The organism is Rhodosalinus sp. FB01 (assembly GCF_041365715.1).
GTDB lineage: Bacteria > Pseudomonadota > Alphaproteobacteria > Rhodobacterales > Rhodobacteraceae > Rhodosalinus.
Map to the genome: position 1 here is coordinate 219,072 of NZ_JBGFSH010000005.1, position 53,483 is coordinate 272,554.

At 71.0% G+C, this 53,483-nt stretch carries 57 protein-coding genes (1 of these 57 only partly in view); 29 read left to right on the forward strand and 28 right to left on the reverse strand.

Going from position 1 to position 53,483, the window contains the following annotated elements; translation table 11 throughout:
- Window positions 1–395, reverse strand: the beginning of a protein-coding gene (locus tag AB6A65_RS09830; RefSeq protein ID WP_371038192.1) for a glutathione S-transferase family protein. It extends 580 nt beyond the left edge of the window; the window shows 395 of its 975 coding nt (coding positions 1–395); the start codon lies at window positions 393–395; its stop codon lies off the left edge, out of view.
- Between the two features lie 219 nt (window positions 396–614).
- Between AB6A65_RS09830 and AB6A65_RS09835 the strand changes: the two genes are divergently transcribed.
- Complete coding sequence (locus tag AB6A65_RS09835; protein WP_371038193.1) at window positions 615–974, forward strand: hypothetical protein; 360 nt, start codon at window positions 615–617, stop codon at window positions 972–974.
- A gap of 4 nt (window positions 975–978) precedes the next feature.
- Here the strand turns inward: AB6A65_RS09835 and AB6A65_RS09840 are convergent, their stop codons facing one another.
- Window positions 979–2,160 (reverse strand): MalY/PatB family protein, encoded by a 1,182-nt coding sequence (locus tag AB6A65_RS09840; RefSeq protein ID WP_371038194.1) that lies wholly within the window; start codon window positions 2,158–2,160, stop codon window positions 979–981.
- 95 nt (window positions 2,161–2,255) lie between these two features.
- On the opposite strand from AB6A65_RS09840, the gene def (AB6A65_RS09845) reads away from it, so the two are divergent.
- Genes def (AB6A65_RS09845) through AB6A65_RS09860 form a run of 4 tightly spaced genes read left to right on the forward strand, consistent with a single transcriptional unit; the run spans window position 2,256 to window position 4,427 of the window.
- On the forward strand, window positions 2,256–2,774 hold the full coding sequence (def, locus tag AB6A65_RS09845; RefSeq protein ID WP_371038195.1) for a peptide deformylase: 519 nt from the start codon (window positions 2,256–2,258) through the stop codon (window positions 2,772–2,774).
- The gene (def, locus tag AB6A65_RS09850; RefSeq protein ID WP_371038196.1) at window positions 2,771–3,265 is read left to right on the forward strand and encodes a peptide deformylase; all 495 of its coding nucleotides are present in this window, start codon (window positions 2,771–2,773) and stop codon (window positions 3,263–3,265) included. The genes def (AB6A65_RS09845) and def (AB6A65_RS09850) overlap by 4 nt, the downstream gene beginning before the upstream one ends.
- A gap of 4 nt (window positions 3,266–3,269) precedes the next feature.
- On the forward strand, window positions 3,270–4,181 hold the full coding sequence (fmt, locus tag AB6A65_RS09855) for a methionyl-tRNA formyltransferase (protein WP_371038197.1): 912 nt from the start codon (window positions 3,270–3,272) through the stop codon (window positions 4,179–4,181).
- 3 nt (window positions 4,182–4,184) lie between these two features.
- The gene (locus tag AB6A65_RS09860; protein ID WP_371038198.1) at window positions 4,185–4,427 is read left to right on the forward strand and encodes a hypothetical protein; all 243 of its coding nucleotides are present in this window, start codon (window positions 4,185–4,187) and stop codon (window positions 4,425–4,427) included.
- A 19-nt stretch (window positions 4,428–4,446) separates the two neighbouring features.
- Here AB6A65_RS09860 and AB6A65_RS09865 read toward each other — a convergent pair whose 3' ends face one another.
- Window positions 4,447–5,460, reverse strand: coding sequence for a P1 family peptidase (locus tag AB6A65_RS09865; protein ID WP_371038199.1), 1,014 nt, complete (start codon window positions 5,458–5,460; stop codon window positions 4,447–4,449).
- A 118-nt stretch (window positions 5,461–5,578) separates the two neighbouring features.
- The gene (locus AB6A65_RS09870) at window positions 5,579–6,325 is read right to left on the reverse strand and encodes an SDR family oxidoreductase (protein WP_371038200.1); all 747 of its coding nucleotides are present in this window, start codon (window positions 6,323–6,325) and stop codon (window positions 5,579–5,581) included.
- A 96-nt stretch (window positions 6,326–6,421) separates the two neighbouring features.
- On the opposite strand from AB6A65_RS09870, the gene AB6A65_RS09875 reads away from it, so the two are divergent.
- Window positions 6,422–6,562: a hypothetical protein gene (locus AB6A65_RS09875; protein ID WP_371038201.1), complete on the forward strand. Its 141-nt coding sequence runs from the start codon at window positions 6,422–6,424 to the stop codon at window positions 6,560–6,562.
- A gap of 18 nt (window positions 6,563–6,580) precedes the next feature.
- On the opposite strand, the gene AB6A65_RS09880 is transcribed toward AB6A65_RS09875, so the two are convergent.
- Genes AB6A65_RS09880 through AB6A65_RS09895 form a run of 4 tightly spaced genes read right to left on the reverse strand, consistent with a single transcriptional unit; the run spans window position 6,581 to window position 11,406 of the window.
- Window positions 6,581–8,035 (reverse strand): aldehyde dehydrogenase family protein, encoded by a 1,455-nt coding sequence (locus tag AB6A65_RS09880; RefSeq protein WP_371038202.1) that lies wholly within the window; start codon window positions 8,033–8,035, stop codon window positions 6,581–6,583.
- Window positions 8,022–9,641: an ABC transporter ATP-binding protein gene (locus AB6A65_RS09885; RefSeq protein ID WP_371038203.1), complete on the reverse strand. Its 1,620-nt coding sequence runs from the start codon at window positions 9,639–9,641 to the stop codon at window positions 8,022–8,024. Before AB6A65_RS09885 ends, AB6A65_RS09880 begins: the two co-directional genes overlap by 14 nt.
- The gene (locus AB6A65_RS09890) at window positions 9,638–10,462 is read right to left on the reverse strand and encodes an ABC transporter permease (RefSeq protein WP_371038204.1); all 825 of its coding nucleotides are present in this window, start codon (window positions 10,460–10,462) and stop codon (window positions 9,638–9,640) included. The genes AB6A65_RS09885 and AB6A65_RS09890 overlap by 4 nt, the downstream gene beginning before the upstream one ends.
- Window positions 10,459–11,406, reverse strand: coding sequence for an ABC transporter permease (locus tag AB6A65_RS09895; RefSeq protein WP_371038205.1), 948 nt, complete (start codon window positions 11,404–11,406; stop codon window positions 10,459–10,461). The genes AB6A65_RS09890 and AB6A65_RS09895 overlap by 4 nt, the downstream gene beginning before the upstream one ends.
- A 117-nt stretch (window positions 11,407–11,523) precedes the next feature.
- Here AB6A65_RS09895 and AB6A65_RS09900 point away from each other — a divergent pair, with 117 nt between their 5' ends.
- Window positions 11,524–12,228 (forward strand): DUF2306 domain-containing protein, encoded by a 705-nt coding sequence (locus AB6A65_RS09900; RefSeq protein ID WP_371038206.1) that lies wholly within the window; start codon window positions 11,524–11,526, stop codon window positions 12,226–12,228.
- Here the strand turns inward: AB6A65_RS09900 and AB6A65_RS09905 are convergent.
- Both AB6A65_RS09905 and AB6A65_RS09910 read right to left on the reverse strand, forming a co-directional pair.
- The gene (locus AB6A65_RS09905) at window positions 12,212–13,687 is read right to left on the reverse strand and encodes an ABC transporter substrate-binding protein (RefSeq protein WP_371038207.1); all 1,476 of its coding nucleotides are present in this window, start codon (window positions 13,685–13,687) and stop codon (window positions 12,212–12,214) included. The two genes, AB6A65_RS09900 and AB6A65_RS09905, sit on opposite strands and share 17 nt — an antisense overlap.
- 102 nt (window positions 13,688–13,789) lie before the next feature.
- Entirely contained in the window at window positions 13,790–14,767 is a 978-nt protein-coding gene (locus AB6A65_RS09910; protein ID WP_371038208.1) for a DUF2125 domain-containing protein, read from the reverse strand.
- Between the two features lie 67 nt (window positions 14,768–14,834).
- Here AB6A65_RS09910 and AB6A65_RS09915 point away from each other — a divergent pair, with 67 nt between their 5' ends.
- The 3 genes from AB6A65_RS09915 (at window position 14,835) to AB6A65_RS09925 (ending at window position 19,061) form a co-directional block, all read left to right on the forward strand.
- The gene (locus tag AB6A65_RS09915; protein ID WP_371038209.1) at window positions 14,835–15,374 is read left to right on the forward strand and encodes a gamma-glutamylcyclotransferase; all 540 of its coding nucleotides are present in this window, start codon (window positions 14,835–14,837) and stop codon (window positions 15,372–15,374) included.
- A gap of 69 nt (window positions 15,375–15,443) precedes the next feature.
- On the forward strand, window positions 15,444–16,670 hold the full coding sequence (locus AB6A65_RS09920) for a biopolymer transporter ExbB (protein ID WP_371038210.1): 1,227 nt from the start codon (window positions 15,444–15,446) through the stop codon (window positions 16,668–16,670).
- 3 nt (window positions 16,671–16,673) lie between these two features.
- Window positions 16,674–19,061: a peptidoglycan -binding protein gene (locus tag AB6A65_RS09925; RefSeq protein ID WP_371038211.1), complete on the forward strand. Its 2,388-nt coding sequence runs from the start codon at window positions 16,674–16,676 to the stop codon at window positions 19,059–19,061.
- A gap of 12 nt (window positions 19,062–19,073) precedes the next feature.
- Here AB6A65_RS09925 and AB6A65_RS09930 read toward each other — a convergent pair whose 3' ends face one another.
- Window positions 19,074–19,778, reverse strand: coding sequence for a transcriptional regulator (locus AB6A65_RS09930; RefSeq protein WP_371038212.1), 705 nt, complete (start codon window positions 19,776–19,778; stop codon window positions 19,074–19,076).
- A complete protein-coding gene (locus AB6A65_RS09935; protein ID WP_371038213.1) occupies window positions 19,750–20,043 on the reverse strand; it encodes a hypothetical protein in 294 nt (97 codons plus the stop codon). Before AB6A65_RS09935 ends, AB6A65_RS09930 begins: the two co-directional genes overlap by 29 nt.
- Window positions 20,044–20,222: 179 nt before the next feature.
- Here AB6A65_RS09935 and AB6A65_RS09940 point away from each other — a divergent pair, with 179 nt between their 5' ends.
- The 5 genes from AB6A65_RS09940 to AB6A65_RS09960 all read left to right on the forward strand — a co-directional run bounded on the left by AB6A65_RS09940 (window position 20,223) and on the right by AB6A65_RS09960 (window position 24,398).
- Window positions 20,223–20,636: a hypothetical protein gene (locus AB6A65_RS09940; protein ID WP_371038214.1), complete on the forward strand. Its 414-nt coding sequence runs from the start codon at window positions 20,223–20,225 to the stop codon at window positions 20,634–20,636.
- 109 nt (window positions 20,637–20,745) lie between these two features.
- A complete protein-coding gene (locus tag AB6A65_RS09945; protein WP_371038215.1) occupies window positions 20,746–21,378 on the forward strand; it encodes a ribonuclease HII in 633 nt (210 codons plus the stop codon).
- A 101-nt stretch (window positions 21,379–21,479) separates the two neighbouring features.
- On the forward strand, window positions 21,480–22,583 hold the full coding sequence (locus AB6A65_RS09950; RefSeq protein WP_371038216.1) for a site-specific DNA-methyltransferase: 1,104 nt from the start codon (window positions 21,480–21,482) through the stop codon (window positions 22,581–22,583).
- Between the two features lie 126 nt (window positions 22,584–22,709).
- Window positions 22,710–23,351, forward strand: coding sequence for an NAD(P)-dependent oxidoreductase (locus AB6A65_RS09955; RefSeq protein WP_371038217.1), 642 nt, complete (start codon window positions 22,710–22,712; stop codon window positions 23,349–23,351).
- A gap of 309 nt (window positions 23,352–23,660) precedes the next feature.
- Window positions 23,661–24,398, forward strand: a complete 738-nt coding sequence (locus AB6A65_RS09960; RefSeq protein ID WP_371038218.1) for a hypothetical protein — start codon at window positions 23,661–23,663, stop codon at window positions 24,396–24,398.
- A 235-nt stretch (window positions 24,399–24,633) separates the two neighbouring features.
- Here AB6A65_RS09960 and AB6A65_RS09965 read toward each other — a convergent pair whose 3' ends face one another.
- The 3 genes from AB6A65_RS09965 to mutY all read right to left on the reverse strand — a co-directional run bounded on the left by AB6A65_RS09965 (window position 24,634) and on the right by mutY (window position 27,274).
- Window positions 24,634–25,782, reverse strand: coding sequence for an alkane 1-monooxygenase (locus tag AB6A65_RS09965; RefSeq protein WP_371038219.1), 1,149 nt, complete (start codon window positions 25,780–25,782; stop codon window positions 24,634–24,636).
- Between the two features lie 142 nt (window positions 25,783–25,924).
- Window positions 25,925–26,128 (reverse strand): hypothetical protein, encoded by a 204-nt coding sequence (locus tag AB6A65_RS09970; protein WP_371038220.1) that lies wholly within the window; start codon window positions 26,126–26,128, stop codon window positions 25,925–25,927.
- A gap of 87 nt (window positions 26,129–26,215) precedes the next feature.
- Entirely contained in the window at window positions 26,216–27,274 is a 1,059-nt protein-coding gene (gene mutY, locus AB6A65_RS09975) for an A/G-specific adenine glycosylase (protein WP_371038221.1), read from the reverse strand.
- An 83-nt stretch (window positions 27,275–27,357) separates the two neighbouring features.
- Between mutY and AB6A65_RS09980 the strand changes: the two genes are divergently transcribed.
- Genes AB6A65_RS09980 through AB6A65_RS09990 form a run of 3 tightly spaced genes read left to right on the forward strand, consistent with a single transcriptional unit; the run spans window position 27,358 to window position 29,671 of the window.
- A complete protein-coding gene (locus AB6A65_RS09980) occupies window positions 27,358–27,873 on the forward strand; it encodes a DUF721 domain-containing protein (protein WP_371038222.1) in 516 nt (171 codons plus the stop codon).
- Between the two features lie 14 nt (window positions 27,874–27,887).
- Complete coding sequence (locus tag AB6A65_RS09985) at window positions 27,888–28,652, forward strand: DsbA family protein (protein WP_371038223.1); 765 nt, start codon at window positions 27,888–27,890, stop codon at window positions 28,650–28,652.
- A complete protein-coding gene (locus AB6A65_RS09990; RefSeq protein WP_371038224.1) occupies window positions 28,550–29,671 on the forward strand; it encodes a CaiB/BaiF CoA transferase family protein in 1,122 nt (373 codons plus the stop codon). Before AB6A65_RS09985 ends, AB6A65_RS09990 begins: the two co-directional genes overlap by 103 nt.
- Here the strand turns inward: AB6A65_RS09990 and lpxK are convergent.
- From lpxK to AB6A65_RS10005, 3 genes are read right to left on the reverse strand one after another with little or no spacing between them, the layout of a single operon-like run.
- Window positions 29,668–30,672, reverse strand: coding sequence for a tetraacyldisaccharide 4'-kinase (gene lpxK, locus AB6A65_RS09995; RefSeq protein WP_371038225.1), 1,005 nt, complete (start codon window positions 30,670–30,672; stop codon window positions 29,668–29,670). The two genes, AB6A65_RS09990 and lpxK, sit on opposite strands and share 4 nt — an antisense overlap.
- Window positions 30,672–31,886, reverse strand: a complete 1,215-nt coding sequence (locus tag AB6A65_RS10000) for a 3-deoxy-D-manno-octulosonic acid transferase (RefSeq protein WP_371038303.1) — start codon at window positions 31,884–31,886, stop codon at window positions 30,672–30,674. Before AB6A65_RS10000 ends, lpxK begins: the two co-directional genes overlap by 1 nt.
- Window positions 31,883–32,128, reverse strand: coding sequence for a DUF4170 domain-containing protein (locus tag AB6A65_RS10005; RefSeq protein ID WP_371038226.1), 246 nt, complete (start codon window positions 32,126–32,128; stop codon window positions 31,883–31,885). Before AB6A65_RS10005 ends, AB6A65_RS10000 begins: the two co-directional genes overlap by 4 nt.
- A 75-nt stretch (window positions 32,129–32,203) precedes the next feature.
- Here AB6A65_RS10005 and AB6A65_RS10010 point away from each other — a divergent pair, with 75 nt between their 5' ends.
- Entirely contained in the window at window positions 32,204–32,668 is a 465-nt protein-coding gene (locus tag AB6A65_RS10010; RefSeq protein ID WP_371038227.1) for an ACT domain-containing protein, read from the forward strand.
- On the opposite strand, the gene AB6A65_RS10015 is transcribed toward AB6A65_RS10010, so the two are convergent.
- The 3 genes from AB6A65_RS10015 to AB6A65_RS10025 form a co-directional block, all read right to left on the reverse strand.
- Entirely contained in the window at window positions 32,626–33,411 is a 786-nt protein-coding gene (locus AB6A65_RS10015) for an inositol monophosphatase (RefSeq protein WP_371038228.1), read from the reverse strand. The two genes, AB6A65_RS10010 and AB6A65_RS10015, sit on opposite strands and share 43 nt — an antisense overlap.
- The gene (locus AB6A65_RS10020; RefSeq protein WP_371038229.1) at window positions 33,398–34,747 is read right to left on the reverse strand and encodes a TldD/PmbA family protein; all 1,350 of its coding nucleotides are present in this window, start codon (window positions 34,745–34,747) and stop codon (window positions 33,398–33,400) included. The genes AB6A65_RS10015 and AB6A65_RS10020 overlap by 14 nt, the downstream gene beginning before the upstream one ends.
- 138 nt (window positions 34,748–34,885) lie before the next feature.
- On the reverse strand, window positions 34,886–36,400 hold the full coding sequence (locus AB6A65_RS10025) for a DUF2125 domain-containing protein (RefSeq protein WP_371038230.1): 1,515 nt from the start codon (window positions 36,398–36,400) through the stop codon (window positions 34,886–34,888).
- Window positions 36,401–36,549: 149 nt separating this feature from the next.
- Between AB6A65_RS10025 and AB6A65_RS10030 the strand changes: the two genes are divergently transcribed.
- Both AB6A65_RS10030 and AB6A65_RS10035 read left to right on the forward strand, forming a co-directional pair.
- Complete coding sequence (locus tag AB6A65_RS10030; protein ID WP_371038231.1) at window positions 36,550–37,302, forward strand: SDR family oxidoreductase; 753 nt, start codon at window positions 36,550–36,552, stop codon at window positions 37,300–37,302.
- Complete coding sequence (locus AB6A65_RS10035) at window positions 37,299–37,913, forward strand: enoyl-CoA hydratase/isomerase family protein (RefSeq protein WP_371038232.1); 615 nt, start codon at window positions 37,299–37,301, stop codon at window positions 37,911–37,913. Before AB6A65_RS10030 ends, AB6A65_RS10035 begins: the two co-directional genes overlap by 4 nt.
- Here AB6A65_RS10035 and AB6A65_RS10040 read toward each other — a convergent pair.
- On the reverse strand, window positions 37,910–38,224 hold the full coding sequence (locus tag AB6A65_RS10040) for an HNH endonuclease (RefSeq protein WP_371038233.1): 315 nt from the start codon (window positions 38,222–38,224) through the stop codon (window positions 37,910–37,912). The genes AB6A65_RS10035 and AB6A65_RS10040 overlap by 4 nt on opposite strands.
- Here AB6A65_RS10040 and AB6A65_RS10045 point away from each other — a divergent pair.
- Window positions 38,223–39,455: a TIGR03862 family flavoprotein gene (locus tag AB6A65_RS10045; protein ID WP_371038234.1), complete on the forward strand. Its 1,233-nt coding sequence runs from the start codon at window positions 38,223–38,225 to the stop codon at window positions 39,453–39,455. The genes AB6A65_RS10040 and AB6A65_RS10045 overlap by 2 nt on opposite strands.
- On the opposite strand, the gene holA is transcribed toward AB6A65_RS10045, so the two are convergent.
- Genes holA through leuS form a run of 3 tightly spaced genes read right to left on the reverse strand, consistent with a single transcriptional unit; the run spans window position 39,452 to window position 43,539 of the window.
- The gene (gene holA / locus AB6A65_RS10050) at window positions 39,452–40,477 is read right to left on the reverse strand and encodes a DNA polymerase III subunit delta (protein ID WP_371038235.1); all 1,026 of its coding nucleotides are present in this window, start codon (window positions 40,475–40,477) and stop codon (window positions 39,452–39,454) included. The genes AB6A65_RS10045 and holA overlap by 4 nt on opposite strands.
- Window positions 40,478–40,484: 7 nt before the next feature.
- The gene (gene lptE / locus AB6A65_RS10055) at window positions 40,485–40,976 is read right to left on the reverse strand and encodes an LPS assembly lipoprotein LptE (RefSeq protein ID WP_371038236.1); all 492 of its coding nucleotides are present in this window, start codon (window positions 40,974–40,976) and stop codon (window positions 40,485–40,487) included.
- Window positions 40,963–43,539, reverse strand: a complete 2,577-nt coding sequence (gene leuS / locus AB6A65_RS10060; RefSeq protein ID WP_371038237.1) for a leucine--tRNA ligase — start codon at window positions 43,537–43,539, stop codon at window positions 40,963–40,965. Before leuS ends, lptE begins: the two co-directional genes overlap by 14 nt.
- Before the next feature lie 143 nt (window positions 43,540–43,682).
- Here leuS and AB6A65_RS10065 point away from each other — a divergent pair, with 143 nt between their 5' ends.
- Complete coding sequence (locus tag AB6A65_RS10065; RefSeq protein ID WP_371038238.1) at window positions 43,683–44,942, forward strand: glycosyltransferase; 1,260 nt, start codon at window positions 43,683–43,685, stop codon at window positions 44,940–44,942.
- A 6-nt stretch (window positions 44,943–44,948) separates the two neighbouring features.
- On the opposite strand, the gene AB6A65_RS10070 is transcribed toward AB6A65_RS10065, so the two are convergent.
- Entirely contained in the window at window positions 44,949–45,434 is a 486-nt protein-coding gene (locus AB6A65_RS10070) for a DUF3576 domain-containing protein (protein WP_371038239.1), read from the reverse strand.
- Between the two features lie 275 nt (window positions 45,435–45,709).
- Here AB6A65_RS10070 and AB6A65_RS10075 point away from each other — a divergent pair, with 275 nt between their 5' ends.
- The 3 genes from AB6A65_RS10075 (at window position 45,710) to AB6A65_RS10085 (ending at window position 48,969) form a co-directional block, all read left to right on the forward strand.
- Entirely contained in the window at window positions 45,710–46,756 is a 1,047-nt protein-coding gene (locus AB6A65_RS10075; RefSeq protein ID WP_371038240.1) for a porin, read from the forward strand.
- 99 nt (window positions 46,757–46,855) lie between these two features.
- Window positions 46,856–48,313, forward strand: coding sequence for a tetratricopeptide repeat protein (locus AB6A65_RS10080; protein WP_371038241.1), 1,458 nt, complete (start codon window positions 46,856–46,858; stop codon window positions 48,311–48,313).
- The gene (locus AB6A65_RS10085; protein ID WP_371038242.1) at window positions 48,310–48,969 is read left to right on the forward strand and encodes a YggS family pyridoxal phosphate-dependent enzyme; all 660 of its coding nucleotides are present in this window, start codon (window positions 48,310–48,312) and stop codon (window positions 48,967–48,969) included. Before AB6A65_RS10080 ends, AB6A65_RS10085 begins: the two co-directional genes overlap by 4 nt.
- Before the next feature lie 3 nt (window positions 48,970–48,972).
- On the opposite strand, the gene AB6A65_RS10090 is transcribed toward AB6A65_RS10085, so the two are convergent.
- Both AB6A65_RS10090 and ribA read right to left on the reverse strand, forming a co-directional pair.
- Window positions 48,973–49,473 carry a L,D-transpeptidase gene (locus tag AB6A65_RS10090; RefSeq protein WP_371038243.1) on the reverse strand — a complete coding sequence of 167 codons (501 nt, stop codon included), beginning with the start codon at window positions 49,471–49,473 and terminating at the stop codon, window positions 48,973–48,975.
- Window positions 49,470–50,561 carry a GTP cyclohydrolase II gene (ribA, locus tag AB6A65_RS10095; protein ID WP_371038244.1) on the reverse strand — a complete coding sequence of 364 codons (1,092 nt, stop codon included), beginning with the start codon at window positions 50,559–50,561 and terminating at the stop codon, window positions 49,470–49,472. The genes AB6A65_RS10090 and ribA overlap by 4 nt, the downstream gene beginning before the upstream one ends.
- A 190-nt stretch (window positions 50,562–50,751) precedes the next feature.
- Between ribA and AB6A65_RS10100 the strand changes: the two genes are divergently transcribed.
- The 3 genes from AB6A65_RS10100 (at window position 50,752) to AB6A65_RS10110 (ending at window position 53,481) form a co-directional block, all read left to right on the forward strand.
- Entirely contained in the window at window positions 50,752–51,438 is a 687-nt protein-coding gene (locus AB6A65_RS10100) for a response regulator transcription factor (RefSeq protein WP_371038245.1), read from the forward strand.
- 261 nt (window positions 51,439–51,699) lie between these two features.
- Complete coding sequence (locus tag AB6A65_RS10105) at window positions 51,700–52,488, forward strand: exodeoxyribonuclease III (protein ID WP_371038246.1); 789 nt, start codon at window positions 51,700–51,702, stop codon at window positions 52,486–52,488.
- A gap of 75 nt (window positions 52,489–52,563) precedes the next feature.
- On the forward strand, window positions 52,564–53,481 hold the full coding sequence (locus AB6A65_RS10110; RefSeq protein WP_371038247.1) for a tetratricopeptide repeat protein: 918 nt from the start codon (window positions 52,564–52,566) through the stop codon (window positions 53,479–53,481).
- Window positions 53,482–53,483 lie beyond the last annotated feature (2 nt).

The window sequence follows — 53,483 nt, forward strand, 5'->3', positions numbered from 1 at the left end:
GTGACGCGGCCGCTGACATCCGGCTTCGCCTTCACGTAAAGGTCACGGGCGTAGGGCAGGCCGTAAAGCCGGTCGCCGGTCGCGCCGGGAAAGCCCGTGTCGAAGGTCCAGCCGTCCGACAGCATGTCGGGATGGACCACCGAGACGCCGATGTGGTCTTCCAGCCCCTTCAGCTTGCGGAAGATCAGCGTCCGGTGCGCCCAGGGGCAGGCGAGGCTGACATAGAGATGGTAGCGCCCGCTCTCGGCGGGAAAGCCGCCTTCGCCGGAGGGGCCCGGCGCCCCATCGGGCGTGACCCAGTTCCTGAATTTCGAATCGGAGCGCACGAAGGCGCCCCCCGTCTTGCTGGTGTCGTACCACCGGTCGTGCCATTCGCCGTCGACAAGAAGGCCCATGCCGCTTTCCTTTCCTCGTTCAGCCAGAGATAGCCATCCTGCGCCGGCATGAAAGCGCGGAGGGTGCGCACCCGCCCTGCGGCATCGCACAGAGCCTTCGGCGCGGGGCGCGGACGCGACATCCTCGCGCAGCTTCGGCATCCGCCGCGCCCCCGGTTTCACTTGATTTTCATCTTTTTTGCGGACCTTCTTGTCGTAAGGGAAAGCGGAGAGCGGATCATGTCCACCTACGTCTCGGCGGAACTGCAAGCGGGTCTCGATGCCGCGCGGTCGATGCGCGCGCGCCGCCGCACCCGCCTCAGGGTGGAAGGGGGCGGGGCCAGCCACGCCGTGCTTCGGATCTGGGAGGGCGGGTTCGTTCTCGACGCGGGCGAAGCGCCGCGTCTGCGCGGCCTCGTCGATCTTTACGACGGCGCGCGCCATCTCGGGCGGTGCCTCGTGGTGACCTCCGCCGAGGAGGGGGGCGAGCGCCGCTACGAGTTCAAGCGGCCGATCGCGGCCCCCGGCGGCGTGGCGCTCGACTTCGCTCGGGACGAGGCCGCGCCCGCCGGGCTGATCGCCGACGCGCGCGAGGGCTGAGGCGTCACTGAAGGTCGGCGAAGGCCGACCGAAGCCGCGAGACCGCCTCTTCGACGCGGGCGCGCGGGGTCGCGATGTTGAAGCGAAGCCAGCTTTCGCCGCCCTTGCCGAAGGTCGGCCCATGATTCGCGGCGATCCGCGCGTCCTTCTCGACGCGGGCCGTAATCTCCTCGCCCGGCATCCCGGTGCCCGAGAAATCCACCCATGACAGATAGGTGGCCTCGAGCGGCATGGACGAGAGCCCCGGGATCTCCGCGATGCCGGCATCGAAGATGCGGCGATTGCCGTCGAGATAGGCCATGAGCGCATTCACCCAGGCTGCGCCCTCCGGCGAATAGGCCGCGGTGGCCATGTGCAGCCCGAAGGCGTTCGGGCTGATCCCGAGCGCGGCCATCCGCGCCGCGAAGCGCGCCCGCAGCGCCTCGTCGGGCACGATGACGTTGCCGAGATGCGCGCCCGCGATGTTGAAGGTCTTGGTGGTGGCGGTCATCATCACGAGCCGGTCGAGGATATCCGGCGCCGCCACGGTCATGGGCAGGTGCCGCGGCGCGCCGGGATAGACGAGATCGTGATGGATCTCGTCCGACACCACGATCAGGTCGTGGCGCCGCGCGAACTCGGCCACGCCGCGCAGTTCCTCCGCGCTCCAGACCCGCCCGCCCGGATTGTGCGGCGAACAGAACACGAGCATGCGCTCGTCGCCCGTCATCTGCGCGTCCCAGGCGTCGAAATCGAGGACGTAGCGCCCGTCCTCGACCGGCATCTCGCATTCCGCGACGCGGCGCCCGGCGGCGCGGATCACCCGCGCGAAGGCGTGGTAGACGGGGGTGAAGAGCACCACGGCGTCGCCCGGTTGCGTGTAGGCGTCGACGCAAAGGCCCGTGCCGTTCACCAGCCCGTGGGTGGTGAAGATCCACTCGGGCGCGACATCCCAGCCATGGCGTTCCCGCATCCACCACCGGATCGCGTCGAGATAGTCCGAGTCGTCGCCGAAATAGCCGTAGATCCCGTGATCTACCATCCGCGCCAGCGCCCGGGTGACGCCCGGGGGCGGGCGGAAATCCATGTCCGCCACCCACATCGCCAGCCCGTCTTCCGCCGGCACGCCGTAGAGGCGCTCCATCTTGTCCCATTTCTGCGAATGGGTCCCACGGCGCTCGATCACCTCGTCGAAGTCGAAATCCATCTGCTCCCTCCGGTTCGGCGCGCGACGCTAGACGAAAGCGCGCGGGGCGCAAGGGGGCGTTGCGCACGGTCACGCGCTCGCTTATCTCAACGGCCATGAAACGGCCCATCCTGATCCACCCCGACCCGCGCCTCAAGAAGGTCAGCGCGGCGGTCGACGACATCACCGACGCGCGCCGGCAGCTGGCCGAGGACATGCTCGAGACCATGTACGGCGCGCCCGGCATCGGCCTTGCCGCGCCGCAGGTCGGCGTGCTCGAACGGCTTGTCGTGCTCGACTGCGCCAAGCGCGAGGGGGAGGAGCCGCGCCCGCTGGCGATGTTCAACCCCGAGATCTTGGCCGCCTCGGACGAGCTCAACACCTACGAGGAGGGATGCCTGTCGATCCCCGAGCAGTTCGCCGACGTGACCCGCCCGGCCGAGGTGCAGGTGCGCTGGATGGACGTGGACGGCGCGCTGCGCGAGGAAGGCTTCGGCGGGCTCTGGGCCACATGCCTCCAGCACGAGATCGACCATCTGAACGGGAAGCTCTTCATCGACTATCTCGGTCCGATGAAGCGGCAGATGATCACCCGCAGGATGGTCAAGCTGAAGCGCGAGCAGGCCCGCGCGTGAGCGCGCGGACGATCCTGCGCTGGCCCGACCCGCGGCTCCGCCGCCCGGCCGCGGCGGTGGAGGCGGTGACCGACGAGATCCGCGGCCTCTGGGACGAGATGATCCGGGTGATGGACCCCATGCCGGGTGTGGGCCTCGCGGCGCCGCAACTTGGGGTCGATCTGCGCCTCGCCGTGGTGGATGCGAGCCGCGAGCGCGGCCGCGCCCTCCGCCTCGCCAACCCCGAGATGCTCGAGGCCTCCGCGGAGCTGGCCGAGCACGAGGCGGCGAGCCCCTGCCTGCCCGGCGTCTCGGCGCGGGTGACGCGTCCCGCGACGGTCACCGTGCGCTTCCTGAACGAGCACGGGCAGATCGACCGGCGCGACCTCGAAGGGCTCTGGGCGGTCTCGGTCCAGCACCAGATCGACCATCTCGACGGGCGCATGTATTTCGACCGGCTGAGCCGCGTGAAGCGCGACATGCTGCTCCGCCGCGCGAAAAAGGCGGGGTAGGGCGGTGCGGCTCGTCTTCATGGGCACGCCGGATTTCGCGGCCGAGGCGCTTTCGGCGCTCGCCGCCGCTGGCCACGAGATCGCCGCCGTCTATACCCAGCCGCCGCGCCCCGCGGGACGGGGAAAGAAGCCGCGCCCCTCGCCCGTGCAGGCGCTGGCCGAGCGCCTCGGCCTGCCCGTCCGCCATCCCGAAAGCCTGCGGAGCGCCGAGGCGCAGGCCGCCTTCGCCGCGCTCGCGCCGGAGGTCGCGGTCGTCGCCGCCTACGGCCTGATCCTGCCCCGCCCGATCCTGGAGGCCCCCGCGCGGGGATGCCTGAACATCCATGCCTCGCTTCTGCCGCGCTGGCGGGGGGCCGCGCCCATTCAGCGCGCGATCATGGCGGGCGACACGGAGACGGGCATCTGCATCATGCAGATGGAGGCGGGGCTCGACACCGGGCCGGTGCTCCTGCGCCGCGCGACGCCCATCGGGCCGGAGGAGACCGCCGGCGCGCTGCACGACCGTCTCGCCCGGCTCGGCGCGGAGGCGATCGTGGAGGCGCTCGACCGCCTCGACACCCTGACCCCGGCGCCGCAGCCAGAGGCGGGGGTTACCTACGCGTCGAAGATCGACAAGGCCGAGGCCGTGGTGGACTGGACGCGCCCGGCCGAGGAGGTCGCGCGGCGCATCCGCGGCCTTTCGCCCTTCCCGGGCGCCTGGCCGCGGATCGCCGGCGAGCGGGTGAAACTGCTCGGCGCGCGTGTGGAGGCGGGCGCCGGCCCGCCGGGCCGCGCGCTCGGCGATCGCCTCGCCGTGGCCTGCGGCGACGGCGCCGTGCGGATCACCCGGCTTCAGCGCGAGGGCCGGGGCCCGCAGGAGGCCGACGCCTTCCTGCGCGGCATGCAGGTGCCCGCGGGCACGCAACTTGGAGGCTAGGCCATGTTCCCGGCACTGATCGGCACCGTCGTCATCGCGGGGCTCGTGGGCTACCTGTCCGAGCGGACGGGCTTCACCCGGAACGGCATCCTGCCGAGCGTGATCATCTGCGTGGGCGGGGCGTTCCTGTTCTATTTCGTGCGGATCATGTTCGGCGTGAGCTTCGGCCCGCCGGGCGTGGATGCGATCCTGAGTTCCGTGGGCGCCCTCGTCATCGTGCCGACGCACTGGCGGCCCCGGCGCTGACGCGGCGCGCTGACGGGGGTCAGCCCGCCGCGTTCCCGGCGCGCCAGGCGGGCAGAAGGTCGCCCGGCTCGGGCCGCGCCTCGTAAACCGCCCGGGCGATCGCCCGGGCGAGGCAGAGCGCGGCGGCGTGGCCGATCTCGGCGAGCCCCGGCCCGTGGCCGCTGAGCGTGCGCGCGCCCGTGGCGACGGCGAAGACGAGATCGCCATCGTTGGGCGTGTGCGCGGGCACCACGGCGCGGGCGATGCCGTCATGGGCGGCCAGAGCCACGCGATGCGCCTCTGGCTTGGTGAGCGCAGCGTCGGTGGCGACGACCGCGATGGTGGTGTTGGCCCCGGCCTGCGCCGCGAAGGCGGTGTGCTTTCGGCTTTCGAGGCTGCGCCCGAGCCCGGCCCGCGGGTCGGGGCCGAGCCCGCCGAACTCCTCGCCGATCTCGAAGGGCGCGGCCCAGAAATGCCGCTCGCCCGGCGTCGTGGCGCTGCCGATGGGATTGGCGGCCACCAGTGCGCCCACGGTCACGCCATTTGTGAGCATGAGCGAGGCGGAGCCGAGCCCGCCCTTCAGCATGCCCGTGAGCGCGCCGGTCCCCGCCCCCGCGGTGCCGAGCGCGAAGGCGGCCGAGGCGGCCTCGAGGGCGGCGCGCCCGAGCGCCGGGTAGGGGGTCTCCTCCCACGCCGTGTCGCCCCCGTTCAGCAGGTCGAAAAGGATGGCGGCAGGCACGATGGGCACGCGCACGGGCCCCACGGCGAAGCCGCGCCCCGCGGCGCGGAGCCCGTCCACGACTCCGTCCGCCGCGGCGAGCCCGAAGGCAGAGCCGCCCGCGAGCACCAGCGCGTCCACCGCCTGCACCGTGCGGTCGGGCGCGAGGAGATCCGTCTCGCGCGTGCCGGGCGCGCCCCCCATCACCGCGACCGAGGCGGTGAGCGGCGCGTCGGCGGTCAGCACCGTCACGCCTGACCGCAGCGCGGTATCCTGCGCGTTGCCCACCCGGAGACCGGGGACGTCGGTGATCAGGTTGCGCGCGCCGGGTTCCATCGTATCTCCGAAATGTGCGGGCTGCGCCCGCGCGCCTTCAGTGGCGCGCGCCGCGGGCGCGCGCGGGCCTCCGGCGGGAGTATTTCCGCCAAGAAGACGCGGGCGCAAGGGCCGTGGCTCAGATGCAGCGCCCGCCGTCCACCTCCATCGCCACGCCGGTGATCATAGACGCCTCGTCCGAGCACAGGAAAGCGGCGGCCGCCCCCATGTCCCCGGGCGTGGAGAAGCGCCCCATCGGGATGGTGGCGAGGAAGCGCGCGCGCATCTCCGGCGTGTCCTCGCCCATGAAGGACCTGAGAAGCGGCGTCTCGCCGGCCACGGGGTTGAGCGCGTTCACGCGGACGCCGTGGGGCGCAAGCTCGATCGCCATGGCCTTCGTGGCGGTGATCATCCAGCCTTTGGAGGCGTTGTACCAGTTGAGACGGGGGCGCGGCGAGACGCCCGCGGTGGAGGCGATGTTGAGGATCGCGCCCGCGCCTTGCGCCTTCATCGCCGGGACGAGCGCGCGCGCGGTCAGGTAGACCGACTTGCAGTTCACGGCGAAGACGCGGTCGAAATCGGCCTCGCTCACCTCTTCCATGGGCGCGGGCAGATGGGTGACGCCCGCATTGTTCACGAGGATGTCGAGGCCCCCGAAGGCGACCTGCGCGGTCTCCGCCATCGCGGCCACGCTCTTGCCGTCCGAGACGTCCACCCGGCAGGGCAGCGCCGCGTCCCCGATCTCCGCCGCCATCGCCTTTGCGCCCGCGCCGTCGAGATCGGCCACGAGCACGCGCGCGCCCTCGGCCGCGAAGCGCCGCGCGATCCCCGCGCCGAAGCCCGAGGCGGCCCCGGTGACGATGGCGGTCTTGCCTGCCAGTCTCAAGGTCGTCCCTCCCTTGCAACACAGAGTGCAGGAAACCGGGCGACGCGCAAGGAGGGGCGATGCGCCAGGTCGATTTCCGGGTCTTCCCGGGGAGCGATGCCTCCCGTCTCAAAGTCACTCGGATCGGGGGCCTGTCCGAGCGAGCGGGCGGGGCTTTTCGGCGTGCCGAGCTTTACCGTGGGCGACGCGCTTTTCCGGGGCGACGACCGGCTGGAGGACGCGCTGTCCTGGGCGTGAGGGACGCGTCTCGGCGGTCTAGCCGTGCCGGGCGGCCACCGTCTTGAGCGCGGTGAAGCCGAAGAGCGCCTCGAACCCCTTCTCGCGGCCGTGGCCCGAGAGCCCCGTGCCGCCGAAGGGCAGTTCCACCCCGCCGCCCGCGCCGTAGTCGTTCAGGAAGACCTGGCCCGCGCGCAGCCGCCGCGCGAGGCGCATCTGCCGGCCGCCGTCCGCGGTCCAGACCCCGGCGACGAGGCCGTAGCCCGTGCCGTTGGCGATGGCGGCGGCCTCCTCCTCGCCGTCGAAGGGGATGAGGCACTGGACGGGGCCGAAGATCTCCTCCTGCGCGAGGGGGTGGTCGGGCGGCACGTCGCCGAAGAGGACGGGCGCCACGTAATGCCCGCCCGCGGGCGCGTTCGGGGCGATGCGCCCCTCGCCCGCGCGCGCCAGATCCGCGCCCTCGGCAAGGTAGCCCTCCACGACCGCCTTCTGCCGGGCCGAGATGAGCGGGCCTAGGGCGCGGTCCTCGAGCGCGGGGCCGGCCTCGAGCGCGGCGTAGCGTTCGGCCATCCGCGCGGCGATCTCGGCATAGCGGGGGCGCTCCACGAGGATCCGGGAGGCCGCAGAGCAGGTCTGCCCCGCGTTCTGGATCCCCGCGCCGACGAGGAAGGGCAGCGCGGCTTCCACATCCGCGTCGGCGAAGACGATCTGGGGAGATTTCCCGCCAAGCTCCAGCGTCACCGGCACGACGTTCTCCGCCGCGGCCGCCTGCACCTTCCGCCCGGTCGCCACCGAGCCGGTGAAGCTAAGGTGATCGATGCCCGGATGGCCCGCGAGCGCGGCGCCGGCGGCCTCTCCGGTGCCGGGCACCACGTTCAGTGCGCCCGCGGGCAGGCCTGCGCGCTCGGCCAGATGGGCGAAGAAGAGCGCGGTGATACAGGCTTCCTCGGCGGGTTTCAGAACGCAGGCGTTGCCGGCGGCGAGCGCCGCGCCCACGGAGCGCCCGATGATCTGCATCGGGTAGTTCCAGGGCACGATATGGCCGGTGACGCCATGCGGCTCGCGGAGCGTGTAGACGGTGTAGCCCTCTCGGAAGGGGATCGTCGCCCCCATGAGCTTGTCGGCCGCGCCGCCGTAGAACTCCATGTAGCGCGCGAGCGCGGCGGCGTCGGCGCGCGCCTGGGAGAGCGGCTTGCCCACGTCGAGCGCCTCCAGCCGGGCGAGCGTCTCTACATGCTCCTCGACGAGCCGCCCGAGGCGCGAGAGCGCGCGCCCCCGCGCCGCCGCATCCGCCGCGCCCCAGTCGCCGGCAAGCGCGGCGCGCGCGGCGGCGACGGCGGCGTCCACCTCGGCCGGGCCGCCGCCGGCGATCTCGGCAAGCGCGCCGCCGTCGGAGGGGTTTTCCAGCAGCAGCCGCGCGCCGCTCTCGGGCGCGATCCAGGCGCCCCCCACGAGGCAGCGGGCGGGATCGAAGGGCAGCTCAGGAAGCGGCATCGGGCGTCTCCGTGGCGGATGGCGGCGCGGGCAGGCGCGGTGCGGCGGCGATCAGCTCCTGCGTATAGGGGTGGCGGGGCTGGGAGAAGACCTTCTCGGTCTCGCCCTCCTCGACGATCTCGCCCGCGCGCATGACGAGGACCCGCTCGGTGATGCGGCGCACAACAGTCAGGTCGTGGCTGATGAAGAGATAGGAGAGGCTCAACTCGCCCGAGAGCCGCGCGATGAGGTCCAGGATCTGGGCGCGCACCGAGACGTCGAGCGCCGAGACCGCCTCGTCGAAGACGATGAGCTCGGGGCGGATGATGAGGGCGCGCGCTATGGCGATGCGCTGGCGCTGGCCGCCCGAGAACTCGTGGATGAACTTGGTCGCGTCCCGGGCCGAGAGGCCCACCGCCTCGAGCGCCTCGGCCACCGCGCGGTTCCGCGCCGCGCCGCGGGGCGGGGCGTCGAGCAGGTGGAAGGGTTCGGTGACGAGCCGCGCCACGCGATGACGGGGGTTGAAGCTGCCATAGGGGTCCTGGAAGACCACCTGCATCTTCCGGCGGACCTCCGGGTTGGGGCGGTGGCCGGTGAAGACCGGGGCGCCCTCCATCCGGATCTCGCCTTCCTGCACCTCCTCGAGGCCGAGGATCGCGCGGGTGAGGGTGGACTTGCCGCAGCCCGACTCGCCCACGAGGCCCACGCGCTCTCCCCGGCCGATGGACAGGCTCACGCGGTTCACCGCGCGGTGGTGCCGGCGCGGCGCGAACAGGCCCTCGCGCGGGAGCGGGTAGTCGCGGCTGACCCCCCGCACCTCCAGAAGCGTCCCGCCCGTGACGTGGCGCGGCGGGAGGGTCACCCTGTGGCCCGAGGCCTCGAAGAGCGCGCGGGTGTAGGGGTGGCGCATGGCGGCGAAGAGCCGGCGCGTCTCACCCGTCTCCACCACCTCGCCGTCGCGCATCACGGCGATGCGGTCGGCCATGTCGCTCACCACGGCGAGGTCGTGGGTGATCATCATGAGCCCCATGCCGAAATCCCGGGCGAGTTCCTTCAGAAGCGCGAGGATCTGCGCCTGGGTGGTGACGTCGAGCGCGGTGGTGGGCTCGTCCGCGATCAGCAGCCGCGGCCGGAGCGCGATGGCGAGCGCGATGCCGACGCGCTGGCGCTGCCCGCCCGAAAGCTCGTGCGGGTAGCGCGAGAGCGGGAAGCGCCCGGCCGGCAGGCCCACCCGGTCGAGCATGGCGCGGGCGCGCGCCATGGCCTCGGCCCGGGGTGCGCGCTCGTGAACGAGGATCGTTTCGGCCACCTGGTCCCCGATGCTCTGCACCGGGTTGAGCGCCGTCATCGGTTCCTGGAACACCATGCCCACGTCGCGGCCGCGCACGGCGCACATCTCGCGCTCGGAAAGGCCGAGAAGGTCGCGCCCCTCCAGGCGGATCGCCCCCGCGACGCTGGCGTTGCCCGGCAAGAGACCCATCACCGAGAGCGCGGTGAGCGACTTGCCCGATCCGCTTTCGCCGGTGACGGCGAGGATCTCGCCCGCCGCGATGGAGAGCGAGACTTCGCGCAGGATCGGCGCGCCGCCCACGGACAGATTCAGCCCTTCGATCTGCAGCAGCGTCATGCGCGCGCCACCCGGAGCCGCGGGTCGAGCCGGTCGCGCAGCCCGTCGCCCATGAGGTTGAGGCCGAGCACGGTGAACACGATTGCGAGGCCGGGGATCAGCGCGACATGGGGCGCGAGGCTCACCATCGTCTGCGCGTCGGCGAGCATCCGCCCCCAGGAGGGCGTGGGCGGCTGCGCGCCGAGCCCGACATAGGAGAGCCCCGCCTCGGCGAGGATGCCGAGCGAGAACTGGATCGTGCCCTGGACGATGAGGAGGTTCGTGACGTTGGGCAGGATGTGCTCGGCGCTGATCCGGGCGGTCGACTTGCCGGCCACGCGGGCGGCCATGACGAACTCGCGCTGCCAGAGCGAGAGCGCCGCGCCGCGGGTGAGGCGCGCGAAGACGGGGATGTTGAAGATGCCGATGGCGACGATGGCGTTGACCGCCGAGGGGCCGAAGACCGCGGTGATGAGGATCGCGATCACGAGGCTCGGGAAGGCGAAGACGAGGTCGTTGGCGCGCATGATGATCTCGTCGAGCCAGCCGCCCCGGCGCGCCGCCGCGGCGAGGCCGAGCGGCACGCCGAGCCCCATGCCGATCCCCACGGCGAGAAGCGCCACCGCGAGCGAGGTGCGCGCGCCCACCATGATCATCGAGAGCATGTCGCGGCCGAAATGATCGGTGCCGAGCCAGTTCGCGGCCGAGGGCGGCCGGAGCCGCCCGGCGATGTTCATCCGCGTCACGTCCTCGGGCGTCCAGACGAAGGAGAGAAGCGCCGCGGCCACGAAGAGCAGCGTGAGCGCTCCGCCCAGGAAAAGCTTGCGGTCCGCCCCGGTCACGCGCGGCTCCGCAAACGCGGGTCCACCGCGGCATAGGCGAGGTCCACGAGCAAGTTCACCAGGATCACGGCGAAGACGAGCAGCAGCACCACCGATTCCACCACGATGAGGTCGCGCGCGGAGATCGCCTGGAAGATGAGCCGCCCGAGCCCGGGCAGGTAGAAGACCTGTTCGATGATGATCCCGCCGGCGAGCAGGAAGGCGAATTGCAGCCCCAGGATCGTGAGCACGGGGATGAGCGCGTTGCGCAGCCCGTGCCGCCAGAGCGCCTGGCCGCGGCTGAGCCCCTTTGCGCGGGCGGTGCGGATGAAGTCCTCGCCCAGGATGTCGAGCAGGGAGGAGCGCATCACCCGGGTGAGGATCGCCGCCTGCGGCAACGCCAGGCTGATCGCGGGCAGCGTCAGCGCCTTCATCCCGGCCCAGACGCCGGCCTCCCATCCCGGGAAGCCGCCCGCGCCGACCCAGCCCAGCGTGATCGCGAAGAGGAGGACCAGCATCATCGCGAACCAGAAGTTCGGCACCGCCACGCCGAGCTGGGTGAGCCCCATCACGGCCAGATCGCCCGGCCGGCCGCGCCGCGCGGCGGCGTAGATGCCGGCGGGGAAGGCGATGAGGGTCGAGAGTGCGAGCGCGTAGAGCGCGAGCGGCAGCGACACCCAGAGCCGGTCGGCGATCATCTCGCCCACGGGCGCGCGGTAGGTGTAGGAGGTACCGAAATCCCCGGTTAGCATGCCGCCCACCCAGCCGAGGTATCTCTGCCATTTCGGCTGGTCGAGCCCGAGCTCGGCGCGCAGCGCGGCCACCGTCTCGGGGGCTGCATTGATCCCCAGCATGAAGCTCGCGGGATCGCCCGGCGCGACCTCCACCACCACGAAGATCACGAGACTCGCCACGACGAGCGAGACGAGGAGCGAGACGAGCCTGCGGAGCGTGTAGCGCAGCATGGCCGGACGTTAGGGTCGCCGGCGGGGCCGGTCCAGAGCGGATCCGCGGCGCGCGGGCTGGAAGCGCGCGGCAGGCGCGATATCCTTTGACAGGCAGGGCAAGGGTGGAGGCCGGCGATGAGCGCGCACCGCAGACGGATCGAACCCGTGCATATCGGGCTTCTGGGGCTGCTCGCGCTTTTCGCGCTGCCCTTCGTGCTGCACTCGGTCGATCTCGCCGGGCGTGGGATGGCGGGCATGCTCGACGAGCCCTCGCATCTCTTTCCGCCCGCGGGCGGCGCCGCGTCGGCGGCGATCGCGCTTCACATGGTGACGGGCGCCGCGATCACGGTGCTGGCGCCGCTCCAGCTTGTCGGACCGATACGCCGGCGCTGGCCCGCGCTGCACCGCTGGTCGGGGCGCGTGCTGGCCGTGGCCGCCGCCGCGGCGGCGCTCGCGGGGCTTTTCTACATCGCCGCGCGGGGCACGGTGGGCGGCCCGATGATGGACGCGGCCTTCGCCACCTATGGCGGGCTCATGCTGCTGGCCGCGGTGCAGACCGCGCGCCACGCCCGCGCCCGGCGCTTCGAGCTGCACCGGGACTGGGCGCTCCGCCTCTTCGTGCTGGCGATCGGGTCGTGGATCTACCGCGTGCATTACGGGCTCTGGTACATGGCGACCGGCGGGATCGCCTCCAACGAGCAGTTCACCGGGCTTTTCGACCGGGTGCAGCTCTGGGCCTTCTTCCTGCCCTACCTCGTGCTCGTGGAGTTCTACCTGCGCGCCCGCCGCCGCCGGGAAGACGTGGCGGCGGGCGGCGGCGCCGTCACTCGGCCCAGCTGACGCCGGTGAGGTCGATCGCCTGGGTGGGTGCGTTCGCCCAGAACCCCTCGATGCCCGCCTTCACGACCGAGGTGGAGGCGAGCTGGAAGAGGTAGCCGTTCACGAAATCCTCGGCGATGATCCGTTGCGCGTCCTTCAGAAGCGCGGCCCGCAGCGCGGGCTCGGTCGTCGCGTTGAGCTCTTCCATGAGCGCCTGGAAGTCGGGGTTGTCGTACTGGAAATAGTAGTCGGGCCGGGCGTAGATGCCGATGTCCATGGGCTCGGTGTGGCTCACGATGGTGAGGCCGTAATCCTTGCCGCGGAACACCTCCTCGAGCCACTGGGCCCATTCCAGATTGGTGATCTCGGTCTCGATGCCCACCTCGCGCAGCTGCGCCGCCACGATCTCGCCGCCGCGGCGCGCGTAGGAGGGCGGCGGCAGCTGGAGCGTGGTGGTGAAGCCGTCCGGGTAGCCCGCCTCGGCCAGAAGCGCGCGCGCGCGCCCGGGGTCATGGGCCGAGTTGTCGGTGAGATCCAGGTAGGCCGGGTGATGGGGGGCGAAATGCGTGCCGATCGGCGTGCCGTAGCCGAACATCGCCCCGTCGATGATCTCCTGCCGGTCGATGGCGTGGGCGAGCGCCTGGCGCACGCGCAGGTCGTCGAAGGGCGGCTGGCCGTTGTTGGTGGACAGGATCGTCTCCCCCTCGGTGGAGCCGATCAGCACCTCGAAGCGGGGGTCCGCCTCGAACTGCGGCAGGTTCTCGGGCGCTGGGAAGGCCTGGAAGGCGTCGATGTCGCCGGCCATCATCGCCGCGAAGGCCGCGGTCGGGTCGGAGATGAACTTGAAGGTCGCGCGCTCGAGCGCGGGCGCCTCGCCCCAGTAGCCGTCGTGGCGGGCGATCTCCACCCGGTCGCCCTGCACCCAGTCCACGAAGCGGAAGGGGCCGGTGCCCACCGGGTTCGTTTTTATGTCGGCCACGCTTTCGGGGGCCACGATCACCGCGTCGCCCCAGGCGAGGTTGAACAGCAGGCTGCCCTCGGGCCGCGAGAGCGTCAGCCGCACGGTGAGCGCGTCGAGAACCTCGACGGTCTCGATCGCCTCGTAGAGGGCCTTCTGCGCGTTGGTGGACTCGTCCGCGAGAAGGCGCTCCAGCGTGAACTTCACGTCCTCGGCGTCCATCGCCGTGCCGTCGTGGAAGCTTACCCCCTCGCGCAGCGTGAAGGTGTAGGTGAGCCCGTCATCCGAGATCTCCCAGCTCTCCGCGAGGCCCGGCACCACCGAGCCATCCTCCCGGAACCGGGTGAGGCCCTCGAAGATGTTGGCGTAGGTCACGTTGTCGATCGCGCCGGCCGCCGCCGAGGTCGGATCGAGATGCGGCGGCTCGAGCTGCATCGCCACGGTGATGTCGGCGCGCTGGGCGAAGGCGGGCGCCGCGGCGAGCGCGAGCGCGGCGGCGAGCGCTGGGCGTGTGCGGATCATGGAAGCTCTCCCTGGCTGAGCGGCCCCGGGCTCTGCCGGGTGTTCGGTGAAAACCTTGCGCCGGCCGCCGCGTGCTTGTCCAGCCCGCGGACCGGCGCGGCGTCAGCGCAACACGAGGCGCGGCGCGGGGCCAAGCGGGATCGGCCCCAGCGCGACGCGCCCGTTCTCGAAATTGAGCGGCACGTCGAGCGTCTCGCGGTTGCCCGAGATCTGCGCCAGCAGCCCGAGCCCGTCCTCGATCCGCCGCGAAAGACCGTCGGGCAGCGCGCCGCTCTGCCGGCCCATGGCCAGGATCTCGCGCCAGTTGCGCGCCTTCACTTCCAGCCGGCCCGAGGGCACGCCGTCGGCGTCCACGGCGAGACGACCGGCGGCAAGAAGCTCGAGCTCCCCCCAGCGCGCCTCGGCGCGGGCGATGTCGATGCGCCGCGGCTGCGGGCGCGCCTCCTCGATCGCCGCCATGCTCCACGGACGGTCGAAGGTCAGATCCGCCGTCATCGAGACGGCCTCCAGCGTGTCCGGCAGGCCCCGGATCGGACGCGGCGGGGCGATGCCGGCTGCGCGGATGTCCACGGCGTAGGCTTCGGCCGGGGCCTTGCTGCGTTCCGCCGAGGCGTCGAGCCGCGCCACCGCCCAGGCGCCCGTGCCGCGGGGGGCCACGCGGAGCGTCTCGGCCGCGAGTGCGAGGCGGTCCAGAACCTCTTCCGGCGCGGGACCCAGCGCCAGCTCGGCGCGCATCCCGTCGCTTTCCATAGCCACGCCCCCCTCGGGGGTGACGAAGCGCTGCGTCTCGGGCCAGCCCGCGGTGAGGCGGCGGCCGGTGTCGAGCGGGCGCTCGATCGTGAAAAGGGGCGCCTGCCAGGAAAGCCCCGTCTCGGGATCGGCGAGCACGATGTCGCGGTAGGTGATCTTGTAGCCCGACGGGAACCCGCTGACCTCGACCTCGGCGTCGGCCTGCCAGCCGTCCTCCCGGCGCTCGGCCAGCCAGCTTTCCTGGGACCGTTCCAGCGATGCGGCGGCCACGAACCACCAGCCCGGAACGGCCAGCGCGACGATCAGCACCACGATCAGAATCCGTTTCACGTCGCGCCCCCTCTGGCGGAGTCTTCGGCCCCGTGTTTAACCCTGCGTCGATGGAAGGGCCAGACGCATGACGATGTGGGTTTTCGGTTACGGGTCGCTGCTGTGGAATCCCGGCTTCGCGGTGGCGGAGCGCCGGCTCGCCACGTTGCAGGGCTGGCACCGGAGCTTCTGCATGCGTTCGATCCATCACCGCGGCACGCCCGAGACGCCGGGGCTGGTGCTGGCGCTCGACGCGATGGCGGGTGCGGCGTGCAACGGCGTGGCGCTCGCGCCCGAGCCCGGCACCGAGGTGGCGACGCTCGACTACCTGCGGGGGCGCGAACTGGTGTCGTCCGCCTACCTGGAGACGCGGCTGTCCCTCGATCTCGACGACGGGCGCCGCGTCGAGGCGGTGACCTACGTGATCGATCCCGGGCATGAACAATATGTGCATCTCGAGATGGAAGAGCAGGCGCACATCATCGCCGCGGCCCATGGCGGGCGCGGGCCCAATGACGAGTATCTGCACAACACCGCCTCCCATCTGGCCGATCTCGGCATCCGCGATGCCGATCTGGAATGGCTGTCGGAGCGGGTGCGCGCGATCAAGGGCGCCGATGGGGCTTAGTGCCTTGGCTTGCCTCGCTTTAGCCCGTAGGGTGCGCGCCGACAGCCAAGCTTCAGGAGCCTGTCCCTGATGCACCAGCCCGACCTAGAGGCGGCGCCGCACTTCTCCCAACCCGTCCGCCAGATCGTCCTGATGCTGGTCGCGCTCGGGCTGACGGCGTTCGGCGCCTTCGTGGCGCTGCCGCGCGTGCTGCCGGTGTTCCAGGCCAATCCGTGGCTCAACGGCTTCATCTTCATCGTGTTCGTGATCGGCGTCTTCGCCTGTTTCTGGCAGGTCTTCCAGCTCATCGCCTCCGTGCGCTGGATCGAGGCCTTCGCCGAGGGGCGGCCGGGCGCGGCGGACACCCGCGCGCCGCAGCTTCTGGCGCCGCTCGGCACGCTGCTGCGGTCGCGGGCGAAGCGGATGCAGATCTCCGCCACCTCCACGCGCTCGATCCTCGCCTCCGTCGCCACGCGGATCGAGGAGGCGCGCGAGATCACCCGCTACATCGTCAACACGCTCATCTTTCTCGGCCTGCTCGGCACCTTCTACGGCCTCGCGACCACCGTCCCGGCGGGGGTGGACACGATCCGGGGCCTCGCGCCGCAGGAGGGCGAGGAAGGCGTGCAGGTCTTCAACCGCCTGATGACCGGCCTCGAGGCGCAGCTGGGCGGCATGGGGATCGCCTTCGCGTCCTCGCTCCTGGGCCTGACCGGCTCGCTCGTCGTCGGCCTGCTCGAACTCTTTGCAAGCCACGGGCAGAACCGCTTCTACCGGGAGTTGGAGGAATGGCTTTCCTCGATCACGCGGCTGGGCTTTGCCAGCGAAAGCGAGGACCAGGGCGAGACCGCCGCGGTCGTCGCCGTGATCGACCAGATGGCCGATCAGATGGAACAGCTTCGTCAGGTGTTCGCCCAGTCCGACGAAAGCCGCGCGCTGGTGGACGAGAAGCTGGCCCAGCTCGCCGACTCGGTCGAGCGCATGACCGAGCGGATCGAGGCGATGACGCCGTCCACCTCGGCGCTGGTGCGGGTGGCCGAGGGCCACGAGCGGCTTGCCGAGGTGCTGGAGAACCAGGACCGGGCCGAGACGGGCATCGACGCGGAAAGCCGGATGCGCCTGCGCTCGATCGACGTGCAGCTTCTGCGACTGCTGGAGGAGATGTCGGCCGGCCGCCAGGAAAGCATGGCCGAGCTTCGCACCGACCTCGCGGCGCTGACCCGCGCCGTCGGCCAGATCGCCGCGGGCAACCGCGCCGCGGCGCTGCGCCCGCGCAGCGCGGACGCCCCGCGCGAGGCCAAGGGCGGGGAGGGCTGAGCCATGGCGCTCTCGCGGCGCCCCGGCAACAGGTTCCAGGCCTCGATCTGGCCCGGCTTCGTCGATGCGATGACCGGCCTGCTGCTCGTGCTCATCTTCGTGCTCACGATCTTCATGGTGGTGCAGTTCGTGCTGACCGAGGAAATCTCGGGGCAGGAGAGCGAGCTCGACACGCTGTCGGCGGAGGTCACGCAGCTTGCCCGGGCGCTCGGGCTCGCGCAGCGCCGCAATGCCGAGCTCGAGGACGATCTGGGCGAGATCTCGGCCACGCTGGCGGCGAGCGAGCGGGAATCGGAACGGCAGGCCGCGCTCATCGACAGCCTCAGGGCCGAGCGCGATGCGCAGGCCGAGGCGCTGGGCGATGCGCGCGCGGAAATCGCGAGCTTCGAGGAGCAGGTGGCGAGCCTCCTGGCCGAGCGCGAGGCGGATCGCGCGGCGATCGCCGGGCTCGAGGAGGAGCGCGCGGCGCTGAGTTCCGAGCGCGACGCGCTGGAAACCGCGCTGGCCACCGCCCGCGACGAGATCGACGCCGCCGCCGAGGCCGCCCGCCTCGCCGCAGCCCGCCGCGAGGCGCTGGAGGCGCTGGTGGCCGATCTGCGCGCCGAGACGGCCGAGGGCGCGGAGATGCAGGCCGCGCTGGAAAGCCGGGTGAGCGACCTGCAGGAGGCCCTCAGCGAGGAGGAGGCCGCGCGGCTCGCGGAGGCCGCGGCGGCCGAACGGCTCCGAGAGCGGCTGGAGAACTCGGAGGCCGAACTCACCGCCATGACCCTGCGGCTCGAGGAGGAGCGCCGCCGCGCGGAGGAGACGCTCGCGCTTCTCGCCGCCGCCGAGGCCGCGCAGGAGGATCTCGACACGAAGCTCGCCGCCGCGCTCCTTGCCCAGGAGGGGCTCGAGGCCGATCTCGCCGCCGCGCGGGAGGAGGCCGAGGCGGCGGAAACCCGGGCCCGCGCGCGGGCGGGCGAGGTCGCGGACCTCGAAGAGCGTCTCGCGCTGGCGCTCGCCCGGCTGGAGAGCCGCGAGAGCGCGCTGGCAGAGGCCCGCTCCGACGCGGCGGCCGCGCAATCGGAGCTCAGCGAGGCGGAGGCGGCGCTGGCCGCCGCGCTGCTGCGCGCCGAGGCCGGGGAGGAGGCCGAGGCGGCCGCCGAAACGCTCCGCGCCGAGGCGGCGGATCTCGAGGCCCGGCTGGCCAGCGCGCTCGAACGGATCGCCGCCCGGGAGGGCGAGGCCGCGACGCTTCGCAGGGAACTCGAAACCGCGCGCGCCCGTATCGAGGCGCTGGAGGCCGCGCGGCGGGACGCCGGCGGGGCGGAGGCCCGCGCCGAGACGCTCGAGACACGTGTGGGCGAACTCGAGCAGGCGCTTGCCGAGGCCGAAGACGCCCGCGACGCCCAGGCGGCCCGCGCCGAGGACCGCCGGAGCGACCTCGAGCGCCGGCTCGCCGAGGCGCTCGCCGCCTCGCTCGCGGCGGAAACGGCGCGCGAGGATCTGGGCCAGCGGCTCGCCGCGGCCATCGCCGCGCGCGAGGACGCGGAGGCGCGGCGCGCCGATCTCGCGGAGGAGTTGCGCGCCGCCGCTGCCGCGCGGCTCGCCGCCGAGGAAGAGGCCGATCGGCTGGCCGAGGCGCGCGACCGGCGCGATGCGCTTCTGGCCACCGCGAACCGCGAACTCGCGCGCCAGCAGAGCGCGGCGACCGAGGCGCAGGAACGGACGGCGCTGCTCAACAGCCAGGTCCGCGAACTCAACCGCCAGATCGAGCGGCTGCAGGAGCTTCTCGCGGCGTCCCGCGCCGCGGACGCCGCGCAGGAGGTGCAAATCGAGAACCTGGGCGCAGAACTCAACGCCGCGCTGGCCCGTGCCGCCGCCGAGGAGCGCCGCCGCCGCCAGCTGGAGGAGGAGCGCGCCGCCCGCCTCGAGGCGGAGAAGGAAGACCTTGAGCTCTACCGCTCGGAGTTCTTCGGCCGCCTGCGGGAGCTTCTGGGCGCGCAGGAGGGCGTGCGGATCGAGGGCGACCGGTTCGTCTTCGCCTCCGAGGTGCTTTTCGCGCCGGGCGCGGCGGAACTGTCGGAGGAGGGGCGCGCCGAGGTCGCCCAGGTGGCGGATATCCTGAAGAACGTGATGGACGACATCCCGCCGGGGATCGACTGGATCCTGCGCGTGGACGGGCACACCGACACGGTGCCCGTGCGCGCGGACGCGGAGTTCGAGGACAACTGGGAACTCAGCCAGGCGCGGGCGCTTTCGGTCGTGCGCGACCTGATCGAGACCCACGACATGCCGCCCGAGCGGCTTTCGGCCAACGGTTTCGGGGAATACCAGCCGATCAACCCGGCCGACACGCCGGAGGCGCGGGCGCAGAACCGCCGGATCGAGCTGAAACTGACCGAGAGCTGAGGCGGGCGGCGCTCAGATCACCCGGATCGCGTCCTTGTCCACGGCCAGCATGTAGCCGCGCCGGGCGATGTTGCGCACCAGAAGCGCGCTCACCAGCTGGTTGCCCAGCCCGTCGCGCAGCCGCTTGATGCGCGTCGCGCCCGCGGCCTCGTCGCAGTCCGAGGCGTGGCGCCCGGAGATCACCGCCTCGATCTCGGCCCCGGTCAGCACCTCGTCGTCCATGCGCGCCTCGGCCAGCGCGCTCAGCGTCTCCATCGCGGCGGGGGTGAGGGTGAGCCCGAGATTGTTGAGATAGACGGTATTCTCCTCGCGGCTGATGAGGAGCGAGTTCACCTGGATGCCAGCGCGCTCGATCTGCGCCATGCGGCGGTTGAGCGCCACGAGCATCACCAGGAAAACGAGCGCGGCCACCAGCATCGCGGCGGCGAAGACCAGCAGCACCACGATCACCACGCGATAGCCTGCCAGCGTGTCCGAGAACGCCGTGCCGGATTGCGCGAGGATCTCGAGAAGCTTGATCTCGGCCTGGCTGGTGAGGTCGTCGTTCTCCACGAAGATGCGTTCGACGCGCGCGTTGAAGGCGTCGCCGTCGGGCAGCGTGACGAGCAGCAGCGCCGCCGCCCCCGCGAGCAGCGCGAGGATCGCGGCGATGCCTGCGCCGACGAGGCGCGCGCCGGGGCGGCGCGCCTCAGAACCGGAGGTGGAAGGCGCCGGCACTTTCTTTCCTTTCCGCGAGGCCCTCGGGGCCGAAGACCGAGACCACGTTGAGCAGCGTCCAGCCCGCCGCCGCGAGGCGCGGCGCGAGCGCCTCGGCCGCGGCGGCGGGCGTGCATTGCCCCGCGATCTCGGCGGTTCCGTAATGCAGGCGCAGGGGCGCGTCCTGCTTCGCCTTGTAATCGGCGAAGCACTGCGCCGCGGCGGGCGTCGCCGCGAGCGCCGTCGCGACCACGAGAAGCGCGGGGAGGATGGCATGTCTTTTCATGCGCCAGACACTGCGCCCAAGCCCGCGGCTTTTCAATAACGCGGCGCCTGGGCGGGGGCGCTATCGGATAGCGGCGGCCGGTTATTGCCTGCCGCGCCGGACCGGGCCGAAGAGGGACCGCACAGGCCCCGCGCCGCCGGACGCGGCCGGGGCGCCGGACGCAGAAAAGGAGTCCTCTCATGTCCCGACGTTTCATCGCCGCCGTTCTGGCGGCCAGCCTGACGATCACCGCCCTGGCCGCCCAGCCCGCCCGGGCGGCCGACCAGGACGACCTCGCCCGCGTTCTTCTGGGCGTGGCGGCGATCGCCATCATCGGAAAGGCGATCCAGGACAATCGCAAGGACGAGCGGCGCCGCGCGGCGCCCGCGCGCCCGCAGCTTGCCAAGACCGTTCCGCCGCGCTGCCTGCGCACGACCGAGGGCCGCAACGGCGTGCGCCGCTACATCGACCGCGACTGCGCCGTGCGCGCGGTGCCGCGGCCGGACCGGCTGCCGGGGGCCTGTCTTCAGCGCTATCGCACCTTCCACGGCCGTACGCTGGGCTACGCCGCACGCTGCATGCGCGCCGAAGGCTGGCGCCTCGAACGGGGGTGAGCAGGCCGGCGCCGCCGGGCGGTGCCGGCGACCGGGGGCGCGCGGCTGGCAGGGCGCGACCCCATTTTCGACTTGCCTTCGGCCCGTGTCGGGCGGCCTCCCGTGATGCATGGACCGTCCCGACTTCACCCTCGAGCGCGCGCTGCATGGCCGTGGGCTGCTTCGCGTGGCCGGGCTGGACGAGGCCGGGCGGGGCCCGCTCGCCGGGCCGGTGACGGCGGCGGCCGTCATCTTCGATCCGGCGCGGGTCCCCGAAGGGCTGGACGATTCCAAGCGGCTGCCGCCGGCGCGCCGCGTCGAACTTGCCGCCGAGATCACCGCCGCGGGCGAGGTCTGCGTCGCCCATGCCAGCGTCGAGGAGATCGACGAACTCAACATCCTGCACGCCGCGCATCTGGCCATGTCGCGCGCCGTGGCCGGCCTGTCCCGCCCGCCCCAGCACCTTCTCGTGGACGGCAACCGCCTGCCCGCCGCGTTGCCCTGCGGCGCGGACGCGATCATCGGCGGCGACGGGGTGTGCTGTTCGATCGCGGCGGCGGGCATCATGGCCAAGGTGGCGCGCGACGCGCTGATGCTGGAGCTTGCGCAACAGTTCCCGGGTTATGGCTGGGAGACGAACATGGGATACGGGTCGAAAAGCCACATCGCGGCGCTTCAAGATCTCGGACCCTCCCCACACCATAGGCGGTCCTTCGCGCCGGTGCACAAGATATTGTATCAAGCGAAAACGATAAGTACCTGATTCGAAAAAGAAATTGACCGCGAATCGCCTTTGACTCATCTTCGGTCTCACCAGACGAGCGCGGACCGAACCGCGCCGGGAACAGAGGCAGAGAAAACACGATGACAACGCGCGAGACCGCGGCGGCCGTGCCGCGCAACGAGATCCTTGCCGGCGACTGCATCGAGGCCATGAAGACGCTTCCGGAGGCGTCGGTGGACCTCGTCTTCGCCGATCCGCCCTACAACCTGCAGCTTCGCGGGGACCTGCACCGCCCGGACAACAGCCGGGTGGACGCGGTGGACGACGACTGGGACCGCTTCGACAGCTTCGCGGCCTACGACGCCTTCTCGCGTGCCTGGCTCGCCGAGGCGCGGCGCGTCCTGAGGCCCGGGGGCGCGATCTGGGTGATCGGCTCCTACCACAACATCTTCCGCCTGGGCGCGGCCTTGCAGGACGCGGGCTTCTGGATCCTCAACGACGTTGTCTGGCGCAAGTCGAACCCGATGCCGAACTTCCGGGGCAAGCGCTTCACCAACGCTCACGAGACGCTGATCTGGGCAAGCCGTGAGGAAGGCGCGAAATACACCTTCAACTACGAGGCGCTCAAGGCGTTGAACGAGGGCATCCAGATGCGCTCGGACTGGGTGATCCCGCTTTGCACCGGACATGAGCGCCTCAAGGACGAGGCCGGCGGCAAGGCGCATCCGACCCAGAAGCCCGAGGCGCTGCTGCATCGTGTTCTCGTCGGCTGCACAAATCCCGGGGATCTGGTGCTCGATCCGTTCTTCGGCACCGGCACCACCGGCGCGGTCGCCCGGATGCTCGGGCGCGACTTCATCGGCATCGAGCGGGACGCGGGCTACCGCGAGCTCGCCGCGAAGCGGCTGCGCGCCGTGCGGCCCTACGATCGCTCCGCGCTGGAGGTGAGCCCGTCGCGGCGCGCGGAGCCGCGGGTGCCCTTCGGCCAGCTCGTCGAGCGCGGGATGCTGCGGCCGGGCGAGGTGCTGACCTCTCTCAGCGGCAAGAGCGCCAAGGTCCGCGCGGACGGCACGCTGGTGGCCGACCAGGTGAAGGGATCGATCCACCAGGTGGGCGCGGCGCTGGAGGGGGCGCCCTCGTGCAACGGGTGGACCTACTGGTGTTTCCGGCGCGACGGCAAGACGGTGCCGATCGACGTGCTGCGCCAGCAGCTGCGCGCCGAGATGGCCGCACGGCCCAACTGAGTCTCCGAACACCGCCGGTGCCTGTCGCCTGACAGCGCGCCGACCTGGCCCCGCCCTTCCGGCGGGGCCCTTTTTTATGCGCCGTTCGTGCTATCTGTTCGGGCGGAACGGCAAGGGGAGCCCGCAATGAAACGCATACTCGTGATCGGCGCGAGCCGCGGCATCGGCCTTGAAGTGACGCGCCAGGCGCTGGAACGCGGTTTCACGGTGCGCGCCATGGCCCGCAGCGCCGACAAGATCGCGCTCGACAGCGAGCGGCTGGAACCGGTGCCGGGCGACGCCACGGATCCAGCCGACCTCCGGCCCGCGCTGGAGGGGGTGGACGCCGTGATCCTCGCGCTCGGCGTGCCGAAGAACCTCGATTTCATCACGAAGCCGGTGGCGCTCTTCTCGACGGCCACCCAAGCGCTCCTGCCGCTGATGTCGGCCGCGGGGGTGCGGCGCCTGCTGGCCGTCACGGGCTTCGGCGCGGGCGAAAGCTCCGAACGGCTGAGCCTTGCGGAAAGATTGCCGTTCCGCGCCGTGATGGGGCGCGCCTACGACGACAAGACGCGCCAGGAGGATCTCATCAAGGCAAGCGATCTCGACTGGACGATCGTGCGCCCGGGCATCCTGACCAACGGGCCGCATACCGGGCGCTACAAGGTGCTGACCGAGAAGGCGGACTGGCGGAACGGGATCATCAGCCGCGCGGACGTGGCGGATTTCCTGCTGAACGCGCTGGAGGCCGACAGCCACGTCGGCGCGGCGCCGGTGCTGGTGCGCTGATGCCGGGCGCGCCCCTCACCTAGCGTTCTGCGCCTGACGTGAGTTCCCCGGAGCGCCTCTGGTGAACCTCCGCCGCTCGGCGAAGGTGCGAGCGACGACGTCAAGCAGGGAGCGGGGCTTGCAAAGTCGAGGCTGTTTCCCGACAGCGGCCTTTCGCGAAAAGTGCGGCGGAGGCAAAATGAGAACTCATATTGGACCTCGGCATCGGGTAATAACGTAAGGCCGTTGCCAGACGGCGACGTCGAGCCCCATTGCCTCTGAAGCCGTCTTGGGTTCCTCTCAGCATAAGGGCGAAAAGGACGCGGAGCTATGGGCACCATTTCATTTCTTAGATTCTTTCCATATGCACTCGACCACAAGCAAACAATCGCTTTTTCGGCTCTTTCCCATCTTCTTGAAAGCGCCTTTTCGCAAATGTCTTTTCAAAAAAAATTTATGCAGAAGCATTCCGGAAAAGGAGACGAAGAGCTGTCGGTATCGGAACGTAGCGAGATGCTGGATTCCCTCTGGGCGACTGTTTCAACGCTCTACTTCATCGAGAAAGTCTGTAATTCTGAGCCAAATATGCTCAGCCCCGTCTACGAAGATTCTAACCTGCCTATTTTTGCACGGTCTGCGGCTGAGTTACGTAACGCAAAGGATCATCTCGCACAAAGAATCGGAAACTATTCAAAACGAAAAGACTTTCTCCCGATTAATGGTCTCGTGAGATGGACATTCAGTCCGCGCGTCGAGGCGGAGGAGTTCATATTCAACATCCAACTATTTTCAGTTGATCCAATTCTCAAGCCTTTTAAAATTGCGGCGGCAGATGATATTAATGGAATTACAAGGGCGTTTGACCACCTTACTCTTTATGCATTTGACGGCTGCCTCCATGTTTCCCGAGTTCATGACGCGCTCGAGGGCTTTATAAGAATTTTGGATGAGAACTTGGCTGCATCAATTCCCCAAGCTGACTCTGGTGGCGCGCCAAAAAAAACTGATTTGAGCGAGGCGGAGCAGCGCCCGTTCTGTGTGGTGATAGAAGGCCGCACAACGATTTAGTTCTTTTCGAAGGGCGCTTTTTCGAATCAAATATCGCACAATCGTGATCGGCCGCTCCATCCACGGTTTACCAGTTCGCGACTATTTCGGTGAAAGGCAGCAATCGCATATTCGAGGAGAGTGCCGTTGCTCCGCTCCGGGGCTGACTGCCGTCATCTGACATTCCCAGCCGCAATACTTGCCTCCTCACCTGGCGCCTGCCTTCGCATGGGCATCTTGTGTCAGGTGCAGAACGCTAGCGCGGCAGCGGGTTGCGCGCCTCGTTGTAGGGGTGCCAGTCCGCGATCTCGGGGTAGTGCTGGCGCCGCCAGGCGCGCACGCGCGGGTTCATGATCCGCCGCCAGAGCGGAGGAACCATCGCCGCCATCGTCATCACCGGATAGCCGTAGGGCAGCTGCGGCGCCTCCCGGTCGGTGTAGGTCTGCAAGAGCGGGAACCGGCGATCCGGCTTGTAATGATGATCCGAGTGGCGTTGCAGGTTGATCAGTAGCCAGTTCGACGCCCGGTGCGATGCGTTCCAGCTGTGATGTGGCTGCACATGCTCGTATCGTCCGTCGCCCAGATGCTTCCGCGTCAGCCCGTAATGCTCGACGTAATTGACGAGTTCGAGATGCCAGACCGCGATCACGGCTTGCCACAGAAAGAGCGCGAGGCCCGCCCAGCCCGAGAGGGCGAGGGCCAGCGCCAGCATCGAACCTTGCAGCGCCCAGTAGCGCCAGAACGGGTTTTCGCGCGCCCACCAGGGCCGGCCCTTGCGCGCCAGCATTCGCGCCTCGGCCCGCAAGGCCGAGGCGAGGGACTGGCGCAGCATCCTTGGAAAGAAGCGGTGGAACCCCTCGTTGTAGCGCGCCGTCACCGGATCGCGGGGGGTTCCGACATAGCGATGGTGCACCAGCAGGTGTTCCGAGCGGAAGTGGGAGTAGAGCACCATGGCGAGAAGGACGTCGCCCAGCCAGCGTTCCCACCGGTTCCGCTGGTGCATCAGCTCATGGCTGTAATTGATCCCGATGGTGCCGGTGATGACGCCCACGCCGAAGAACAGCGCCACCGTTTCGGGCGTGCCCAGATGATCCGCCCGAGGGACGTACCAGAGAAGACCGAAAAGCGTGACGAACTGCACCGGCGCCCAGACCCGGGTGACGAGGCTGTACCAGCGCAGCGCCTCGTCGGGCGTGTCCGGGTCGGCATTGCCGCTGTCGCGCCCGAGCGCGGCGTCGGCCGCGGCGAAGAGATACCAGGTCACGAGCGGCAGCAGCAGCACGTTCCAGCCCCCGGCCCATGCACCGTACGCCGCGAGCGGCGGCAGCGCCAGCGACAGCCAGAACGGCATGGCCGACTGCCAGCGGCTCAGCTGCGTGGCGGGGATCGTGTGAAGCTGCTGCATGGCGCGTGCGACCGCTTGGTGATGTCTGGCGTCGAGACTAGCACCGGGACGGCCGCGTGGCGACGGGCCGGCGCACCGGCCGCGAGGCGACCTTGCGTCACCGGGCGCCCCGGCACTCGCCGCGCGGCGTCCGCGGCCGCGCTCAGATCAGAATAAGCATCCCCGCGAGCCCGAGACCGAATCCCGTGACGAGCCCGACGACGATCACGCCGAACCGCATCGTCGGGCGGGCCTGCGCCTCGTCCTCGCCGATCGCCCCACCGTCGGTCGAGGCAAGCGGCGCGCCGGCCCCGTGGCGCGCTTCGATCCGCGCAAGACGCGCCTGGAAATCCGAGTGATTCGACATCGCCCTGATCCGTCCTGGTGACTTTGGGGCGGTGTCGCGCGCGGCCGTGGCAGGCATGCGGAGAGACTGTGGCGAAATCGCGGTGCGCTACAACTTTCGCGCGATGTCGAAGGCCTTGCGCATGACCGTGGGCAGTTCCGACGGGCGGAACACCTCGGGGTCCAGGAACGTCCCGCGTTCGGGCGCACGGTCCATCGGGACGAGCGCGGTGCGAATCGCAAGGCGCAGGTGAAAGTGGGTGAAGGTGTGCCGCGCCTCGGCGCCCGCGTCGCGCCATTCCGCGCGGATCGGCGGCGCGGGATCGGGTGCGCCCTCGGCCCAGTCGGTGCCGGGCCAGCCCAGCATCCCGCCCAGAAGGCCGCTGTCGGGCCGCCGCTCCAAGAGCCAGGCCCCGTCCACCCGCCGGGCCAGGTAGGCGATGCCGTGGCGCACCGGCTTCGGTTTCTTCGGGGTCTTGCGCGGCAGCCCGGCCGCCGTGCCCTCGGCCCGCGCGGCGCAGGGCGCGCGCCACGGGCAGATGCCGCAGGCGGGATTGCGCGGCGTGCAGATCGTGGCGCCGAGGTCCATCACCGCCTGGGCGTAGCAGCCCGGCCGCGCATCGGGCGTCAGGCGGGCCGCGGCCTCGGTCAGTTCGGGCTTCGCGGCGGGCAGGGGCGTGCGGATATCGTGCAGCCGCGCCATCACCCGCTCCACGTTGCCGTCCACCACCGTCTCGGGCCGGTCGAACGCGATCGCGGCGATCGCCGCGGCGGTATAGGGGCCGATGCCCGGCAGCGCCCGCAGCGCGTCCGCGCTGTCGGGGAACCGTCCGCCATGATCGGATGCCACCACGCGGGCGCATTTCAGCAGGTTGCGGGCGCGCGCGTAGTAGCCGAGCCCGGCCCACTCGCCCATCACCGCGCCGTCCTCGGCGGCGGCGAGCGCCTCTACCGTGGGCCAGCGTTCGGTGAAGCGGTGAAAGTACCCGCGTACCGCGGCCACGGTGGTCTGCTGAAGCATCACCTCGCTCAGCCAGACGCGGTAGGGATCGGGCCGGCTCCCTTCCGCGCGCTCTGCCGGCCCCACGCGCCACGGAAGCGCCCGCGCATGGCGGTCATACCAGGCGAGAAGCTCATCGGCGGAAGGCGATTCACGCAAGCGTGACATGGAGTTGGCTGACCTCGCGGCGGAAGGGGCTGGCGCGCGGCGCTTGGTCCCTTAGAATAGGGGGTGAGGTAAGGATTCAACCCGTGATCGACAGACCCGCGACCACGCGCGGTTTCGCCCGCGCCGCGACCCTTCTGCAATCCCGCATCCGCCGCGCCGGCGAGGCGCGCGGCTTCGCCGTGTCCCGTCTGCTCACAAGGTGGGAAGAGATCGCCGGCGCCGACATGGCCGCCGTGGCGCGCCCGGTGAAGGTCAGCTACGCGCAGGGCGGCTTCGGCGCGACGCTGACGCTGCTGACGACGGGCGCCCACGCTCCGGTTCTGGAGATGCAGAAGGAACGCCTGCGCGCCCGCGTGAACGCCGCCTACGGCTACAACGCCATCGCCCGGCTGCGCATCACCCAGACCGCGCCCGAGGGTTTCGCGGAAGCGCAGGCGGGTTACACCGCGCCTGCGCGGCGCGCGCCCGCACCCGACCCCCGGACCGAGCGCGAGGCCCAAAGCCTCGCCGCGCCCGTGGCCGACGAGGGCCTGCGCGAGGCGCTCGAGACACTGGCCCGGAACGTGCTCGCCCGCGAGCGCGCCGGCCGCAGCACCTGACGGAGAGACATTCCATGACACGATACATCGTTCCCGCCGCGCTCGCGCTCGTTCTCGTTGTGGGGGGCGCCTTCTGGCTCACCCGCGCGCCAAGCGCTCCGGAAGGGCTGCCGATGGCGGCCGAGGCGCAGGGCGCGGAGGTGGACACCTCCTCGGTCACCGAGATGGCGCTCGGCGATCCCGACGCGCCGGTGACGGTGATCGAATACGCCTCCTTCACCTGCCCGCACTGCGCGAGCTTCCACACCGGGCCGTTCGAGCAGATCAAGGAGAACTACGTGGATACCGGCAAGGTCCGTTTCATCCACCGGGAGGTCTATTTCGACAAGTACGGCATGTGGGCCTCGCTGATCGCGCGCTGCGCCGGGCCGGATCGCTACTTCGGCATCGTCGACCTGATCTACGACGGTCAGAGCGAATGGTCGCGCGCGGGCTCCGACCTCGCCATCGCCAACGAACTGCGCAAGATCGGGCGCATGGCGGGGATGGACAACGACCGGATCGAGGCCTGCCTGACCGACGCGGACAAGCTTCGGACCCTCGTCGCATGGTACCAGGAAAACGCCACCGAGCATGACATCGACGCCACGCCGAGCTTCGTCATAGACGGCGAGAAATACTCCAACATGGGCTATTCCGATTTCGCCCGCATCCTGGACGAAAAGCTCGCCGGGCAATGCCCGCCCCGCTCGAAGGGGTCCGTGTCGTCGAGCTGGCGCGCATCCTGGCCGGTCCCTGGGCCGGCCAGGTCCTCGCCGACCTCGGAGCGGAGGTGGTGAAGGTCGAAAGCCCCGAGGGGGACGATACGCGCCGCTGGGGGCCGCCCTTCGTGGAGCGTGACGGCGCGCGCGAAGCCGCCTATTACCATTCCTGCAATCGCGGCAAGGCGAGCGTGACCGCCGATTTCCGCACCGAGGCGGGCCGTGCCAGGGTTCTGGAGCTGGTGGCCGGGGCGGACGTGGTGAGCGAGAACTTCAAGGTGGGCGGGCTCGCCAAGTACGGGCTGGATTACGCGAGCCTCGCGCCCGATCATCCCGGGCTGGTCTATTGTTCGGTCACCGGGTTCGGGCAGGACGGCCCCTACGCCCACCGGGCGGGCTACGACTACATCATCCAGGGCATGTCGGGGTTCATGTCGATCACCGGCGATCCGGACGGCCCGCCGCAGCGCGCGGGCGTTGCGGTCACTGACATCTTCACGGGCGTCTATGCCGCGACCGCGATCCTCGCCGCCCTGCATCAGCGCGCGCGCACGGGGCGGGGCCAGCACGTCGACATGGCGCTCCTCGACGTCGCCGTGGCGGTCACGGCGAACCAGGCGATGAACTATCTGGCTACCGGAACGCCGCCCGCGCGCACGGGCAATTTCCACCCGAATCTCGCGCCCTACCAGGTTTTCGCCTGCGCGGACGGCCACATCATCATCGCCACCGGCAACGACGCGCAGTATCGCCGGCTCTGCGGGCTTCTGGGCGCTGACGACCTCGGCGAGGCGGCGGAGTTCGCGACCAACGCCGACCGGGTGCAACGCCGCGACCTGCTTTCCGCGCGGCTCGAGGCGCAGACGCGGGGCTGGTCCAAGGCCGCGCTTCTGTCCGCCTGCGAGGCCGAGGGCGTGCCGGCGGGACCGATCAACGACATGGCCGAGGTCTTCGCCGACCCGCAGGTGCGGCACCGGGGCATGCAGGTGACCCTCGACGGGGTGCCGGGCGTGCGCTCGCCCTTCGCCTTCTCGGATTCGGATCTCACGCTGCGCCGCCCGTCCCCGAAGCTCGGCGAGGACGACGGCACGGCCTAGCCTTCCGCGGTCTTCAAAACGCCCGCGAGCGCGGCGTCGAGCGGCGACCAGTCCACCAGTTCGAGGCGCACCGGCAGGGTCAGGACCTTCGGCCGGAAGGCGGCCGGAAGGCGCACCGCGTCCTTCTCGGTGGTGACGAGTTGCGCGCCGCGGGCCGCCGCCTCCCGCTCCAGCCGGGCCAGCAGTGCGGGCGTCAGCGGCTGGTGATCCTGGAGCGCCTCGGCGCGGGTGAGCTCCGCGCCGAGACCCTGAAGCGTCGCGAAGAACTTCTCGGGATGGCCGATCCCCGCGAAGGCGAGAAGCCGCGCGCCGGTCCAGTCCATGCCGGTCTGGAGCGTGGCGAGATGGCCGCGAAGATGCGGCACGCGGATCGCCCCGCCCCATGTCGCGTCGAAGGCGCGCTGGGCGGGCGGCGCCCCGATGGACAGCAGCATGTCGGCGCGCGCCAGCCCCGCCTCCACCGGTTCGCGCAGCGGTCCGGCGGGAAGGCAGCGCCCGTTGCCGAAGCCGAGCGCGGCGTCCACCACCACGATCGAGAGGTCCTTGGCCAGCGCCGGGTTCTGGAACCCGTCGTCCAGAAGGATCGCCTCGGCCCCCGCCGCCGCGGCGGCGCGCGCGCCGGCGGCGCGGTCCCGCGCCACCCAGACCGGGCCGAAGGCCGACAGCAGCAGCGGCTCGTCGCCCACATCCGCGGCGTCGTGGCGGCGCGGGTCCACCCGCACGGGGCCTTCCAGCCGCCCGCCGTGACCGCGCGAGACGACATGCGCCGCAACGCCCTGCGCCGCGAGGCGCTGCACGAGCGCCATGACGGTGGGCGTCTTGCCCGTGCCGCCGGCATTGAGGTTGCCCACGCAGATCACCGGCGCGCCGGGCCGCGCGCCGGGCCCCCGGGCCACGCGCCGCGCCGTGGCCCGCGCCGTCAGCGCCCCGAGAGGCGCGAGCAGGCGCGCGCGCCAGTCCGGGCGGTCGGGCGGGGTGAACCAGAAGGCAGGGGCGCGCATCAGGTGAGCCTTCCCAGGTCGAGCGTGTCGAGCACAAGGTCCACGATACGGTCCGTGGCCTCTGCCCCTTCGGAGGCGACGCTCCAGGCGGCCTCGGCCATCGCCGCGGCGCGGTCCGGCGCCAGAAGCTGCGCCAGCGCCGCGGCGAGGCCGTCGGCATCCGCGATCCGAAGCGCCGCCGCCGCCGCGTCGAGCCGCGCGTAGGCGTCGATGTGGCGGCGCACGTTCGGCCCGTGAATCACCGCAGAGCCAAGCGCGGCCGGCGCGAAGGGATCCTCGCCGCCGCGCTCCGTTTCGATGGAGCTTCCCATGAAGGTGACCGGGGCGAGGCGGTAGAGCAAGCCGAGATCGCCCGGGCCCTCCGACACGAGCACCTGAGTCCGGTCCTGGGGCGGCCCGTCCCGCATCCGTGCCACGGAAAGCCCCGCCGCCGTCGCCATCGCGGCTGCGACCTCGGGGGTGACGGTCCGCTCCGCCGGCGCCAGCACGAGCAGAAGCCTGTGCGACAGGCGTGCCGCGGCACGATGGGCGCGCAGCACGGTTCGCATTTCGGTGGGCTGGACATGGGCGGCGAGCCAGACCGGCCGCCCCGCCAGCGCCTCGCCGAGGCGCTCGAGCATGCGAAGGTCGCAGGGCAGCGCCGCGCCGGCCTCCTGCAGCGGGCCCGTCACCGTGATCTCGCTTTCGGGAACGCCGAGACGCTCCAGCCGCCGCCCGGCGGCACCGGTGCGCGCGAAGCAGGCGGTGAAAAAGGCGAGGGTCGCCGGCACCACGCGCGGCAGGAACCGGACCGGCCGCCGGGAAAGGCCCGTCTCTTCGGCGTCCACCATCAGAAGGGGCACGCCCGCCCGTGCCGCGCAGGCCAGAAGCGCGGGCCGGACGGCGCCCCCGCCCCAGATGCCGCAATCGGGACGCCAGTGGGCGAGGAAGGCCTCGGCCGCGGCGCTGTTCTCGTCCGGCACGCGTCGCCAGATGGCCTCGCCGGGCAGCGTGTCCGGCCGGGCGTCGTCCGCACTGGTGAAGAGCAGCGCGAGACCTGGCCGCTGCGCCGCGATCCGCTGCCCGAGCTGGACCAGCCCGCGCGGCCGCGCATGGCGTCCCAGGTGCAGCCAGACAATTTCCTCCCCGGGTCGCGCTTCGGTCTCCGCGGCCGCCCCGCGCAGCGGCTTGCGGGTCAGCGCCAGGTAGGCGGCGAGGCCGGGGGCGGGTCTCAGCTGTCGAGTTCCTCGGTGGGCGAGGCCTCCGCGGCCTCGTCGCGCAGGCGGTGCAGGTGGGCGATGAAGTAACGGGTGTGGGCGTTGTCCACCGTGCGCTGCGCCTCGGCCTTCCAGGCGTTGTAGGCGCTCTGGTAATCGGGAAAGATGCCGACCATGTGGATGTCGTCGACGTTCTTGAACTTCGTGCTGGTGGGATCGACCAGCTCGCCGCCGAAGACCAGATGCAGTCGCTGCGCCATGGCTGTTCCCTTTCGCTGTGGGCCGGACCGGCGCGACCCTACGCGATGGGGGCGCCCGGTCAAGGCGGGTCGGGCATGAGCGCCCCGGGTCAGCCCGTGCGCGACACGCGCGCGATGATCGCGGCGATGGAGCCCGCGCTCGATCCCGCGACCTATCGCTTCTGCACCTGCGCGGATCCCGCCCGCGCCGCCGAGGCCGCGGCGCGGGCGCTCGCGACCTTTCGGGAGGATGAGGGGCTTTCGCTCGTGCTTGAGGTGGCCGAGGCGCGGGACATGGGCTTTCCCGACGGTCCCGCGATGCGGCGGATCACGCTTACCGTGCACTCCGCGCTCGACGGCGTGGGCCTCACTGCTGCCGTGTCAGAGGCGCTCGCCGCGCGCGGCATCGCCTGCAACGTTGTCGCGGCCTTCCACCACGATCATCTTTTCGTGCCGGAGATCCATGCGGACGAGGCGATGGAGGCGCTTTCGGCCCTTCAGCGCGCCGCGCGGGCCGGTCAGCCCCCGCCGCCCCGAAGCGCCTCGATCAGCGGCGCGTGAAGCTGCGGCGGGGCGGCCACCACGCCGGCGGTGCGCGGCGGATCGGTGTTGAAGCGCGGGGTGCCGCCGTGCCGGTCGGTCACGACCGCCCCGGCTTCGACGCAAAGCAGCAGCCCGGCGGCGATGTCCCAGTCCCAGCTTTCGCGCAGCGTCAGCATGGCGTCGAACCGCCCCTCCGCCACCAGCGCGAGGCGGTAGGCGAGCGAGGGCCGGTGATGGCGCTCGAAGTCCGGGCGCCCCCCCGGCCAGTTCCGGTCATCGAGCGCGTACCGGGTCGCCAGCACGTTCGCGCCGTCGATCTCCTGCCGGGCGGAGGCCGAGAGCCGTGCGCCGTTCAGCCAGGCGCCGCCGCCCGCCTCGGCGCTGTAGAGCAGGTCATGGGCAGGAAGATAGACCACGGCTGCGCTGATCGCGCCCCCCGCCGCCACCGCGAGCGAGAGCGACCAGCTCGAGGATCCCTCGATGAAGCCGGTGGTCCCGTCGATGGGGTCGAGGACGAAGCATCTCTCGGCCGCGAGGCGCTCGGGGGCGTCCTCGTCCTCCTCGCTCAGCCAGCCATAGTCGGGCCGCGCCGGACGAAGGATCTCGGCGAGCGCGGCGTTCACTGCGATGTCGGCCTCGGTCACCGGGCCCGCGTTTTCCGGCTTGTCCCAGCGTTTCGCGGTCGGGCCGTGGAAGCGCAGCGCGACCTCGCCGGCCGTTCGGGCGGTGCGGACGAGCAGGGCGAGGTCACTCTCCTGCAAGCGTCAGCCCCTCGACCAGAAGCGAGGGCACGACGCGCGACAGCCACGGCCGCGCGTCGTTGGCGGGCACGAGGGTCAGAAGCATCTCGCGCAGGTTGCCCGCCACCGTGCATTCGTTGACCGGCCAGGCGATCTCGCCGTTTTCCACCCAGAAACCGGACGCCCCGCGCGAGTAGTCGCCGGTGTTCGGGTTGATCGTGGAGCCGATCATCGAGGTCACCAGGAGCCCCGTCCCCATCTCGGCAAGAAGCTCCGCGCGGCTTCGCGTGCCCTGGGTGAGGGCCACGTTCCAGTTGGTCGGCGAGGGCGGCGAGGACACGCCGCGCGCGGCGTTCCCGGTCGAGGCCATGCCGAGCTTTCGCGCGGTGGCCAGGTCGAGCGTCCAGCCCGTCAGCCTTCCGTTCTCGACGATGGCGCGGCGGCGGGTCGGCAGCCCCTCGGCGTCGAAGGGCCGCGAGCCGGGCACGCGGGGGCGATGCGGATCCTCGATCAGCGACAGGGCCTCGGGCAGGACCTGCTCGCCCAGCGCGTCGCGCAGCCACGACGCGCCGCGCGCCACCGCGGTGCCGTTGACCGCCGACAGAAGGTGCCCGACCAGCGAGGCGGCGATCCGCTCGTCGAAGACCACCGGGTAGGCGCCGGTGCGCGGGCGGCGCGCGCCCAGCCGCTCCACCGCGCGTTCGCCGGCGGTGCGGCCGATCTCGTCTGCGTCGCGCAGGTCCGACTGGTAGACCCGGCCGTCGCCGTCGTAGTCGCGTTCCATGCCGAGCCCCGCGCCGGCGATCGCCACGCAGGACAGCGACCGGCTGGTGCGCCGGTAGCCGCCGGAAAATCCGTTGCTGGCCGCGAGATGCATCTCGCGCGCGCCCCAGGAGGCCGAGGCGGCCTGCACCTGGCTGACGCCCTCGACCGCCAGGGCGGCGGCCTCGGCGCGGGCCGCGTCCTGCTGCAGCGCGTCGGGCGCGGGTTCGGGGGCGGGATCGGCCAGGTCGAGAGCCGCAGCCGAGCGATCCTCGGCAAGCTGCGCCGCATCGGCGAGGCCGGCATGGGGATCCTCCGGCGCCTCGCGCGCCATCGCCACGGCGCGTTCCGCCATCTCGGCGATGGTTTCCGCGCGGGGATCGGAGGCGGACACGCAGGCCTGGCGGCGGCCCAGCATGACCCTTAGGCCGAGGTCGATCCCTTCCGCCCGCTCCGCCTGTTCCAGCGCGCCGCCGCGCACCTCGACGGTCACCGAGCGGTCGGCCAGCACCATCGCGTCCGCGCTTTCGGCGCCCGCCCTGCGCGCGGCGTCGAGAAGCTGGGCGGAGAGCGTGTCGGGGCTCGGAGTGGGCATGGGCGGTCTCCTCGGCTGTGAGCCCGTGAGGTAGACCTCGCCCCGCCGCTTCGCAAGCGGGGCGTGCCCGCCGGGGTCGCGAAACCGTCCGCGCCGACCGGACCCCCGGCCGGCGCGGCACGGCCCCGTGCGCCGGCGCTACTGGATACGCTGGCCGTTGGCGAGGATCTGCCCCTCGCCGTTGATGGCGATGTTCGAGCGCAGGACGTCGTCGCCCGCCGGCACCGCGAACATGCTCATCATCATCCGCGCGCCCATCGCCTGTTCCTCCGGCAGCAGGCCCATGCTCACCAGCGTGTCGAGCAGCGCGTTGGCGCCCGCGAGGCGCAGGTCGATCGACCCGGTGGGGTGCGGCATGCCGTTGAAGGTGGCCGTGTCGCTGTTGTCGAAGGTGAAGGCGCCCTCGCCCGTCAGTTCGGCGCCTGCCGCGCGCAGTTCCAGGCTGTTCAGCGTCAGCGCCTCCAGCTGCGCGGGCTCGTCCGCGCTTTCCATGACGTCGGGGTCGAAGACGTTCACCAGGACGCGGGCGAGCCCGTCCACGTCGAGCGAGAGCGTGGCCGGATCGCGGGGCAGCATCGCGCCCGGGTCGAAGATGTTCCAGAGATTGTCGGACATCGTGAAATCGCCGAGCGTGAGACCGAGCGAGAAGGCGCGTGGCTCGTCGGACGGGGTGAGCGGCACGACGAAGGACATGACGGTCCGGGCCATCTGGAAGGACACCGGGAAGGGCAGTTCGTCGCCCTCGAGCGTCACATCGGTGCCCTCGCCCGTCAGATCGTAGGACAGCCGTTCGGCGTCGATGGCCAACGCGACGCCGCCTTGCGTCGCCCGGGTGGAGCCGGTGAGGGTCTGCCCGTCCTCCTCGGCGGAGAAGTCGGCCTGTCCGCCCGAGTAGGAGAGGCTGCTTTCCAGGGCATACCCCTCGTCGAGCGCCGCGGCCATGTCGTCGAGGTCCGCGCGTTCGGGGATGCGCGCGGAGGTCCGCGACTCCAGCGCGGTCATGCTGCCCTTGAGCGTCACGCGCCCGTCGTCGCCCTCGGGGTCGACGAAATCGACGTCGTAGTCGAGCCGCTCCATCGAGGCGCTCTGCTCGATGGCACGCAGCGGCCCGCTGCCCACCGTGGCCGTTCCGTCAAGCCCGGTGACCGTCAGCGCCGCGCGGGCGTCCCCGGGCGGAACGGGCTGTCCGTCCACCACAAGATCGGCGAGCGCGATGCCCAGCTGCGCGGCGCCGTAGTCGTAGCGCAGGCTGTCCTCCGGATCGCCCGAGACGACGATCTCGAGGCCCGACTGGGTCAGGTCGAGGCGGAAGTCGGCGGGCGGCTCGTCCTCGGGCCGGGCCGAGATCGCGACGGGCAGGGTCTCGGGGTAGCGGATGCTGACCGTGCCGTCACCGTTCTCGGTGAAGCGGATCTCGGGCACCGTCACATCCACCGAGCCTTCGTCGTCCGGCAGGGTGCGGGCAAGCGAGATGTCGCGCACCGTCAGCGTGTCGCCGGCCGCCGAATCGCTCGCCGTGACGCTGTATCCCATACCCTCCAGGTAGCCGCGCATGTCGTCCCAGACCTGCCGGGCGGTGACGTCGGCGCTCGCGCCGCCGGCGGCAAGGGCGATGACGGCGGCGAGGCCGCCGCGCAAGGTGTTCCAGCTCATGGTTCGGCCTTTCATGCGTATCGTTCGGCCCGAGCGTCCTCCCGCGCGGGCGGCAGGTCAAGCCCGAAGCCTCGGGGTGGACGTCTGCCGGGGGCAGCCGTATCACCCCGGTACGACGGAAGCGCGACATCGCGGCAGGGAGGCGAGGCATGGGCGGACTGGACGGAAAGGTGGTCATGGTCACCGGGGCGAGCCGGGGCATCGGCGCGGCCGCGGCGCGCGCCTTCGCTGCCGAGGGCGCGAAGGTGGCGCTTCTCGCGCGGAGCGAGCGGGACATCGCCGAACTGGCCGGAGAGATCGGCCCCGATGCCATCGCGGTGCCCTGCAACGTCGCGCGCTACCTCGAGGTGGAGGCCGCGGTGGGCGCCTGCCTGCAGGCCTTCGGGCGGCTCGACGTGCTGGTGAACAACGCCGGGGTGATCGAGCCCATCTCGCCCCTGGCCGATGCCGGCCCGGACGCCTGGGCGCAGGCCGTCGCCATCACCCTCAACGGCGTCTTCCATGGGATGCGCGCCGCGATGCCGGTGATGATCGAGGCGGGCGGTGGCACGATCCTGACGGTCAGCTCGGGCGCGGCGCACAGCCCGCTGGAAGGCTGGAGCCATTATTGCGCCTCGAAGGCGGGCGCCGCGATGCTGACCCGCTGCGCCGACACCGAGGGCCGCGCCCACGGCATCCGCGCCATGGGCCTCAGCCCCGGCACGGTGGCGACCGAGATGCAGCGCGAGATCAAGGCGAGCGGGATCAATCCCGTGAGCGCGCTCGACTGGTCCGAGCACATCCCCCCCGAATGGCCCGCCCGCGCGCTGGTGTGGATGTGCAGGGCCGAGGCCGACCCCTGGATCGGCGAGGAGATCAGCCTCCGCGATCCCGACATCCGCGCGAAGGTGGGTCTTTCATGATCCGGGTGACGCGCGAGGGCGGGCTCTGGACCGCCGTGATCGACCGGCCGGAAAAGGCCAATTCGCTGACCCTGGAAATGCTCCAGGATCTCGCCGAATTCGCCGAGAGCGCGAGCGCGGAAGGCGCGCGGGCGCTCGTCCTGACCGGCGCAGGCGGCGTCTTTTCGGCGGGGGCGGACCTCGAGGAGGCGCGCGCGGGGCTTGCCACCTCCCCGGTATGGGAGCGGCTTTCGGCCGCCATTGCGGGCTTTCCGGGCCTGTCGATCGCCGCGCTCAACGGCACGCTTGCGGGCGGCGCCTTCGGCATGGCGCTCGCCTGCGACCTGCGACTCGCAGTGCCCGAGGCGAAATTCTTCTACCCGGTGATGAAGCTCGGCTTCCTGCCCCAGCCCTCCGATCCCGGGCGGCTCGCCGCGCTGGTGGGGTCGGCGCGGGCGAAGCTGCTGCTCATGGGCGGCGCGAAGATCGGGGCGGACGAGGCGCTGGCCTTCGGGCTCGTCGATCGTGTCCTGCCCGCCGATGACCTCATGGACGCGGCGCACGCCCTCGCCGCGGACACGCGCGCCGCCGCGCCCGAGCATGCCCGCGCCATCAAGGAGCTCTGCCGCTAGCGCCGCCGTCGCAGACGGCGCGCGCCCGGCGAACGCGAGTGGAAGTCCGGCGGGCGCTTCGACACCCAGCCGATGAATCGCGCCAGACGGGGATGCGCGCGCAGCGCGTCGATCGTCGCGTAGTCCCGCGCCAGTTCGGCCTCGGTCAGCGTGGCGTGGATCTCGTTGTGGCAGATCTGGTGCAGAAGCACCGTGGGCCCTCCCTTGCCACCCTTCAGCTTCGGCACGAGGTGGTGCAGGCTTTGCCGCGCGCCGGGCGGGATCGGGCGGCCGCAGAGCGGGCAGACGGGATCGGGCGCGGCGTCGGTCATGGCCTCCGAGCATGGTCCGCGCCGCGGAAAGGGCAAGGACGCGATGGAGCGGATCGAGGCGCTGGTGGTGGGTGCGGGGCCGGCGGGGCTGATGGCGGCCGAGGAACTCGCCCGCGCGGGCCGCGCCGTGCTGGTCGTCGAGGCGAAGCCCTCGGTCGCCCGGAAGTTCCTGATGGCCGGCAAGTCCGGCCTCAATCTCACCAAGGCCGAACCCTTCCCGCGCGTCCTCGCCGCCTACGGCGCCGCGGCGGACCCGCTGCGCCCGATGCTGGAGGCCTTCGGCCCCGAGGAGGTCATGCGCTGGGCCGAGGGGCTCGGCCAGCCGCTCTTCACCGGCTCCTCCGGGCGCGTCTTTCCGGAGGCGATGAAGGCCTCGCCGCTCCTGCGCGCCTGGCTCGCCCGGCTCGAAGGGCTCGGTGTCGCGCGCCGCGTGCGCTGGCGCTGGAGGGGCTGGGAGGATGCGGCGCTGCGGTTCGAGACGCCCGGCGGGCCGCGCCTGATCGAGGCCGGTCGCACGGTTCTGGCGCTGGGCGGGGCGAGCTGGGCGCGGCTCGGCTCGGACGGGGCCTGGGCCCCGTGGCTCGCCGCGCGGGGCGTGCCGATCGCGCCCTTCGCGCCATCGAACGCCGCGCTTCGGGTGGCGTGGTCGGCGCACATGGCGCGGCATTTCGGACGGCCCGCGAAGCCGCTCGCACTTCTTGCGGGCGGCCGGCGGGTGCGCGGCGAGGCGGTGATCTCCGCGCGCGGGCTCGAGGGCGGCGGGCTCTATCCGCTGACACCGGAACTTCGCGCGGGCGCGCCGCTCTTCCTGGATCTCGCGCCCGACCTCACCGAGGCCGAGGTGGCCCGGCGGCTCGCCCGCCCGCGGGGCAAGGCGAGTCTCTCCAACCATCTCCGCCGCGCGCTGCGGCTGGATCCCGTGCGCCAGGCGCTACTGATGGAGTTCGCGCGGCCGCTGCCGGCCGCGCCCGGGGCGCTTGCGCCGCTCGTCAAGGCGCTGCCCGTGGCCCATGCCGGGCTCGCGGCCCTCGACGAGGCGATCTCGACCGCGGGCGGCGTGCGCTGGGAGGGGCTCGATTCGGGGCTTCAGCTGCGCGATGTGCCCGGGGTCTGGTGCGCGGGCGAGATGCTCGACTGGGAGGCGCCCACGGGCGGCTACCTGCTGACCGCCTGCCTTTCCACGGGCCGCTGGGCCGGGCGCGCGGCGGCGGCGGCGCGCGCCACGCCCTAGCGCGCCCCCAGCCGGGCGAGACGAATCAGGAGACGTTCCACCAGCGCCATGGCGGGGGCGGTCTGCCCCGCCGAGCGCAGCGCGAGGTCGGTGTCCACGATCATGCCGAGCCCCTCGTCGAGCCGCGGCGCGCCCCATCGCTGGGCCTGCCGGACCATGCGGTCGCGGCGCGGGCCGAAGACCGGCGGCCGCAGCCGCGCCGCCCCTTCGGACGGTCCGCCCGGGGCGGAGGCGATGGCATAGAGCGCCCGGAAATGGCGCGCCGCCGCGATCACCAGGCCAATGGGCGTCGCGCCCTGCGCCGCGAGGCGCTGCATGATCGGGCCGATCTCGCCGTCGCGCCCCTCGGCCGCGGCATGCACGGCGTCGTCCATGTCCGCCTCGGTGGAGGCGGGTGCCAGGGCCGCGACATCGGCGGGGCCGAGCGGCGTGTCGTCGGACATCTTGTAGAGCACGAGCTTTTCCAGCGTCTGGCGAAAGTCGCCCGGCTCGATCTGCCTGGCGAGCGCGGCGAGCGCCTCGCCGGCGTCGCGCGGGATGTCCGAAAGCCCGGCGCGGGCCAGTTCCGCCTCGATCTCGGCGCGGCCCATGGGCTCGTCGTAGACGCCGGCTGCGTAGGCCGACCCGTGACCTTCGAACAGCTTGCGGAGCTTCGACCGCGCGTTGAGCGAGCCGGCGGTGACGACGATCTGCGCGTCGCCCGGCCGCCACTCGCCGAGGGCGGTGGCGATCGTGTCGGCGAGGCCGTCGCCCGCCTCTTCCACGAAGGCGACGCGCGGGCCGGGAAAGAAGCCCTGCGCCTTCACCGCGTCGAGCAGACGCGCCGGGTCGCGGCGCAGATCGCCCGCGGCGATGCGCGTCAGCCGCATCTCGGTCTCGCCCTGGGGTCCGACGAGCGCCGCGATCACCTCCTGCCGGCGAAGCGCGATGCGCATGGTGTCCGTCCCGTGGATCAGAAGCCCCGCGGCGTTCGGGTCGGGCCGGGCGAAGTAGCGGGGCGCGTCGCGGGGCGAAAGCTTCATCGCGGGCTCAGGAAAGATCCGGCGCCGCCAGAAGCAGCCGGTCCACGATCCGGTCGGCGAGCAGCCCCATCAGCCGCGTTTCCGCGTCCCGTCGTGCGGCCTCGGTGGCCACGATGCTTCCGGTGGTGGAGTAGCCGGTGAAGCCGTCGACCTCGCCCTCGGCCAGCACCGTGCCCCCCTCCGCGTCGGAGAGCGTGAAGGCCGCGCTGCCCACGAGCTGGAAACGCGAGGTGCGCCCGTCGCGCGTGGAGCCGAGTCCCTCGGATCTGACGGAGGGCACGACATCGAGCGCGTAGCGGCCCGCCGTCGCGGCCCCGAGGCGCTCTTCGAGCCGCGCGCGCAGGTCGAATCCCGCCCGTGTTCCGGGGGCGGAGAAGGCGATCTGCCCCTGAAGCCGCGCTGCGTCCCCGCCCGGGGCGTAGACCGGCGTGAAGCCGCAGCCCGCCAGCGCCGCCGCGCAGGCCGCCAGAACGAAGCTGCGGCGATCAGACCACGACATTCACGATCCGCCCCGGCACGACGATGACCTTGCGCGGCGCGGCGCCCTCGAGCGCGCGCGCCACCGCATCGGTGGCGAGGGCCGCCTTTTCGACGTCTTCCTTGCCGAGGTCGCGCGGCACGGTGATCTCGGCCCGGCGCTTGCCGTTGACCTGCACCGGCAGGGTGACGGTGTCCTCCACCAGCATGGTTTCGTCGGCATCGGGCCAGGGCGCGTCGATGACGAGGCCCTCGCGGCCCAGAAGCGCCCCGAGCTCTTCCGAGAGGTGCGGGGTCATCGGCGACGTGAGCTGCGCGAGCGCCGCGGCGGCCTGCCGTTTCGCGCCGCCCCCCGCCGCCGATTTCGAGAGCGTCGCGGTGAAGGCGTAGAGCCGCGCGATCGCGGCGTTGAAGCCGAAGCTTTCCGTCCCCTGCGTGACGTCGTGGATGGTCTTGTGCATCTCGCGCAGAAGCGCCTCGTCCTCTTCCGGCCGGCCGGCCTCGTCCGGCAGGGCGGCGATCTCGGCGACGATCCGGTGGACGCGGGCGAGGTGCTTGTGCGCGGCCTCCGCGCCCGCGGCCGTCCACTCGACGTCGCGCTCCGGCGGGCTGTCGGAGAGCACGAACCAGCGCACGGTGTCGGCGCCGAAAGCCTCGACGATCGCAACTGGGTCGACCACATTCTTCTTGGATTTCGACATCTTGGCCGAAGCGATCACCTCGACCGGCGCGCTTGTCTCCCTCAGCACGGTAGACCCGTCGCGCGTCTCGACCTCCTCGGGGAAGTGATAGACGGGCCGCCCCTCGGCGTCGCGGGTCTGGTAGCTCGCGTGGGTGACCATCCCTTGGGTGAAGAGCGCCTCGAAGGGCTCCTTCGATTTCTCGGGCAGGTGGCCGCAGATGTGCATCGCGCGGGCGAAGAAGCGCGAGTAGAGCAGGTGCAGGATCGCGTGCTCGATGCCGCCGATGTACTGGTCGACATTCATCCAGTAGGCGGTTTCCTCGGGGTCCGTGGGCGTCTCGGCCCGCGGCGCGGTGAAGCGCGCGTAATACCAGGAGCTGTCCACGAAGGTGTCCATCGTGTCGGTCTCGCGCCGGGCGGGCTTGCCGCAGGCGGGGCAGTCGGTGCGCGCCCAGTTCGGGTGCCGCTCCAGCGGATTGCCGGGCTGGTCGACGCTCACGTCGTCGGGCAGCAGGACCGGCAGGTTTTCCTTCTTCTCCGGGACCACGCCGCAGCTCTCGCAGTGCACCACCGGGATCGGGCAGCCCCAGTAGCGCTGGCGCGAGAGGCCCCAGTCGCGTAGACGGTACTTCGTCACGCCCCGGCCCACGCCGTTCTCCTCGCAGAAGCGGATGGCGGCCTCCACGGCCTCCTCGCCGGTCTGCTCGGTCTCGCCGGCGAAGCCGCGGATGTAGATCACGCGCTCGGACTTCGGCGGTACGAAGGCGGGCCCGCCATCCTCTGCGAGCGGCTGGCCGTCATCCTCCAACGGCGCGAAGGTGGAAATCACCGGCAGGTCGTATTTCCGCGCGAAGTCGAGGTCGCGCTGGGCATGCGCCGGGCAGCCGAAGATCGCGCCGGTGCCGTAGTCCATCAGGATGAAGTTGGCGATCCAGACCGGCAGCTCCCAGCTGGTGTCGAAGGGGTGCCGCACCCGCAAGCCGGTGTCGTGGCCCTTCTTCTCGGCGGTCTCGAGCTCCTCCTCCGAGGTGCCCATCCGCCGGCACTCGGCGTTGAAGGCGGCGATGCCGGCGTCGTGGCGTTCGAGCGATCGCGCCAGCGGATGATCGGGCGCGACGGCGACGAAGCTCGCGCCGAGAAGCGTGTCGGGCCGGGTGGTATAGCCCTCCACCCGGTCGTGCCCCTCGATCCCGTCCACCAGCGAAAAGGAGAACTGCAGGCCGCGGCTCTTGCCGATCCAGTTGGCCTGCATGGTCTTCACCTTGGCGGGCCAGTCGTCGAGCGTGTCAAGCGCCTCCAGCAGTTCCTCGGAATAGTCCGAGATACGGAAGAACCACTGCACCAGCTCGCGCCGCTCGACCGCCGCGCCCGAGCGCCAGCCCTTGCCGTCGATCACCTGCTCGTTGGCGAGCACGGTCATGTCGACGGGATCCCAGTTCACCACCGCCGCCTTGCGGTAGACGAGGCCCTTTTCCAGGAAGTCGAGGAAAAGCGCCTGCTGCTGGCCGTAATACTCGGGGTCGCAGGTGGCGAATTCCCGGCTCCAGTCGATGGAAAGGCCCAGGGGCTTCATCTGCCCGCGCATGTCGGCGATGTTGCCGTAGGTCCAGTCCTTCGGGTGGCCGCCCGACGCCATCGCCGCGTTCTCTGCGGGCATGCCGAAGGCGTCCCATCCCATCGGATGCAGCACGTTGAAGCCCTGCGCGCGCTTGTAGCGCGCCACCACGTCGCCCATCGTGTAGTTGCGCACATGCCCGATATGGATGCGCCCCGACGGATAGGGGAACATCTCGAGCACGTAGTATTTCGGCCGCGCGGGATCGGCCGTGGCGGCGAAAGCGCCGGCCTCGTCCCAGGCGGCCTGCCATTTCGGCTCGATCTCGGCGGGGGCGTAGCGGGCCATGGCGCGGTCCTCGGGCGTTGTGCGTGTGGATTGCGCCGGGTGATAGGCGAGCGGGCGGCGGGCGTCCAGTGCCGCGCGTGCCATTGGCGCGCCGGCCGCGCGCCGCTATGAGGGATGCCGGAGGCAGGCGTGCGGAGCGGTCGTTGCGGATACTCGTGATCCACCAGAACTTTCCGGGGCAGTACAAGCACCTCGCCCCGGCGCTCGTCGCGGCGGGGCACGAGGTGGTGGCACTGACGCTGAAGGTGAAGGCGCCCACGACCTTCCACGGGGTGCGCGTGCTGCCCTATCGCCTCGAGCGCGGCAACGCGCCGGGACTGCATCCGTGGCTCACCGATTTCGAGACCAAGCTCATCCGCGCCGAGGGCTGCCATGCCGGCGCGGTGGCGCTGCGCGAGCAGGGCTTCGCGCCCGACGTGATCCTCGCCCATCCGGGCTGGGGCGAGAGCCTTTTCCTCAAGGACGTGTGGCCGGATGCGCGGCTCGGCCTCTTTTGCGAGCTCTACCACCGCTCGGACTACCCGCATGTCGATTTCGACCCGGAGTTTCCCAGCCCCGAGGGCGCCCGCGGCCCGCTGCGGCTGCGCATGAAGAACCTCAACAATCGCCTGCATTTCGAGATCGCGGAGGCGGGCGTCAGCCCCACGCGCTTTCAGGCCGACACCTTCCCGGACACGTTCCGCGACCGAATCACGGTGATCCATGACGGGATCGACACCGAGGCGGTGACCCCCGACCCCGCCGCGCGGCTGGACCTGGGCAAGGGCCGGGCGCTGACCTGCGAGGACGAGGTCGTGACCTTCGTCAACCGCAACCTCGAACCCTATCGCGGCTACCACGGCTTCATGCGCGCGCTGCCGGAACTCCTGCGCCGCCGCCCGCGGGCGCATGTGGCGATTCTCGGCGGCGACGGGGTGAGTTACGGGGCGCGCGCCCCCGAAGGACAAAGCTGGAAACGCATCTTCATCGACGAGGTGCGCGGGCAGATCCCCGACGCCGACTGGGCGCGCGTGCATTTCCTGGGCCGGGTGCCCTACGCGCAGTTCCTGTCGCTCCTGCGGGTGAGTCGCGCGCATGTCTACCTGACCTATCCCTTCGTGCTGAGCTGGTCGCTTCTGGAGGCGATGAGCGCGGAGGCCGCGATCGTGGCCAGCGACACCGCGCCGGTGCGCGAGGTCATCCGCGACGGCGAGACGGGGCTCCTGGTGGATTTCTTCGACGGCGCGGGGCTCGTGGACCGGATCGACGCGCTGCTCGACGACGCGGCGCTGCGCGCGCGGCTGGGCCGGGCGGCGCGGCGGACCGTGCGCGAGGGCTACGACCTGCGCACGCGGTGCCTGCCGCGGCAGATCGCCTGGGTGGACGGGCTGGCCGGGCTCACGCCCCGCGCGCCCGGGACCTGAGTGGCCTCAGAAGCCCGCGTCGCGTTGGCGAAGCTGGCGTGCGCGGGCGAGAATCGCGTCCTCCACCGCGCGCGGCGTGCCGGTCGCGACCGGCCGGCCGTCGCGGGTCTGAAGCGCCACGCGCAGCGATCGCGCGTCGAGCGCGGGGTCCGAGACGTAGATCGTCGCGCGATAGGCCCGACCGCCGCCGGGCGGCGTGCCGAATCCGGTCACGATCACGCCGGTGAAGGGATCGACCGAGTCCACGGGAAGAAAGTTTAGCACGTCGGTGGAGGCCTGCCAGATGTAGCGGTTGACCTGCGTCACCTGCTCGTCGCTGTTGCGCCGGAACACGTCCCATATGCTGGAGCGGGGGCGCGCGCCCTGCTGCCGCTCCGCGTCGATGATGTCCTGCGGGCTGCGGGTTTCCACCGGCGCCTGCCGCGACCCGCAGGCCGTCAGGGCGAGCGCCGCCGCGGCGAGCACCAGAAACCGGGGGGTGAAGATAGCCATGGGCCGCTCCTGACAACTCTCGTTTGTCTCCTTAACCGCCCGTCCGCGCCGCGACAAGGCGGCAGCGTTCCGGCGGGCCGGATGCGGGGGCGGCGGGGCGGCCCGCGGGTGCCGCAGCGTCACGCACACGCCTTGTGGCAAACGCGCATCACTTGGGGACGTGTTGGTCCGCGCCCGGCGCCACCGCTTGCCAACGCGCCCCCCCAGGGTGCATTCACCCCTCATCGCATCCGGGGCACCGGATTGGGACGATCCTTGAACACATGAGGGAAAAAATGAAGAAAGTTCTCTTCGCCACCACCGCCCTGGTCGCCTCGGCCGGCGTGGCATCCGCCCAGGACCTGGGCATCTCCATCTCGGGCTTCGCCGAAATCGGTATCGCCGGCGGCAGCGGGTTCCCCGATGTCGCGACCGGCTCGGGTCCCATCACTGACCCTGTCGACCGGAACAAGACGCGTCTGCACAACGACATCGGCATCCAGATCGACGCCGTGGGCGAGACCGACAACGGCATCTCCTTCGGCATGTCGTTCGAGATCGACGACAGCAACGGCAACGACCGTGTCAACGGCACGCCGGGCTTCGACAACGAGTTCGCGTTCATCTCCTCGGGCCCCGTCACCTTCACCATGGGTGAGATCAACGGCGCCTACGACCAGCGCGTGGACGAGGCCTCCTGGGGCGGCTCGCTGACGGACGATCACACCGCGCATGGCGGCTTCAACACCACGAACGGGGCCGATGGAGCCTACGACAACCAGATCGCCCGCCTCGACTACGACATGGGCGCTTTCGGCGCGTCGATCTCGGTCGAGCAGGACGACAGCGCGAACGATCTCAACCCGATCTGGGGCATCGGCGTCTCCTACGGCCTGGAACTGACGGGCGTGGACCTCGACTTCGGCGCCGGCTTCATGTCACATGACGAAAATAATGGTCGGGTTGTTGCAGGGGCGCAGCCCTTTCTCGGCATTGAATCCGCCTGGGGCCTGAGCGTCGGCGCCGGCTTTGACAACGGTCTGAAGTTGGCGGCAAACTACGAAAGCATTAGCATTGACGAGGCGAAGCAGGCCACGGTCACCGGTGATGCTGAGCGCTGGACCATCGGTGCGGGTTACGACTTCAACAACCTGTCGGTCGAGGCCAACTACGGCCAGACCAACTTTGACAGTGCTGATAACATCGACGGCTTCGGCCTCGCCGCCCAGTACGACCTCGGTGGCGGCCTTCAGGCCCAGGCCGGCTACGGCAACACCAACGTGCCCAGCGCGGTTGGTGACGACGTGGAGACCTGGTCGCTCGGCCTCTCGATGAGCTTCTAAGCGTCACGATCCCCGACGACCGAAGAGCGGGCCCTCGCGGCCCGCTCTTTTCTTTTGCGCGCTCGGGGTGTTACTTGGCGGCGACCCACGGAGCCCGCCATGCCCCCGCCCACGCCCCAGCAGATCAAGGCCGCTTTCGCGAAGGCCGGCGCGCTTCACGCCAAGGGCCGGCTGGCCGAGGCGCGGCGCCTTTACGCCGACCTGACCCGCGCCGCGCCCCGCGCGCCGGAGCCGCATTACCACCTGGCCCGCATCGCCCTGGCCGAGCGCGATCTCGACACCGCCGCGAAACACCTGAAGACCGCCGCGCGGCTGAAACCCGGCGAGCCCGCGCTGCTCGCCCTTCAGGCGCAGATCGAGGAGGCGGCCGGCCGCCCCGAGGCCGCGCTGAAGACCTATGACCGGCTGATCGCCGCCCGCCCCAAGGCGCCCAAGCCGCGCGCCGACAAGGCGCTTCTTCTCCAGCAGATGGGCGATTTCGACGCGGCGGAGGCCGAGTTCATGACCGCCATCCGCCACAACCCCGCGCAGGGGGAGCTTTACCGCATGGTCGGCGCGACACGGAAACTCGCGCCCGGCGACCCGCTGATCGCCGAGATGGAGCAGGTCTATGCCCGCGACGACCTGACAGAGGGCGCGCGCTGCCAGCTCGCCTTCGCGCTGGCCAAGGCGATGGAGGACACCAAGCGCCACGACCGGGTGTTCGGCTATCTCGACACGGCCAACGCGTTGCAGCGCAAGGCGTTTCCCTTCGACTTCGACGAGCGCGCGGTCGAGATCGACCGGCTTCATGCCGCGATGGACGATCTGTCGAAGGTGCCCGCCGCCGCAGAGGATTTCCGGCCCGTCTTCGTGATCGGGCTGCCGCGCTCGGGCACCACGCTGGTCGAGCAGATCGTGGCGGCCCATTCCACCGTGGAGGCCGGCGGCGAGCTGGGCCTCGCGCTCGACGAATTCTACCGCCGCTTCCAGGCCGGCCGCGCCTTCACGCCCGTGTCGAAGGCCCATCCCCGCACGCATCTCGATTTCGCGGCCGCCTACGAGGCGCGTGTGCGCGCGGAGGTGCGATTCGACGCGCGCGTGACCGACAAGTCGATCCAGACCTTCCAGCTTGTCGGCTATCTCGCGCGCGTGCTTCCTGGCGCGCGCTTCGTGGCGGTGCGGCGCGATCCGCGCGACGTGGCGCTCTCGATCTACAAGAATCACTTCCAGGGCGGCACCCACCGCTATTCCAACGATCTGCGCGACATCGCCCGCTACATGCGTCTTTACGGGCGCATCCTCGAGGCGTGGAAGGCGCGCCTGCCCGGCGTGATCCACGAGGTCGGCTACGAGGATCTGGTCTCCGATCCCGAGCCGCAGGCGCGCGCCCTCGTCGCCGCGGCCGGCCTCGACTGGGAGCCGGGCTGTCTCGATTTCCACAAGGCGGCCGGCTCGGTGAAGACGCTGTCGCTTCATCAGGTGCGCCAGCCGATCTACAGGAGCTCCGCCGAGGCGTGGCGGCGCTACGAGGCGGAGCTCGCGCCCTTCCTCGAGGAATGGGAAAGGACGGCATGAGCGGATTGCAGGACATCCGGGAGCGAATCGCCGCCGCGGAATTCGCCGCGGGCCGCGACGACGGCTCGGTCACGCTGGTCGCCGTGTCGAAGAAGCAGCCGCTCGAGCGTGTGGAGGCGGTGCTGGAGGCCGGGCACCGCGTCTTCGGCGAGAACCGCGTGCAGGAGGCCGCGGAGAAGTGGCCCGCCTTCCGCGAGCGCTACGACGGGGTGGAGGTGCACCTGGTCGGGCCCTTGCAGACCAACAAGGCGCGCCAGGCGATGGAGCTTGTGCAGGCGATCCACTCGGTGGACCGGCCGAAGCTCGCGCGGACACTCGCGCGCCTCGCGCAGGAGATCGGCCACTGCCCGAAGCTTTTCGTGCAGGTCAACACCGGCGAAGAGCCGCAGAAGGCCGGCATCCCGCCCGCCGAGGCGGACGGTTTCATCGCCGAATGCCGCGGGCTCGACCTGCCGGTCGAGGGGCTGATGTGCATCCCGCCGGTCGAGGAGGAGCCGAGCCTGCACTTCGCGCTTCTGGCCAAGATCGCGGAGCGCAACGGCCTCGCGGGCCTCTCCATGGGGATGAGCGACGATTTCGAGAAGGCGATTTCCTTCGGCGCGACCCATGTGCGCGTGGGCAGCGCGATCTTCGGGGCGCGCGACGAAGGGGCGTGAGCGTCAGGGCACGATCAGCCGCGTGTCGTGGCCGATCCGCGCCGCGACCTCGCGCAGGTGATCGCGCCGCAGCGCGACGCAGCCCGCCGTGGGATAGCCCGGTCGCCGCCACTGGTGGATGAAGATGCATGATCCGCGGCCGCGTTCGGCCCGCGGCCAGTTCCAGTCGGTGACCAGCACCAGATCGTAAAGCGGATCGGGCCGGCGGAGCGCCTCGTGGCTCCAGGGATAGGGCGCGCGGACCATGAGGTTGTAATCCTCCTGGCGCGGGTCGTCGGACCACAGATCGCCCGGCCTGATCGGCACCGCCCAGTCGGCGGGCGGCGCCATCCGGTCCGGGCGGTAGAGCATCCCCACGATCCGGTGGGTGCCGCGCGGGGTGGCGCCGTCCCCCTCGCGCTTGGCTCCCGTGACGCCGGTCCGGCCGATCGCGCAGGGGTAGAGCCGCCCGCGAAAGCGCAGCCCGCGCGGTGTGAGCACCATGTCCCCTGCGTCGCCCGTCACAGCAGGTGCCCCGATTTCGCGGCCTTCGTGGCGAGGTAGCCCTCGTTCTCGGCCCGGCGGCCGACGCTGAGCGGCACGCGCTCGGCAACGGTAAGGCCGCAGGCCTCCATCATGTGCAGCTTCGCGGGGGTGTTCGTCATCAGCCGCACCTCCGTGAACCCCATGCGCCGCAGGATGTCCGAGCCGATGCGGAAGTCGCGCTCGTCGTCCTCGAAGCCCAGCCGGTGGTTGGCCTCCACCGTGTCGAAACCCTGGTCCTGCAGGGAATAGGCGCGCATCTTGTTGGCCAGGCCGATGCCGCGCCCCTCCTGGTTGAGGTAGAGAAGCACGCCCGCGCCCTCCGCGCCCATCTGGGCGAGCGCGCCGCGCAACTGCGCGCCGCAATCGCATTTGAGGCTGCCCAGCACGTCGCCGGTGAAACAGGCCGAGTGAAGCCGGGCGAGCACGGGACGATCGCGGTGGGGCTTGCCGATCTCGAAGGCGTAGTGCTCCTCGCTGCCGTCCTCGGGCCGGAAGACGTGGAGCCGCCCGGCACCCGCGGCCTCCACCGGCAGGCGCGCCTGCGCCACCGTGTGAAGCGGGCTGACCGCGGCGAGCACCGGATCGGCGAGCCCGGCGGGCAGCAGCGTCAGCCCGTGCGCGGCGGCGAACGCCTGCGGATCGGCGAGATCCGCCACCAGTGCGGCGGGAAGCAGATGGGCCGATTTCACCAGCCGCAGCGCTGTGCGGTGCATCGCCGCGTCGCCGCCCCGCTCGGACACGAGGGGGCCCTTCATCGGGCGGGCGAGATCGTCGGCCGGATCCGCCACGGCGTGGATCCAGCCCAGATCGGCGTCCGCGGGCAGGCGCACGCGGGCGAGATCCTCGTCATAGACCCGCGCCTTGAGCGTCTCGGCCCGGCGCCGCGTGATCGCAAGGCTCGGGGCCGCGCCAAGCGCCGTCACGGCCTCCAGCCGTTCACGGCGCAGCGTCTCGGCGGCCAGCACCAGCGCCCCCCGCCCCGCGCCCGTAAGCACCACGCCCACGCCCATGCGCAGGTCTGCGCGGGCGCGCGCGATCTGTTCGACAAGGTCTGGCGCGAGGCTCATGGCATCCTTCGGTTCGTGACGTGCCCCCGCAGAGGCGCGCGGTCCAGAGGCACCCGTTCTAGATACGTCTGCCGCGACATGAAACAATTCCTCATGCGGTTACACGACAGCGTGAGACGCTTGCAGCAAATCTTGTCACCCCCTGCCGGCTTGCGCATCTCGGTCACGCAGAGGAGGAGGACGTATCCCGATGCCCCAGCTCAAGAACATTCTTCTTGTCGACGACGACGACGATCTTCGCGAGGCGCTTTCGGAACAGCTGGTCATGACCGAGGACTTCGAGGTCTTCGAGGCGGACAGCGGCACGCAATCCATGGAGCGTGTGAAGGCACAGATCTTCGATCTGGTCATACTCGATGTCGGTCTTCCCGACACCGATGGCCGCGAGCTCTGCAAGCGGATGCGCAAGCAGGGCGTGAAAAGCCCGATCATCATGCTCACAGGGCACGACAGCGACGCCGACACCATCCTGGGCCTCGACGCGGGGGCGAACGATTACGTCTCGAAACCCTTCAAGTTCCCGGTGCTCCTGGCACGGATCCGCGCCCAGCTTCGCCAGCACGAGCAGTCCGAGGACGCGATCTTCTCGCTCGGGCCCTACACCTTCAAGCCGGCGATGAAGATGCTGATCACAGAGGACGACCGCAAGATCCGTCTCACCGAGAAGGAGACGAACATCCTCAAGTTCCTCTACCGCTCGCCGGAAGCCGTGGTGCCGCGCGACGTGCTGCTGCACGAGGTCTGGGGCTACAACGCGGGCGTGACCACGCACACGCTGGAGACGCATATCTATCGCCTGCGCCAGAAGATCGAACCGGACCCCTCCAACGCGCGCCTGCTGGTGACCGAAAGCGGCGGTTACCGGCTGGTGGCGTGACGGCCGGCTTTTTTTGAGCCAGATCAATGTGGCACGACGCGTGCATCTTTTATGGTGTCGGGCAAGGACTCCCGCGCATGTCCGGGTCATGACATGCACCTCCCTGTTGGACTCGGCCGGGCCTCGCGCCCGGCCTTTTTTCTACCCACCGGAGGACGGGTCTGCGGATGGGCGGCGCCACGCGCGGCCCGGCCCGTCGCCACGCTGGACCTCCCCCGCCCGGCTGATTAGGGTCCGCGCGCCGTGAAGAAGGAGCTGCGCATGTCTGTCACGCTTGCCACATGGAACATCAACTCCGTCCGCCTGCGGGCGGGCCTCGTGGCGCGGCTGATGGCGGAGGAGGCGCCAGACATCCTGTGCCTTCAGGAATGCAAGAGCCCGGTCGACAAGATCCCGCGCGAGGCCTTCGCCGATCTGGGCTACCGGCACATGGTCGCGCGGGGCGAGAAGGGCTACAACGGCGTGGCGATCCTGTCGAAGCTGCCGATCGAGGATGCGGGCGATCTCGACATGGCGGGGCTCGGCCACGCCAGGCATGTCGCCGGCCGGCTGGAGAACGGTGTGGTGATCCATAATTTCTACGTTCCCGCCGGCGGGGACGTGCCCGACCGCGAGGTGAACGTGAAATTCGGCCAGAAGCTCGACTACCTCACCGACATGCGCGACTGGCTCAATGCCGATAAGCCGGGAAAGACGATCCTCGTCGGCGATCTCAACATCGCCCCGCGCGAGGACGACGTCTGGTCCCACAAGGAGCTTCTGAAGGTCGTCAGCCACACGCCCGTGGAGGTGGAGCATCTGGCCGGCGTGCTGGAGGCGGGCCGCTTCACCGATGTCACCCGCCGCGACATCCCCGAGGGCCGGCTCTATTCCTGGTGGTCCTACCGGGCACGCGACTGGGAGGCGTCCGACAGGGGCCGGCGGCTCGATCACGTCTGGGCGACGTCCGACATCGCGGGCGCCGCGCATTCCAGCCGGGTCCTGCGCCATGTCCGTGGCTGGGAGAAGCCGTCGGATCACGCCCCGGTGTTCGCCTCCTTCGATTTCTGACGGGCGGGCGCGACATCTTGGAAGACGGGCCCGCCGGGTCCATATTCAGGCGAAAGCGAATTCGAGGGTGACAGAATGATCGAACTGGGCGGAGGCGCCGCGGCGGCGCCGGCAACGGACCTTATCAAGGACGTGGACGAGCAGACCTTTATGGCGGAGGTGGTGGACGCCTCCCAGGAGGTGCCCGTCATCGTCGATTTCTGGGCGCCGTGGTGCGGCCCCTGCAAGACGCTCGGCCCCGCGCTGGAGGCGGCGGTCACGGCGGCGCGCGGCGCGGTGCGCATGGCCAAGGTGAACGTGGACGAGAACCAGATGATCGCGGGCCAGCTGCGCATCCAGTCGATCCCCACGGTCTACGCCTTCTGGAAGGGCCAGCCGATAGACGGGTTCCAGGGCGCCTTGCCCGCCTCCGAGATCAAGCAGTTCATCGACCGCGTGGTCGAGGCGGCGGGCGGCGACGCCTCGGGTGGCCTCGGCGAGGCGCTGGAAGCGGCGGAGCAGATGCTCGCGGATGGCGCGGCCGCCGACGCCGCCCAGACCTTCGCGGCGATCCTCGGCGAGGAAGAGGAGAACGCGGCCGCCTATGGCGGGCTGGTGCGGGCGCACATCGCCCTGGGCGAGCTCGACCAGGCGGAGGCGATCCTGAACGGCGCGCCCGCCAGCATCTCCAAGGCGCACGAACTCGAGTCGGCCGCCGCGCAGCTCGAACTGGCGCGCCAGGCCGAGGGGGCGGGCCCTGTCGCGGAGCTTCGGGCCAGGGTCGAGGCCGATCCCGACGATCTTCAGGCGCGCTTCGATCTGGCCCAGGCGCTCTACGCCAAGGGCGACGCGGCCGGCGCCGTGGACCAGCTGCTCGAGCTTTTCCGCCGCGATCGCGAGTGGAACGACGGCGCCGCCAAGGCGCAGCTTTTCACCATCTTCGAGGCCCTGAAGCCCAACGATCCGGTGGTGCTGAACGGCCGCCGCAGGTTGAGCTCCATGATATTTGCCTGAGG

Coding starts and splice junctions, on each gene's coding strand:
- AB6A65_RS10025 (WP_371038230.1), bottom strand. CDS start 36,400: ATGAGCTGGAACACCTTGCGCGGCGGCCTCGCCGCCGTCATCGCCCTT.
- AB6A65_RS09860 (WP_371038198.1), top strand. CDS start 4,185: ATGTTCCCGGCACTGATCGGCACCGTCGTCATCGCGGGGCTCGTGGGC.
- AB6A65_RS09985 (WP_371038223.1), top strand. CDS start 27,888: ATGACACGATACATCGTTCCCGCCGCGCTCGCGCTCGTTCTCGTTGTG.
- AB6A65_RS10005 (WP_371038226.1), bottom strand. CDS start 32,128: ATGGCGCAGCGACTGCATCTGGTCTTCGGCGGCGAGCTGGTCGATCCC.
- AB6A65_RS10045 (WP_371038234.1), top strand. CDS start 38,223: ATGGCCTCCGAGCATGGTCCGCGCCGCGGAAAGGGCAAGGACGCGATG.
- AB6A65_RS09940 (WP_371038214.1), top strand. CDS start 20,223: ATGTCCCGACGTTTCATCGCCGCCGTTCTGGCGGCCAGCCTGACGATC.
- AB6A65_RS09840 (WP_371038194.1), bottom strand. CDS start 2,160: ATGGATTTCGACTTCGACGAGGTGATCGAGCGCCGTGGGACCCATTCG.
- AB6A65_RS09965 (WP_371038219.1), bottom strand. CDS start 25,782: ATGCAGCAGCTTCACACGATCCCCGCCACGCAGCTGAGCCGCTGGCAG.
- AB6A65_RS10010 (WP_371038227.1), top strand. CDS start 32,204: ATGAGCGCCCCGGGTCAGCCCGTGCGCGACACGCGCGCGATGATCGCG.
- AB6A65_RS09885 (WP_371038203.1), bottom strand. CDS start 9,641: ATGACGCTGCTGCAGATCGAAGGGCTGAATCTGTCCGTGGGCGGCGCG.
- holA (WP_371038235.1), bottom strand. CDS start 40,477: ATGAAGCTTTCGCCCCGCGACGCGCCCCGCTACTTCGCCCGGCCCGAC.
- AB6A65_RS09915 (WP_371038209.1), top strand. CDS start 14,835: ATGACGATGTGGGTTTTCGGTTACGGGTCGCTGCTGTGGAATCCCGGC.
- AB6A65_RS10040 (WP_371038233.1), bottom strand. CDS start 38,224: ATGACCGACGCCGCGCCCGATCCCGTCTGCCCGCTCTGCGGCCGCCCG.
- lptE (WP_371038236.1), bottom strand. CDS start 40,976: ATGTCGTGGTCTGATCGCCGCAGCTTCGTTCTGGCGGCCTGCGCGGCG.
- AB6A65_RS09880 (WP_371038202.1), bottom strand. CDS start 8,035: ATGCCGCTTCCTGAGCTGCCCTTCGATCCCGCCCGCTGCCTCGTGGGG.
- AB6A65_RS09955 (WP_371038217.1), top strand. CDS start 22,710: ATGAAACGCATACTCGTGATCGGCGCGAGCCGCGGCATCGGCCTTGAA.
- AB6A65_RS10075 (WP_371038240.1), top strand. CDS start 45,710: ATGAAGAAAGTTCTCTTCGCCACCACCGCCCTGGTCGCCTCGGCCGGC.
- lpxK (WP_371038225.1), bottom strand. CDS start 30,672: ATGCGCGCCCCTGCCTTCTGGTTCACCCCGCCCGACCGCCCGGACTGG.
- AB6A65_RS09865 (WP_371038199.1), bottom strand. CDS start 5,460: ATGGAACCCGGCGCGCGCAACCTGATCACCGACGTCCCCGGTCTCCGG.
- AB6A65_RS09895 (WP_371038205.1), bottom strand. CDS start 11,406: ATGCTGCGCTACACGCTCCGCAGGCTCGTCTCGCTCCTCGTCTCGCTC.
- AB6A65_RS10085 (WP_371038242.1), top strand. CDS start 48,310: ATGAGCGGATTGCAGGACATCCGGGAGCGAATCGCCGCCGCGGAATTC.
- AB6A65_RS10035 (WP_371038232.1), top strand. CDS start 37,299: ATGATCCGGGTGACGCGCGAGGGCGGGCTCTGGACCGCCGTGATCGAC.
- AB6A65_RS09945 (WP_371038215.1), top strand. CDS start 20,746: ATGGACCGTCCCGACTTCACCCTCGAGCGCGCGCTGCATGGCCGTGGG.
- AB6A65_RS09960 (WP_371038218.1), top strand. CDS start 23,661: ATGGGCACCATTTCATTTCTTAGATTCTTTCCATATGCACTCGACCAC.
- AB6A65_RS09950 (WP_371038216.1), top strand. CDS start 21,480: ATGACAACGCGCGAGACCGCGGCGGCCGTGCCGCGCAACGAGATCCTT.
- AB6A65_RS10020 (WP_371038229.1), bottom strand. CDS start 34,747: ATGCCCACTCCGAGCCCCGACACGCTCTCCGCCCAGCTTCTCGACGCC.
- AB6A65_RS09875 (WP_371038201.1), top strand. CDS start 6,422: ATGCCTCCCGTCTCAAAGTCACTCGGATCGGGGGCCTGTCCGAGCGAG.
- AB6A65_RS09925 (WP_371038211.1), top strand. CDS start 16,674: ATGGCGCTCTCGCGGCGCCCCGGCAACAGGTTCCAGGCCTCGATCTGG.
- AB6A65_RS10070 (WP_371038239.1), bottom strand. CDS start 45,434: ATGGCTATCTTCACCCCCCGGTTTCTGGTGCTCGCCGCGGCGGCGCTC.
- AB6A65_RS09990 (WP_371038224.1), top strand. CDS start 28,550: ATGCCCGCCCCGCTCGAAGGGGTCCGTGTCGTCGAGCTGGCGCGCATC.
- leuS (WP_371038237.1), bottom strand. CDS start 43,539: ATGGCCCGCTACGCCCCCGCCGAGATCGAGCCGAAATGGCAGGCCGCC.
- AB6A65_RS09835 (WP_371038193.1), top strand. CDS start 615: ATGTCCACCTACGTCTCGGCGGAACTGCAAGCGGGTCTCGATGCCGCG.
- AB6A65_RS09905 (WP_371038207.1), bottom strand. CDS start 13,687: ATGATCCGCACACGCCCAGCGCTCGCCGCCGCGCTCGCGCTCGCCGCG.
- AB6A65_RS10080 (WP_371038241.1), top strand. CDS start 46,856: ATGCCCCCGCCCACGCCCCAGCAGATCAAGGCCGCTTTCGCGAAGGCC.
- AB6A65_RS10100 (WP_371038245.1), top strand. CDS start 50,752: ATGCCCCAGCTCAAGAACATTCTTCTTGTCGACGACGACGACGATCTT.
- AB6A65_RS09920 (WP_371038210.1), top strand. CDS start 15,444: ATGCACCAGCCCGACCTAGAGGCGGCGCCGCACTTCTCCCAACCCGTC.
- ribA (WP_371038244.1), bottom strand. CDS start 50,561: ATGAGCCTCGCGCCAGACCTTGTCGAACAGATCGCGCGCGCCCGCGCA.
- AB6A65_RS09970 (WP_371038220.1), bottom strand. CDS start 26,128: ATGTCGAATCACTCGGATTTCCAGGCGCGTCTTGCGCGGATCGAAGCG.
- AB6A65_RS10030 (WP_371038231.1), top strand. CDS start 36,550: ATGGGCGGACTGGACGGAAAGGTGGTCATGGTCACCGGGGCGAGCCGG.
- AB6A65_RS10105 (WP_371038246.1), top strand. CDS start 51,700: ATGTCTGTCACGCTTGCCACATGGAACATCAACTCCGTCCGCCTGCGG.
- AB6A65_RS09900 (WP_371038206.1), top strand. CDS start 11,524: ATGAGCGCGCACCGCAGACGGATCGAACCCGTGCATATCGGGCTTCTG.
- mutY (WP_371038221.1), bottom strand. CDS start 27,274: ATGTCACGCTTGCGTGAATCGCCTTCCGCCGATGAGCTTCTCGCCTGG.
- def (WP_371038195.1), top strand. CDS start 2,256: ATGAAACGGCCCATCCTGATCCACCCCGACCCGCGCCTCAAGAAGGTC.
- AB6A65_RS09935 (WP_371038213.1), bottom strand. CDS start 20,043: ATGAAAAGACATGCCATCCTCCCCGCGCTTCTCGTGGTCGCGACGGCG.
- AB6A65_RS10110 (WP_371038247.1), top strand. CDS start 52,564: ATGATCGAACTGGGCGGAGGCGCCGCGGCGGCGCCGGCAACGGACCTT.